The 41,574-nt window shown below is 39.3% G+C and carries 36 protein-coding genes and 1 riboswitch; of the genes, 26 read left to right on the forward strand and 10 right to left on the reverse strand.

Features of this window, described 5'->3' with window-relative positions; all coding sequences use genetic code 11:
- The first annotated feature begins 423 nt into the window (after positions 1 to 423).
- From parE to L3V42_RS16530, 11 genes are all read left to right on the forward strand, one after another.
- A complete protein-coding gene (parE, locus tag L3V42_RS16480) occupies positions 424 to 2,379 on the forward strand; it encodes a DNA topoisomerase IV subunit B (protein ID WP_238472492.1) in 1,956 nt (651 codons plus the stop codon).
- A gap of 66 nt (positions 2,380 to 2,445) precedes the next feature.
- Positions 2,446 to 4,908: a DNA topoisomerase IV subunit A gene (parC, locus tag L3V42_RS16485; RefSeq protein ID WP_238472493.1), complete on the forward strand. Its 2,463-nt coding sequence runs from the start codon at positions 2,446 to 2,448 to the stop codon at positions 4,906 to 4,908.
- A gap of 692 nt (positions 4,909 to 5,600) precedes the next feature.
- Positions 5,601 to 6,179 (forward strand): TetR/AcrR family transcriptional regulator, encoded by a 579-nt coding sequence (locus tag L3V42_RS16490; RefSeq protein ID WP_369412912.1) that lies wholly within the window; start codon positions 5,601 to 5,603, stop codon positions 6,177 to 6,179.
- Between the two features lie 78 nt (positions 6,180 to 6,257).
- Positions 6,258 to 7,400, forward strand: a complete 1,143-nt coding sequence (locus tag L3V42_RS16495) for an acyl-CoA dehydrogenase family protein (protein WP_238472494.1) — start codon at positions 6,258 to 6,260, stop codon at positions 7,398 to 7,400.
- Positions 7,401 to 7,441: 41 nt separating this feature from the next.
- Positions 7,442 to 8,797, forward strand: a complete 1,356-nt coding sequence (locus L3V42_RS16500; protein WP_238472495.1) for an acetyl-CoA carboxylase biotin carboxylase subunit — start codon at positions 7,442 to 7,444, stop codon at positions 8,795 to 8,797.
- A gap of 11 nt (positions 8,798 to 8,808) precedes the next feature.
- Entirely contained in the window at positions 8,809 to 9,021 is a 213-nt protein-coding gene (locus L3V42_RS16505; RefSeq protein WP_235761468.1) for an acetyl-CoA carboxylase biotin carboxyl carrier protein subunit, read from the forward strand.
- A 23-nt stretch (positions 9,022 to 9,044) separates the two neighbouring features.
- Positions 9,045 to 9,815 carry an enoyl-CoA hydratase gene (locus tag L3V42_RS16510; RefSeq protein WP_238472496.1) on the forward strand — a complete coding sequence of 257 codons (771 nt, stop codon included), beginning with the start codon at positions 9,045 to 9,047 and terminating at the stop codon, positions 9,813 to 9,815.
- Positions 9,816 to 9,833: 18 nt separating this feature from the next.
- On the forward strand, positions 9,834 to 11,363 hold the full coding sequence (locus tag L3V42_RS16515; protein WP_235761466.1) for an acyl-CoA carboxylase subunit beta: 1,530 nt from the start codon (positions 9,834 to 9,836) through the stop codon (positions 11,361 to 11,363).
- 208 nt (positions 11,364 to 11,571) lie between these two features.
- Positions 11,572 to 15,207 (forward strand): dynamin family protein, encoded by a 3,636-nt coding sequence (locus L3V42_RS16520; protein ID WP_238472497.1) that lies wholly within the window; start codon positions 11,572 to 11,574, stop codon positions 15,205 to 15,207.
- Entirely contained in the window at positions 15,208 to 16,086 is an 879-nt protein-coding gene (locus tag L3V42_RS16525; RefSeq protein WP_238472498.1) for a 5'-3' exonuclease, read from the forward strand. It abuts the gene before it with no gap.
- A gap of 11 nt (positions 16,087 to 16,097) precedes the next feature.
- Positions 16,098 to 16,520: a PH domain-containing protein gene (locus L3V42_RS16530; RefSeq protein ID WP_238472499.1), complete on the forward strand. Its 423-nt coding sequence runs from the start codon at positions 16,098 to 16,100 to the stop codon at positions 16,518 to 16,520.
- Between the two features lie 42 nt (positions 16,521 to 16,562).
- Here the strand turns inward: L3V42_RS16530 and L3V42_RS16535 are convergent, their stop codons facing one another.
- Entirely contained in the window at positions 16,563 to 18,188 is a 1,626-nt protein-coding gene (locus tag L3V42_RS16535) for a glutathione ABC transporter substrate-binding protein (RefSeq protein ID WP_235761462.1), read from the reverse strand.
- A gap of 431 nt (positions 18,189 to 18,619) precedes the next feature.
- Here L3V42_RS16535 and L3V42_RS16540 point away from each other — a divergent pair, with 431 nt between their 5' ends.
- Genes L3V42_RS16540 through L3V42_RS16555 form a run of 4 tightly spaced genes read left to right on the forward strand, consistent with a single transcriptional unit; the run spans position 18,620 to position 22,456 of the window.
- The gene (locus L3V42_RS16540) at positions 18,620 to 19,477 is read left to right on the forward strand and encodes an ABC transporter permease (RefSeq protein ID WP_238472513.1); all 858 of its coding nucleotides are present in this window, start codon (positions 18,620 to 18,622) and stop codon (positions 19,475 to 19,477) included.
- A gap of 15 nt (positions 19,478 to 19,492) precedes the next feature.
- Positions 19,493 to 20,413 (forward strand): ABC transporter permease, encoded by a 921-nt coding sequence (locus L3V42_RS16545; protein ID WP_235761460.1) that lies wholly within the window; start codon positions 19,493 to 19,495, stop codon positions 20,411 to 20,413.
- A gap of 29 nt (positions 20,414 to 20,442) precedes the next feature.
- A complete protein-coding gene (locus L3V42_RS16550) occupies positions 20,443 to 21,465 on the forward strand; it encodes an ABC transporter ATP-binding protein (RefSeq protein WP_235761459.1) in 1,023 nt (340 codons plus the stop codon).
- Complete coding sequence (locus L3V42_RS16555; protein ID WP_235761458.1) at positions 21,446 to 22,456, forward strand: ABC transporter ATP-binding protein; 1,011 nt, start codon at positions 21,446 to 21,448, stop codon at positions 22,454 to 22,456. Before L3V42_RS16550 ends, L3V42_RS16555 begins: the two co-directional genes overlap by 20 nt.
- A 77-nt stretch (positions 22,457 to 22,533) precedes the next feature.
- On the opposite strand, the gene thiE is transcribed toward L3V42_RS16555, so the two are convergent.
- The 6 genes from thiE to L3V42_RS16585 all read right to left on the reverse strand — a co-directional run bounded on the left by thiE (position 22,534) and on the right by L3V42_RS16585 (position 28,621).
- A complete protein-coding gene (gene thiE / locus L3V42_RS16560; protein ID WP_235761457.1) occupies positions 22,534 to 23,157 on the reverse strand; it encodes a thiamine phosphate synthase in 624 nt (207 codons plus the stop codon).
- Positions 23,158 to 23,159: 2 nt separating this feature from the next.
- Positions 23,160 to 23,984, reverse strand: a complete 825-nt coding sequence (thiD, locus tag L3V42_RS16565) for a bifunctional hydroxymethylpyrimidine kinase/phosphomethylpyrimidine kinase (RefSeq protein WP_238472500.1) — start codon at positions 23,982 to 23,984, stop codon at positions 23,160 to 23,162.
- 43 nt (positions 23,985 to 24,027) lie between these two features.
- A complete protein-coding gene (gene thiW, locus L3V42_RS16570) occupies positions 24,028 to 24,513 on the reverse strand; it encodes an energy coupling factor transporter S component ThiW (protein ID WP_238472501.1) in 486 nt (161 codons plus the stop codon).
- 89 nt (positions 24,514 to 24,602) lie between these two features.
- A riboswitch (TPP riboswitch) is annotated at positions 24,603 to 24,708 on the reverse strand.
- Between the two features lie 142 nt (positions 24,709 to 24,850).
- A complete protein-coding gene (locus L3V42_RS16575) occupies positions 24,851 to 25,999 on the reverse strand; it encodes a Ger(x)C family spore germination protein (protein WP_238472502.1) in 1,149 nt (382 codons plus the stop codon).
- A complete protein-coding gene (locus tag L3V42_RS16580; RefSeq protein ID WP_238472503.1) occupies positions 26,000 to 27,109 on the reverse strand; it encodes a GerAB/ArcD/ProY family transporter in 1,110 nt (369 codons plus the stop codon).
- Positions 27,110 to 27,118: 9 nt separating this feature from the next.
- Entirely contained in the window at positions 27,119 to 28,621 is a 1,503-nt protein-coding gene (locus L3V42_RS16585; RefSeq protein ID WP_238472504.1) for a spore germination protein, read from the reverse strand.
- Between the two features lie 244 nt (positions 28,622 to 28,865).
- Between L3V42_RS16585 and L3V42_RS16590 the strand changes: the two genes are divergently transcribed.
- The 5 genes from L3V42_RS16590 to L3V42_RS16610 all read left to right on the forward strand — a co-directional run bounded on the left by L3V42_RS16590 (position 28,866) and on the right by L3V42_RS16610 (position 32,597).
- Entirely contained in the window at positions 28,866 to 29,168 is a 303-nt protein-coding gene (locus tag L3V42_RS16590; RefSeq protein ID WP_235761451.1) for a metal-sensing transcriptional repressor, read from the forward strand.
- Positions 29,169 to 29,180: 12 nt separating this feature from the next.
- Positions 29,181 to 31,565, forward strand: coding sequence for a heavy metal translocating P-type ATPase (locus L3V42_RS16595; RefSeq protein WP_238472506.1), 2,385 nt, complete (start codon positions 29,181 to 29,183; stop codon positions 31,563 to 31,565).
- 75 nt (positions 31,566 to 31,640) lie between these two features.
- Positions 31,641 to 31,847, forward strand: coding sequence for a copper chaperone CopZ (copZ, locus tag L3V42_RS16600; RefSeq protein ID WP_238472514.1), 207 nt, complete (start codon positions 31,641 to 31,643; stop codon positions 31,845 to 31,847).
- 304 nt (positions 31,848 to 32,151) lie between these two features.
- Positions 32,152 to 32,385 carry a hypothetical protein gene (locus L3V42_RS16605; protein WP_238472507.1) on the forward strand — a complete coding sequence of 78 codons (234 nt, stop codon included), beginning with the start codon at positions 32,152 to 32,154 and terminating at the stop codon, positions 32,383 to 32,385.
- On the forward strand, positions 32,382 to 32,597 hold the full coding sequence (locus tag L3V42_RS16610) for a hypothetical protein (RefSeq protein ID WP_238472508.1): 216 nt from the start codon (positions 32,382 to 32,384) through the stop codon (positions 32,595 to 32,597). Before L3V42_RS16605 ends, L3V42_RS16610 begins: the two co-directional genes overlap by 4 nt.
- A 183-nt stretch (positions 32,598 to 32,780) precedes the next feature.
- Here L3V42_RS16610 and L3V42_RS16615 read toward each other — a convergent pair whose 3' ends face one another.
- Together L3V42_RS16615 and L3V42_RS16620 are read right to left on the reverse strand one after the other, a co-directional pair.
- Positions 32,781 to 33,653 carry a DUF3307 domain-containing protein gene (locus tag L3V42_RS16615; RefSeq protein WP_238472509.1) on the reverse strand — a complete coding sequence of 291 codons (873 nt, stop codon included), beginning with the start codon at positions 33,651 to 33,653 and terminating at the stop codon, positions 32,781 to 32,783.
- Positions 33,653 to 34,426 (reverse strand): hypothetical protein, encoded by a 774-nt coding sequence (locus tag L3V42_RS16620; RefSeq protein WP_235761447.1) that lies wholly within the window; start codon positions 34,424 to 34,426, stop codon positions 33,653 to 33,655. Before L3V42_RS16620 ends, L3V42_RS16615 begins: the two co-directional genes overlap by 1 nt.
- Before the next feature lie 429 nt (positions 34,427 to 34,855).
- On the opposite strand from L3V42_RS16620, the gene L3V42_RS16625 reads away from it, so the two are divergent.
- The 3 genes from L3V42_RS16625 to ptsG all read left to right on the forward strand — a co-directional run bounded on the left by L3V42_RS16625 (position 34,856) and on the right by ptsG (position 38,713).
- Positions 34,856 to 35,404, forward strand: a complete 549-nt coding sequence (locus tag L3V42_RS16625; protein ID WP_235761446.1) for a DUF420 domain-containing protein — start codon at positions 34,856 to 34,858, stop codon at positions 35,402 to 35,404.
- 269 nt (positions 35,405 to 35,673) lie between these two features.
- Positions 35,674 to 36,513, forward strand: coding sequence for a glucose PTS transporter transcription antiterminator GlcT (gene glcT, locus L3V42_RS16630; RefSeq protein WP_255770509.1), 840 nt, complete (start codon positions 35,674 to 35,676; stop codon positions 36,511 to 36,513).
- 172 nt (positions 36,514 to 36,685) lie between these two features.
- The gene (gene ptsG, locus L3V42_RS16635) at positions 36,686 to 38,713 is read left to right on the forward strand and encodes a glucose-specific PTS transporter subunit IIBC (protein WP_238472510.1); all 2,028 of its coding nucleotides are present in this window, start codon (positions 36,686 to 36,688) and stop codon (positions 38,711 to 38,713) included.
- A gap of 715 nt (positions 38,714 to 39,428) precedes the next feature.
- Here the strand turns inward: ptsG and L3V42_RS16640 are convergent.
- Complete coding sequence (locus L3V42_RS16640; protein ID WP_235761444.1) at positions 39,429 to 39,971, reverse strand: helix-turn-helix domain-containing protein; 543 nt, start codon at positions 39,969 to 39,971, stop codon at positions 39,429 to 39,431.
- 178 nt (positions 39,972 to 40,149) lie between these two features.
- Between L3V42_RS16640 and L3V42_RS16645 the strand changes: the two genes are divergently transcribed.
- The 3 genes from L3V42_RS16645 to L3V42_RS16655 are packed head-to-tail and all read left to right on the forward strand — an operon-like array spanning position 40,150 to position 41,452.
- Complete coding sequence (locus L3V42_RS16645) at positions 40,150 to 40,389, forward strand: PLD nuclease N-terminal domain-containing protein (RefSeq protein ID WP_235761443.1); 240 nt, start codon at positions 40,150 to 40,152, stop codon at positions 40,387 to 40,389.
- On the forward strand, positions 40,386 to 41,291 hold the full coding sequence (locus L3V42_RS16650; RefSeq protein ID WP_238472511.1) for an ABC transporter ATP-binding protein: 906 nt from the start codon (positions 40,386 to 40,388) through the stop codon (positions 41,289 to 41,291). Before L3V42_RS16645 ends, L3V42_RS16650 begins: the two co-directional genes overlap by 4 nt.
- Entirely contained in the window at positions 41,288 to 41,452 is a 165-nt protein-coding gene (locus L3V42_RS16655) for a hypothetical protein (protein ID WP_238472515.1), read from the forward strand. The genes L3V42_RS16650 and L3V42_RS16655 overlap by 4 nt, the downstream gene beginning before the upstream one ends.
- Positions 41,453 to 41,574: the final 122 nt, after the last annotated feature.

Raw genomic sequence — 41,574 nt, forward strand, 5'->3', positions numbered from 1 at the left:
AGTTCACCGCCAAAAACTCCAAAAAAATAAATAACGATGATAAATTTCTATCAAAAAAGAATCCAAGCCGCATTTTAATGACTTGGATTCTTTTTTTATTATTTTTGGCTAGTTATGTCCCAGCCTCCTTTTTTTCTTTATGGATTTTATGATTAAATTGTTGGTATTACTCATTACACGAAAGGATCACGAACTTTTCGGACTGCATAGGTTAAGTATTTCAGGATTAAGAAAGCAACGAAAATCATGCTTACAGTATATTTTTTTCTTTTTTTAGGTTAAGATAGTTTAGTGAAAGCTTATGATTGCAATGTTTATGTTTACATTTACAAACATTTGTTCTAAGATTAATGTATGATAAAGAAAAAGTTTAGCAGGGAATAAAGCAGTGAATGGGTTCAGGTGGAAAGGGGAAAATCAAAATTGGCTAATCAAGCAAATCGATATAGCGATGATTCCATCCAAGTGTTAGAAGGACTAGACGCGGTCAGGAAAAGGCCGGGAATGTATATTGGGAGTACCGATGAAAGAGGTCTCCATCATCTCGTTTTTGAAATCGTTGATAACGCGGTAGATGAAGCGTTGTCTGGTTATGGAAATGAAATCAACGTGACGATACATAAAGATAATAGTATTTCTGTTACAGATAAAGGAAGAGGAATTCCAACGGGGATGCATGCAACGGGGGTTTCAACGGTAGAGGTCATCTTTACTGTCCTTCATGCAGGCGGAAAGTTTGGTCAAGGTGGCTACAAGACGAGCGGTGGACTCCATGGTGTAGGTGCATCTGTTGTGAATGCTCTTTCCGAATGGATGGAAATAACTATTTTCCGGGATGGTTACACCTATTTTCAGCGATTCGAAAATGGCGGTAAACCAGCCGGTACGCTGAAAAAAGGGAAACCAACGAGAAAAACAGGGACAATTATTCATTTTAAACCGGATGAAACAATTTTTACCTCAACCGTATATGATTATGAAACAATCTCTGAAAGACTGCGTGAGTCAGCATTCTTATTAAAAAATCTGCAAATTGAACTGGAAGATAAACGATCGGAGACGAAGGATGTTTTTCAGTATCCGGATGGATTAAAGTCATTCGTCGATTATCTGAATGAAGAGAAGGATGTTCTCCATTCTGTTGCTTTTTTTGAAGGAGAACATAACGGGATTGAAGTGGAATTTGCATTTCAATTTAATGACGGGTACGCAGAAAGCATGCTATCCTTTGTCAACCATGTACGCACGAAAGACGGAGGAACCCATGAATTTGGAGCAAGGAGCGCAATTACAAGAACAATCAATGAATACGCAAGAAGAACTTCTATTTTAAAAGAAAAAGATAAAAATCTAGAGGGAACGGATGTAAGAGAAGGGTTGACTGCAATTGTTTCCGTGCGGATCCCGGAAGATTTGCTGCAGTTTGAAGGACAGACGAAAGCGAAACTCGGTACTCCAGAAGCCCGTTCAGCAGTTGATGCTGTCCTATCGGAACAAATGGCATATTTCCTCGAAGAAAATGCGGACACCTCAAAACTTCTGATCAATAAATCCATTAAAGCGAAAGAAGCGAGAGAAGCTGCACGAAAAGCTCGAGAAGAAGCCCGCTCGGGAAAGAAGCGCAAAAGAAAAGATGCACTTCTAAGCGGGAAATTAACTCCAGCCCAATCCAGAAACCCGAAGAAAAACGAATTATACCTTGTGGAGGGGGACTCTGCAGGCGGATCGGCTAAGCAAGGAAGAGATCGTAAATTCCAAGCAGTTTTACCGTTAAGAGGGAAAGTCATCAATACGGAAAAGGCCAAGCTTGAAGATGTGTTTAAAAATGAAGAAATCGCAACAATCGTCCATACTATTGGTGCTGGAGTCGGCGGTGACTTCGACTTGGAAGATGTCCAGTATGATAAAATCATTATTATGACCGATGCGGATACAGACGGAGCTCATATTCAAGTGCTCCTCTTGACATTTTTCTACCGCTATATGAGAAATCTGATTGAAGCTGGTAAAGTATTTATTGCACTCCCGCCATTATTTAAGATTTCAAAAGGTAAAGGTAAAAACGAGCAAATCATTTATGCGTGGGAAGAAGATGAAATGAAAGATGCGATAGATAAATTTAAAAACGGTTATATCATTCAGCGTTATAAAGGTCTTGGTGAGATGAACGCCGACCAATTATGGGAAACGACGATGAACCCGGAAACACGAACACTAATACGAGTAACAATTGAAGACATTGCCCGTGCCGAAAGAAGAATCACAACCTTAATGGGCGATAAAGTGGAACCACGTCGAAATTGGATTGAATCGAACGTAAAATTTGGCTTGGACGAAGAAACCAATATTATTGAAAATGAAAAAATAAGAAAAGAATAATCATTATTTATTCGTGTTTAGTTAGGAAGCAATGTCTCTAAGAATCCAGGAGGGGGATATTAACGGATGCAACCAGAAAAATTTCTAGATCTATCCCTTGAAGAAGTGATTGGCGACCGCTTCGGAAGGTATAGTAAATATATTATTCAAGATCGGGCCCTGCCAGATGCCCGGGACGGATTAAAGCCAGTTCAAAGAAGAATATTATATGCCATGCATATGGAGAAGAATACATTCGATAAGGGCTTTCGAAAAGCCGCCAAAACCGTTGGAACTGTTATCGGTAACTACCATCCCCACGGGGATACTTCCGTTTATGAGGCGATGGTCCGTTTAAGTCAGGACTGGAAGCTGCAAAAGGAATTAATTGAAATGCACGGAAATAACGGAAGTATTGACGGTGATCCGCCAGCAGCAATGCGTTATACGGAAACAAGATTATCACAGATTGCTTCCGAGCTGCTCCGGGATATCGATAAGGAAACGGTGGATTTTATCTATAACTTTGATGAAACAACACTTGAACCGGTTGTGCTGCCTGCTAAATTCCCTAACCTTTTAGTGAATGGGTCAACAGGAATTTCTGCTGGTTATGCAACAGACATTCCACCCCATAATCTGGAAGAAGTAATTGATGCCGTCATCATGCGAATGGACAAGCCGCAAGCAACCGTTGAGCAGCTGATGAAAGTAATGAGAGGTCCGGACTTTCCGACAGGCGGAATTATTCAAGGTGTTGAAGGAATTAAAAAAGCTTATGAAACGGGCCGCGGAAGAGTGATTGTTCGCGGTAAAACGGAAATTGAAACAATTCGCGGCGGCAGAGAACAAATCGTCATTGATGAAATTCCTTATGAAGTGAATAAAGCAACGATGGTGAAGAAGATTGATGAACTGAGAATCGACCGGAAAGTAGAAGGGATTGCAGAAGTCCGCGATGAATCAGACCGAACCGGCTTGCGTGTAGTCGTTGAATTAAGAAAAGATGCCGATGCTACGGGGATTTTAAATTATTTATATAAAAATACGGATTTACAAGTTTCCTATAACTTCAATATGGTGGCAATTGAAGATAAAACCCCGAAATTGATGTCCTTACAACAGATTTTGGACGCATTTATTAATCACCAAAAAGAAGTCGTTACAAGACAAGTGACATTTGATTTGGATAAAGCGAAAAAAAGAGCTCATATTATTGAAGGTCTTATAAAAGCAATTTCTATCCTTGATGAAGTAATCGCAATAATTCGCTCATCTAAAGATAAAGGAGATGCGAAGAAGAACTTAATGAAAGCATACGACTTCACTGATGCCCAGGCTGAAGCGATCGTTAACTTGCAATTGTATCGACTGACGAACACCGATATTACACAGTTAGAAAAAGAAGCACAGGAATTGGAAAAGAATATCGACTCCTATGAAGCAATTCTAGCAAGTGAAGCGACATTAATGAAAACGATCAAGAAAGATTTAAGGGAAATTAAGAGAAAGTTCAAATCACCGCGACTAACCGTGATTGAAGATGAAATAGAAGAGTTGAAAATAAATATTGAAGTACTAATCCCTAGTGAAGATGTAGTTGTTTCTGTTACGAAGGATGGGTATTTAAAACGTACGAGTTTACGTTCTTATGGTGCTTCGAATAACGATGATTTGACGATGAAGGAATTGGATTATCTTATCGGGCTCTATGAACTGAATACGACAGATCATCTTCTTCTATTTACGAATAAAGGTAGGTTCATTTATTTCCCTGTCCATGAACTTCCAGATATTCGCTGGAAAGATTTGGGCGCCCACATTTCACATTTCTCCAGCCTTGAAGAAGATGAGAAACTTGTACAGGTCGTCCCGGTTCAGGAGTTTTCAGACCAGAAATATTTAATTTTCTTCACGAAAGATGGGATGATTAAACGAACTGCACTCGACAAATATGAAACCCAAAGACAGGGTCGAGCAATGATTGCGATTAATCTGAAGGCAGATGATGAATTGATTGATGTGCAAAAAACAACTGGCTATTCGGATGTTTTCCTGGCATCTAATACAGGCTATGGACTATGGTACCATGAGTCAGAAGTAAATCCGACAGGTCAGCGAACAGCCGGGGTAAAGGCGATGAATTTAAGGGGCGATGAATACGTTGTAAGTGGTCAAATATTTGATGACTTGGCAGACCCATCCTTAGTGCTTGTTACACAACGAGGAGCTGTAAAACGTATGGGACTTACAGAGTTTGAAAAAACAACGCGAGCAAAACGTGGCCTGCACATGTTAAGAGAATTGAAGAGCAAGCCGCATCGCGTCGTTGGGTTCTTTACAGTTAGTGATAATGACAGTATAAACATCCAAACCGCTAATGGAGTCACCCATTCAATCTATCCGCTTGAATTATCCATGAGCGACCGAGTCAGCAACGGCTCCTTTGTCATTGACACTGACCATGACGGCGAAGTAACTGAAGCATGGAAGGAAATTGCCTATGAAAAACCTTTTCAAGCAGGAGATCTGGAAGAACAAGAAAAATAACAATCACCCAAAAGCCTGGAGCAGCCTCCAGGCTTTTTCATATCAAGTATAATGACCCCATTCCTGTATAAAAAGAGCAACCAACGCTTTCATACAGCGTAAGTGATTTGCTCATTCTCTAGACTGGAGTTCTAATCGCCGTTCAGTTGCCCTGTGGACGGATGCGCATCCTTGGGCACTGCTAGAGCTCCTCGGGCTGAGCACTAAGGGGACTCCAGGCTCGTGCTGTTCCCGCAGGAGTCACCGTCCACCGGGCAACTGAACTGGTGAAAATGATTATGATAAATAGAAATTATCCGATCATTACAGCAGTGTGAAGATTGCATTTATAGAATAATAAATAGTGTTCTAAATTAGGCTTTTCCTGGTAGCAGTCCAGACACCTCGAGACTCCTGCGAGAGGATAGGCCTGGCGAGAACCCGCAGCGCGATAGCGCGAGGAGGCTTGCCGGCCGCCCGCGGAAAGCGAGAGGTGTCTGGACTGCGGACCTCCAGTAGAAAGTTTAGGAGTTTGGGACACTTACGCTGTATGAAAGCGATAGTTGTTTTTTTATCATGCATTAACTGTCTTAATACCCCCACTGAATGAAATTTCATTTTATTCTTTCTCATTTTAAAATTATATGATAAAGTATTGTTAACGCTGCCAAAGGAAAGGAGGATGGATTCCAACGGAGTTACGAGAGCGAATCATCGAAGCTTCACTAAAATTATTTGAACAATATGGTTTCCATGGTGTCACAGTCAACCAAATTGTTGATGCTGCCGGCATATCAAAGGGAGGTTTTTATCACCACTTCACTTCAAAGGATGAGCTGTTATTTGTCATCCACGATATTTTCATCACGTATGTACTCGAACGAGCAAGTAAGGCAAACGAACAGAACTTGCCAGCGAAAGAACGTTTGCGACTAATCATCAAAGACTTTGTGAGCGTATTCGATATTTACAAAGCTCATTTAACCGTTTTTTATCAAGAAAGCATCTATCTAAAAACAGAACATGAAGAAATTGTAAGAAAGAAACGGAATGAATTTAAAACGATTATTCAAGATGTAATTGAAGAAGGGGTTATAACTGGAGATTTTCGCAGTGATTTATCCGTTGAAATTACAACAATGGCGATTCTCGGTATGGTGAACTGGACATATAAATGGTATCAGAGAAATGGAGAAAAACGGATTGAGGAAATAGCCGATATATACACTGACTTGATTCTTCATGCAGTTAGTGAGAATGAAAACATACGCATGGGAGAAGGAACTTCCTAAGGGAGTATTTTTTTAATGCGGCACCGACCAACCAGTCGGTCTCACTTTCATTAAATAAAACAAGGGGGAACATGACGGATGAATTTTGAATTGTCAAAGGAACAAGTCATGATCAGGAAAATGGTAAGAGATTTTGCCGAAGAAGTAATTCGACCGAGGGCAATTGAAATTGACACAAAGGCGGAATTCCCTGAGGATATATTTAAGCAGATTGGTGAATTAGGACTGCTCGGTATTCCATTTCCAGAAAAACACGGTGGCTCTGGAGGAGATACGGTTTCTTATGCACTTGCTGTAGAAGAAATCGGCAGGGTTTGTGGCAGTACGGGACTTAGTTATGCGGCAGCAGTTTCACTGGGGGCAAGTCCGCTTTATTACTTTGGCACCGATGAACAGAAAGAGAAATTCTTAAAACCTTTAGCAGAAGGAAAGGCGCTGGGATCTTTTGGACTTACGGAACCGAATGCCGGGTCGGATGCAGGAGGGACAATGACAACAGCGGTGCTGGAGGGCGAAAACTATGTTATAAATGGCGAGAAATGCTTTATAACGAATGCAAGCTTCGCGAAAATTTTAATCGTTACTGCAGTCACCGGTAAGGATGAATCTGGAAAGAAACTTATCTCATCCATCATTGTACCAACAGACACGGAAGGCGTTACCATTACAAGCAATTACGATAAAATGGGTGTCAGAGGATCGGATACTGCTGAAATCGTGCTTGATCAAGTCGTTGTTCCGAAAGAAAATGTGCTTGGTGAAGTAAATAAAGGATTCCAGCAATTCTTATCGACGCTGGATGGAGGAAGAATATCGATTGGAGCACTAGGTGTTGGGATTGCTCAAGGAGCTTTAGACAAAGCACTCGAATATGCAAAAGAAAGAAAGCAGTTCGGTCAGTCCATATCAAAATTCCAAGCGATTCAATTTAAACTGGCGGATATGGCAATGGAAGTTGAGCTTGCACGGACAATGGTTCATAAAGCAGCTTGGCTGAAAGATCAAAATAAGCCATTTGGTAAAGAAGCGGCTTTTGCAAAGTTATTTGCTTCCGAAACTGCAGTACGCACTTCCGATCAGGCCATTCAAATCCATGGTGGCTATGGCTACATGAGAGAATATGAAGTGGAGCGTTATTTACGCGATGCTAAACTATTAGAAATCGGAGAAGGGACTTCTGAGGTTCAACGTCTCGTGATTGCGAGACATCTTGGATGCTAGTTTGTCAAATGATGACAGTAATTTTCTAGAGGGGGCAGCCAATGATTAAGAGAATTTTAATTGCTAATCGAGGGGAGATCGCATCCCGGATTATCCGGACATGTAAACGCCTTGGGATTACTTCCATTGCGGTTTATTCAGAGGCCGACAAAGAAGCGCCATTTGTCAAGGCGTCAGATGAGGCTTATTTGTTAGGAGCTTCTCAAGTGAATGAAAGCTATATGAATATAGATAAAGTTTTTGAAGTCGCCAAAAAATCAGAAGCAGATGCGATTCATCCAGGGTACGGATTTTTTAGTGAAAATGCAGCATTTAGAGAACGCTGTGAAAAAGCAGGCATCTGTTTTATTGGACCAAATAGTGACGTCATTACACAAATGGGGGATAAAGTAAACGCCAGGAATGCAATGATTGCAGCAAATGTACCGGTTGTACCAGGAACAGCGGAAGCAATTACGGACGTGGAACAAGCGGTAGAATTTGCAGCAGAAATAGGTTATCCCATTATGTTAAAAGCTGCTGCAGGTGGTGGCGGAATTGGGATGCAAGTTGTCGGGGAAGAAGAGGAACTAAGGAAGGTATTTACAAGCAATTCCGAACGCGCGTTGAATTTTTTTGGTAACGGTTCCATGTTTTTAGAAAGAAAGATTGAAAATGCGCATCATATTGAAATTCAAATTCTCGCAGATGAACATGGCAATGTCGTCCATCTATTTGACCGGGAATGCTCCATCCAACGCCGTAATCAAAAAGTAATAGAAGAGGCTCCTTCCCCATTCATATCGGAGGAGACGCGGAATAAAATGGGTGAAGCTGCCGTTCAAGCAGCGAAAGCACTTTCCTATTCAAATGCGGGCACAATTGAATTTCTTGTAGATGAAGAAGAGAATTATTATTTTTTGGAAATGAATACAAGGGTTCAAGTTGAGCATCCGGTAACAGAAGAAATTACAGGTATCGACATTATTGAAATGCAAATCCGGGTTGCAAATGGCGAAAAGCTTCCTTTCGAACAACAGGACATAAAGCGGAGCGGGCACGCCATTGAAGCAAGAATTTATGCGGAAGATCCTGTACGCTTTTTCCCTTCACCAGGTAAAATTACAAGCGTGAATTTACCTGAAGGGGAAGGGATTCGGCATGATATCGCCTTCACCGAAAACTATCAAGTAACCCCTTTTTACGATCCGATGATTGGTAAGTTGATTGTAAAAGGGGAGACAAGGGAACAAGCCGTTAATCTATTGGAACAGGCATTGGAAAACTATCAGATTGATGGAATCAAAACGAATCTGCCCATGCTCGCTAAAACGGTCACAATACCCCAATTTCAAAAAGGAACGACAACAACTAGATTTGTAGAAGATTATTATATACCACTAATACAAAATTCATAGGAGGCGTTTTCATGGAAAAAATAGTAGCAAGTATGGCAGGAAATGTATGGAAAATTGTTAAGAACGAAGGGGATGCAGTTAGCTCAGGAGAGGATGTCGTTATCTTGGAATCTATGAAGATGGAGATTCCAATTTCAGCTGAAGGGGACGGTATTGTTAAAGAATTGAAAGTTGCTGAAGGAGACTTTGTTAATGAAGGAGACGAGATTGCAATTATCGAATAGTCAATGAGGAAAGGAGCAGCAATATGATTGAAGTTCATGTAGAAAGTCATGTATCCATCATTACATTAAATAGACCGGAAGCAGCGAACGCAATGTCTACTGCATTGTTGGATGAAATGAATAAAGCACTTGATTCTGTAGACGCAAATTATGATAATTTTTGCACCATTCTTACAGGTAAAGGAGAAAAAGCGTTTTGTGCAGGAGCCGATCTGAAAGAAAGGAAAACGATGACTGACCGGGAAGTTGTTCGAGCCGTTCGATATATTGGGCAAACAGTGAACCGGGTTGAAAGCATGCGTATGCCGGTTATTGCAGCACTCAATGGTGTCGCTTTTGGGGGTGGGCTTGAGCTGGCTCTTGCCTGTGACCTGCGAATTGCTGCAGAACATGCGAAGCTTGGACTTACGGAAACCTCATTAGCAATTATTCCAGGTGCAGGCGGGACCCAGCGTTTATCACGGTTAATCGGCCCAGGGCAAGCCAAGCGTCTTATCTATACCGCCAAGTCGGTTGCCGCCCATGAAGCAAAGAAGCTCGGTATTTTAGAAGAAGTCGTTTCCAGCAGTGAACTGCTTCATGAATCTAAAGCACTTGCGGACACGATTGCAACGAAAGGTCCAGTTGCGCTGGAGCAGGCAAAGCTTGCCATCAATCGCGGACTGGAGACAGATCTCATGACCGGTCTTGAAATCGAGCATCTAGCTTATCAGAAAACGATACCGACACGTGATAGGGAAGAAGGACTGCAAGCATTCAGTGAGAAGCGTAAACCGATCTATAAAGGTGAATAGTTGGGAGAGGATTGAAACATGTCATTTATCGAGGAATTAGAACAACGAGCAGAAACGATCAAACAAGGTGGTAAAGATAAGTACCATGAGGCAAACACGAAAAAAGGAAAATTGTTTGTACGGAAACGTTTAGAGCTTTTATTTGACCGAGATATGGAGATTGAAGACGCCTTTTTCGCTAATTGTATGGCCGGAGATTTACCATCAGATGGTGTTGTGACGGGAATTGGTAAAATTAATGGCCAAAATGTTTGTGTGATGGCTAATGATTCGACTGTAAAGGCTGGTTCATGGGGGAAACGGACGGTAGAGAAGATACTCAGAATCCAAGAAACGGCACTTAAACTTGAAATACCGATTATTTATCTTGTTGATTCAGCTGGTGCAAGAATCACGGATCAAATCGAAATGTTCCCAGGTCGAAGAGGAGCGGGCCGAATTTTCCATAATCAAATAAAATTATCTGGAAGAGTACCACAAATCTGTTTGTTATTCGGTCCATCTGCAGCAGGCGGGGCATATATCCCAGCCTTTTGTGATATCGTCGTCATGGTGGAAGGAAATGCTTCTATGTATCTTGGTTCACCTAGAATGGCAGAGAAAGTCATTGGTGAAAAAGTGACGTTAGAGGAAATGGGCGGAGCGAGAATGCATTGTACCATTTCTGGTGTTGGTGATGTTCTAGTGAAAACAGAAGAGGAAGCAATAACGTATGCAAGGAAATATCTTAACTATTTCCCTGCGAACTTCAGATATAATCCTCCCGTAACTGATCCGCTAGACGTGAAAGCGTCGGAAAAAACAATTGCGGAAATCGTACCCGAAAATCAGAATGCTGCTTTTAATATGCTGGATTTGATTGATCAAGTCATTGATGAAGGCAGTCTGGTTGAAGTGAAGAAAGAATTTGCAAAAGAACTGATTACCGGATTAGCGCGTATTAACGGACGAAGTGTTGGAATTATCGCGAACCAGCCCAGAGTAAAAGGCGGCGTGCTCTTTACTGATTCTGCCGATAAAGCAGCTAAATTCATTCAGCTCTGTAATGCGTTTAATATTCCGCTCCTGTTCTTAACAGACGTCCCTGGATTTATGATTGGAACGAAGGTGGAACGGGAAGGGATTATCAGGCATGGTGCAAAGATGCTCTCCAGCATGAGTGAAGCGACCGTACCGAAGATTTCAGTTATTGTGAGGAAAGCATACGGAGCAGGGCTTTATGCGATGGCAGGGCCTGCTTTTGAGCCTGACAGTGTGATTGCATTCCCTAACGCTCAAATTGCTGTGATGGGTCCTGAAGCAGCGGTAAATGCGGTTCATGCGAATAAAATCGCCCAGCTCTCTGAGGAAGAAAGAAGTGCGTTTATTCAAGAAAAGCAGGACGCCTACAGAGAAGAAATTGATATTTATCGTTTGGCTTCTGAAATGGTTATAGATGATATTATCCACCCGGATCGCTTACGGGAAGAATTGATAAAACGATACGAAATCTACGAAGATAAAAATCTTACATTTACAGAAAGAAAACATGGAGTTTACCCAGTTTAATTTCGAAATAGCGTTGAATAAAGAAACCTTGGCTTGAAATCTAAGTCAAGGTTTTTTCTTGCAAAAAGTGGGACAAATGCTCTGACCCCACGTCTCTTGTCTACAATAATTATATTATGTTAATTAGAGGCGTTTGGTAGAAATTTTTGTGATAATTGCGTATAATAGAGTGAAATCGTTATTTTATGAGGGGCAGGAGACGGTAGTCATGGTACAGGTTAATACAGTGAGCGGGCTTAGGCAAGAGTCATTTGCAGCTCTTTATCAAATGATGCAGGCGAATCAGGATGCGGACAATGCGGAAAAAATATTGGATTTGTATCAGAAACTACAAAAGAAAGAGCTTGTTGTGAGTTTCTCTGGTCATTTTTCTGCTGGGAAGTCGTCGATGATCAACGCACTGCTTGGACAGGATATTTTGCCGAAGAGTCCAATCCCAACGAGTGCAAATATTGTTAAATTAATGTCTGGAGAAGGCTGGGCAAGAGTGTTCTTCAAGCATGGTAATCCAGTTGAATATAAAGAGCCTTATGATCTCGATATGATTAAGGCATATTCTACAGATAAAGATGAAATAAAACGAATTGAAATCAGTACGAAAGATGCAATCATACCTCAGGCGGCAGCTATTATGGATACTCCGGGAATTGATGCAGCAGATGATGCGGATCGTTTAATGACCGAGAGCTCACTTCATTTAGTCGATTGTTTATTTTATGTCATGGATTATAATCATGTCCAATCGGAAGTTAATTTATATTTTCTTCAATCACTGCAAGATAATCGTATCCCATTTTACTTAATTATTAATCAAGTTGATAAACATAATGAAGAAGAATTATCCTTTGCAAGTTTCAAAGAAAGCATCAGACAAACCTTTGCAGCTTGGAATATTTACCCTAAAGATGTTTTCTATACTTCACTTTATGATCGTTCCTTAGCGATTAATGAATTTAAAAACGTGAAAAATACGCTGTTTTCCATCCTGAAAAATACGGAAAACACCCATTTCAATATTCAAGCTTCCGTAAAACAGGTAATGGAAAAGCATAAAGCTTTTCTCGAACAGCAATATGAAGATTTAAAAAATAAAATTGATGTTGATGAAGCCATCAGGCTGCAATTAACTGAAATGGAACAAGCAGAGGAACAAATGAAAATCATGGAGTGGGAACCAGAAGAATTGGAAGAGGCGTTTCAAGCAGAATTAAAACAAACGTTACAAAACGCATATCTTATGCCTAAAGAATTACGTGATTTAGCAGCACGATTTCTTGAAGCGGAACAGCCAGGTTTTAAAATAGGTTTGTTCGGCTCTAAAAAGAAAACGACGGAAGAAAAACTAAACCGTCAAAATGAATTTGAAAAAGCAATACAAGAAACCATTCGCTCTAGTGTCCAGTGGAAGCTAAGGGATAAATACGTGCAGCTTTCGAAAGATTATGGACTAACGGATCAAGCATTAATGGAAGAAGTGAATAATTTTTCGATTCACTACGATAGCTCTGATTTTGAAAGGCTATTAAAGCAGGGTGCTCAGGTAAATGGAGAGTATATCTTAAACTATACGAATGACGTTGCCAGCGATATTAAAGCTAAATTCAGACGCCGCTCCTTAAGCTTATTGCAAACGATGAAACAAACATTATCGAAGAAGCATGCGGACAAGTTAAATAATCAACAACCATCCATTGAAAACCTGGAGGAAGTACGGATAGTTACCGAGAAATACAATAAAATACATGAAGAGTTGGAAGGGAAGCAACGAGCAGTCGACCGCATGTTCGACACACCACAGATAGATGATAAAAGCTGGGAACAGACCTTGAATAAAGTGAAGCAAAAGCAAAAGAAATTTGTTATCATGGAACGAGCTGTCTATGAAAAGAATCCGGTGGAAATAGAGGAAGAAATACATGATGCGGACCAAGAGGTAACAGACGTCGTCAATGTCTCAGCTGAACAAATGCTCAGTCGAATTGAGCAAACGATTAAGCTAACTGAAGGACTTCCCGGTTTTGCAGATTTAATAGCGGATCTGAAGATAAAGCAAGACAGGCTTGATAATCGAACATTTACTATAGCTTTGTTTGGTGCATTCAGTGCAGGGAAGTCATCTTTTTCGAATGCTTTAATCGGGGAGAAGGTGTTACCAGTTTCCCCCAATCCTACGACAGCAACAGTAAACCGAATTCATCCCGTCACCAATGAACACCCACACGGAACAGTCATTGTCACGATGAAACAAGAAACAGATTTATATGAAGAATTAATGGCGATGACGCGTAAATTTTCTCCAAAGGGGGAGAACTTGGAACGGCTGCTTACGTGGATTGAAAAAAAGAATATTACCGGAGACGCCCGGTTAAATAAGATGTACCAAGCATATATCCGTGCAGTGATGAAGGGCTATATTGCCAATAAAGAATATATTGGAAAAGAACGTGAAATTTCATTTGATGAATTTGGTATCTTTGTCGCCGATGAAACGATGGCTTGTTTTGTTGAAACAATTGATGTTTATTATGATAGCTCTATTACAAGACAAGGTATTACCTTAGTTGACACCCCTGGTGCCGATTCGGTGAATGCCCGTCATACAAACGTAGCTTTCAATTATATTAAACACGCAGATGCAATCCTGTACGTCACGTATTATAACCACGCTTTGTCGCGCGCTGACCGAGATTTCCTTTTACAGCTTGGTCGGGTGAAGGAAGCGTTCCAACTCGATAAGATGTTTTTCATTGTTAATGCTGCTGATCTTGCGGAAAGCGAAGAAGAACTGGAACTCGTTACCTCCTACGTGAAGGATGAATTAACAAAATTAGGCATTCGCAATGGCCGATTATTTCCAGTATCCAGTAAACTTTCCTTGGAAGAAAAGTTGCAGCAACTCCCATTAAATAAACAGATGGATGCATTTGAACAACAATTCTATTTCTTCATCCATCATGACCTGGCAGCTCTCACACTCGAGGGTGCGATATGGGATATGAGGCGAATCTATGAAACAATGGATCACTACATAGCTTCCATTACACTTGATGAAGCTAGTAAAGAGCAGCAAAAGCAACGCATGAAACAAGATAAAGCACAAGCAGCTGCTTATATTAATACGTATGAAACAGATGTATACAAGCAACAGCTGGAGCAACGGGTTGAAAAACAACTCTATTATGTCTTAGAACGACTTGGCATTCGCTATCACGACATGTTCAAAGAAATGTTCAATCCAACAACCATCACGGAAAATGGCAGAAAAGCAAATAATCAATTGAAGAACGCCTTGGAAAATTTAATCGAATATATTCGTTTCGAATTGAATCAAGAACTTCAGGCCGTTTCATTACGGATGGAACACTATGTCCTCCGGTTAGCAAATGAAGTATACCAAGCGATGCAAGTAAGGAATAAAGAAATCGATGCTTTATTTGCTTTGCCGAATCAGTTTGATTATGAATTGTATACACCAGATTATGAAGAGAAGCTGATAGATGTCCAGCCGAAACACTTCCAGCATATTATCGGGAAATATAAAGGAACGAAAGCATTTTTCGTACAAAATGAAAAAGAAACGATGAAAGAAGAACTGTATGAGTTGCTCTTCCCATTAGCTGAGCATTTTATCAAAGTAAATAAGGATAAAATGACATCAGGCTACAGGAAGCAATGGGAGGAGTTGATCGGCAGGATGAAAGAATCGTCTGTGAAGCGCCTGGATCAGCAAGTAAATAATTACTTCACGATGCTTGCAACACCAGCCGAGCTTCCAAGGTTAAAAGCTAATTTACAGCAGCTGGAAGAACTCGTTAAAGAAGAGAAAGTAGGAGTAGAATTATAAATGGAAAATAATAAGATCTTATTAGTAGATGGAATGGCCCTGTTATTTAGAGGATTTTTCGCAACGGCCTTCCGAGGAAACTTTATGAAAACAAGTGAAGGCATACCAACAAATGGCATCTACCAATTTTTACGGTATTTTCTTGATGCGGTTGATACGTATGAGCCAAGTCATGTTATCTGTTGTTGGGATATGGGAAGCAAAACTTTCCGCAACGAAATTTATCCACCATATAAAGGAAATCGTGAAGCACCACCAGAAGAATTAGTGCCCCAATTCGACTTAATTAAAGAAGTTGTCGAAGCCTTTAATATTCCAAATATTGGTCTCGAAAACTATGAAGCAGATGATTGTATCGGTACGCTTGCAAGAATGTATCAGGACAATCATGAAGTCATTATTCTCACAGGGGACCAGGATATGCTTCAACTCGTTGACCAGAATATTAATGTCTCGATTATGAGAAAAGGACAAGGAAACTATGAATTATTCACGATTGATAATTTCTTTGAGAAAAAGGGAATTCACCCGCATCAAATCGTTGATATGAAGGCATTGATGGGGGATAGTGCAGATAATTACCCTGGTGTAAAAGGGATTGGTGAAAAAACTGCAATCCGTTTAATGAAAGAGCATCATTCCATTGAAGGCCTGCTTGCCAGTATGGAACAGTTAACGAAAGGGATCCGGACGAAGTTGGAAACAGATCTTGAAATGCTCCATCTTTCCAGAAAACTTGCCGAAATTAAATGTGATGTTCCCGTTTATTGTGAACTGGAAACAGCAAGAAAGAGATTTGAGCGAACAAAAATTGAACCAAAACTTGAATCATTGGAATTCAAAAATTTGGATCGTATGTTTGCAGAAACCGTCAAGTAGGGAGGAAGCATATGTATTTCCCATCGATTAGAGATAAATGGATAACAGGTGTTGTCTGGAGCGCCTCACTTCTTGGCATCTTATTTCCACTTTTGAAGGGACAGGTAGTTACAACATTGATTATGCTCGGGTTATCAGGATTTTTGCTCTGGTTTTGGTTCCGTACAGGATATAAAATTGAAGAGAATAAAATAAAAATTTATTATGGGCCAATCCGTCAAACGGTTCATATACCTGAAATAAAATTAATCATGATTTCAAAAATGCCGATTAATTCTCCAGCGTTATCTTTTAAACGAATACAGATATCTTGCGGAAAGTACGATGTAGTAGCTGTATCCCCGCAGGACAGGGAGAAATTCATCTCCACGCTTTTAGACATCCGGCCGGAGATCCCGATTGATGAGCAATTGCTTCCAAGAAAAACAAGATAAAAATACAGCCTCGTACAACATGTACGAGGCTGTTTTCTATGCTTATTCTTCAATATAAGCTTGTTTGATTTGATAAATACCTTGTGCATCGACTGCGAAATCTTTTACGTTATCGCTAACGCCAAATAGGTAGTCTTGGTGGTGAATATAAAGCATTGGAGCAAGTTCTACAAGCATCTCTTGTGCTTCAGAGTAAAGTGCTTGTCTATCCTCCGGTTCAGTTGCTCTACGTGCATCATCAAGAACGCCATCCAGTTCTTCATCTTCTAAGAAAGAACGGTTACCTGGCTCACCTACATTAGAAGAGTGGAATAATGGATACATTCCATAGTCAGCGTCAGATGTTACAACAGACCAACCAAGAATGAACATGTCATGTTCGCCATTTGCTGTTCTTTCGAGGTAAGCACCCCACTCAAGTTCTTCAATTTTAACATCGATACCGATTTCTTTCAATTGGGCTTGAACAGCAATTGCCGTGTCAACACGTTCCTCGCTATCGTTTGTCCAAATTGTAGTAGAGAAGCCATCTTCATATCCAGCTTCTGCTAATAGTTCTTTAGCACCTTCAAGATCATGTGAAATACCACTTACGTTTTCATCATAACCGAATACTGGAGGAGCTAAAGGTCCAACAGCTTCGATTCCGATACCATTATATACACCATCAATAATCTCTTGTTTGTTAATTGCCATTGAGATTGCTTGACGAACTCTTACATCGTCAAATGGTTCTTTTTGAACGTTAAAGCCAATATAAGATAAGGAAACACTTGGTTCTTGCAGAACACTTACACCATCCGCACCTTCTACACGGGAAATGTTATTCGGTCCGATTGCGTCAACTACATGGCTGACTCCTGTTTCAAGTTCAGCAATACGAGCGCTTTGCTCTGTAACAACTTTAAATGTAGCTGAATCCAGTTTAGCTGTTTCTCCCCAGTAATCGTCATTACGTGTTAATACAACACTTTCACCAGGTGTCCAGCTGTCAAATTTGAAAGGACCTGTACCTGCCGGGTTTTGGTTGATGTATGCATCAACGTCTCCGCCATCTTCCAGTTGTGCATAATCTTCTTCTATTACATCTGGACTCATGATAGCTGTACCACTATGAGCCAAATTAGATAGTAGAGGAGCGTATGGATATTCTAGATTGATACGAAGTGTATAATCATCTACCACTTCAACACTTTCTACTGCCTCAAATAAGAATGCACGAGGAGATGCAATATCTTCATCAACTAAACGATCAAAGTTCGCTTTTACTGCTTCTGCATTAAATTCTGCACCATCATGGAAAGTAACACCTTCTTGTAGCTTAAATTCCCAAGTGGTCTCATCTACTGCTTCCCACGATTCTGCAAGACCAGGCTGTAGTTCTTGGTTCTCATCAAGTCTTGTTAATGTTTCATAGATGTTTTCACCTACGTTACTTGATGGAACATCGTTTGATCCTTGAGCAGAAAGGGAAACAACGTCAGCTCCGATAGCAATGACTAAGTCACCGCCACCATCTCCACCTTCTGCAGTCTCTTCTGAACCGTCTTCAGTCGCAGAATCATCTTCCGGCTCTTCAGTCGGCTCGCCGTCTCCCGCACAAGCAGCTAGGACTAGACCCATTGCTAGAATGAGAGACACAAGAAACCATAATTTTCTTGACTTCATACTCTTAATACCCCCTTAAAATATTTATGTTTCCTAAATTATGCAAACTCGCATAATTCTTTTCTAATATTAGAATATTTTTTGATAAAAAGCAAGTTTATACTTCTTCTGCATAGTAATTGTTTACTTAAAATAAAATTTATCTTATACTTATTTTTATGGTGATAATCCTATATGTAAGATTAATAGATAGAAAAGGGGAGTGGATTTTCATAATTTTCCTTTACCAGGAAAATTATCGTGAGGAATACGAAAATTATAATGTCTGAAAACTAGTAATTGAATGTTTGATTGTAAGTAGTAAGTCGGAGAAGGACACTAGTGTTTTACATGTCAGAATTTTTTTATTGTGAAACATTAACATGTAACAAAGGAGGTTTTTGAATGTCCAGTCAGCAATCACAACAAGACAAAGAGTATCTAGCTGAGCAATCAACGAAAGCTCGCTCTTTTGGAATAATTTTAAGGAATTTTACAAGCGGCTTGCAAAGAACAAAACGGCATTAATTGGGGGATACTTGATTTTATTTCTTATTATTGTTGCCATCGTTGGACCTTATATCACAACAACAGATCCCAGCCAAGTAGATTACGCTGTGAAATTAGAAGGTCCATCTGCAGAACATTGGTTTGGCACCGATCACCATGGAAGAGATATTTTCACTAGAATTATTCATGGTTTAGGCATTACGATGATAATTGGTGTTGCTTCAACTATTTTAGGCGGAATTGTTGGCATTTTATTGGGTATTATTTCCGGTTATTACGGTGGAAGAATTGATACAATTATTATGCGTTTTATGGATATTCTCCTAGCTTTCCCAGGTATTCTGTTAGCATTAGCTTTAATTAGTATTCTTGGTGCAAGCAGACAGAACGTTATTATTGCCATCGCGTTGTTCGCAGTTCCAACATTTGCCAGAATTGTCAGAGGTTCGACGCTCTCGGTTAAAAACCTCGAGTATATTGACGCGATGAAGGCGTTAGGAGCATCAGACATTCGGATTATCAGCCTACATATTCTCCCTAACATTTTATCGCCGATTATCGTGCAAGGCAGTGTTTTCATCGCAAGTGCTGTACTATCAGCCAGTGGGCTCTCCTTCCTTGGTTTAGGTGAACAGCCGCCTTCTCCAGAGCTGGGAGCATTATTAAGTGATGGACGTGACTTTATTTGGGATGCGGGACATATCGCATTTTTCCCAGGGCTTTTTATTATGCTTATTGTTCTAGCGTTTAACGTATTTGGAGACGGATTACGAGACGCTTTAGATCCGAAAATGAAGTAAGGGAGGTAAGTAATCATGGTAAAATTTATCGTACGTCGATTATTACAACTGATACCAGTTTTACTAGGGGTAACGATTATCGTGTTTTCCCTTATGCATTTGACACCAGGTAACCCGGCGCAAATCATTGCGGGGGAAAGTGCAACACCTGAAACAGTTGCACAAATAGAAAAAAGACTTGGATTGGATGAACCAATACCAGTACAGTTCTTTCATTTCGTGAAAGATGCAGCAACATTCGACTTTGGTAACTCATGGAGAACGAGTTTGCCAGTGAGTACGGAACTTTGGCCGAAGTTTTGGGTCACCTTAGAGTTGGCGATCTATAGTATGATATTCAGTATTGTATTCGGGATGGCAGCTGGTATTATATCTGCCGTCAGACAATATTCTTGGGCGGATGTCAGCGTGATGCTTATCGCGCTTTTCGGTTTGTCAATGCCGAACTTCTGGCTTGGTTTAATGTTAATGCAATGGTTCTCCATTAATCTGGGATGGTTCCCGCCTACCGGTTGGGGTTCCGCTTCGCAGATTTTATTACCGGTCATCACACTAGGTACATCGGGAGCAGCTGTAATTGCGAGAATGACACGTTCCAGTATGCTCGATGTCATTTCCCAGGATTATATCCGTACCGCAAGAGCGAAAGGGTTGAAAGAACGAGTTATTACTTACCGCCACGCTCTTAAAAACGCACTTATTCCAGTTGTAACGGTTATTGGACTACAGTTCGGTGGTTTGCTGGCAGGTGCGGTTCTTACGGAATCGGTGTTCTCTATTAATGGGATGGGTAAATTGATTGTCGACCGAATTCTTGCACGCGATTTTCCGGTCGTCCAGGCAGGAATACTAGTTATTGCGGTAGTCTTCGTGTTTATTAATCTGCTTGTCGATATTTCGTATAAGTTCCTAAATAAACGAATCGATATGGATTAGACTACTGATTTAAGAAAGAGGTGGAAAACATGAAAGAAGAAATCATATTAGAAGTGAGCGATTTAAGAACCTCCTTCTTTGATGAAGACTTTGAAATAAAAGCAGTTGATGGTGTTTCCTTCGAATTGCCTAAGGGTAAGACCTTAGGGATTGTTGGAGAATCCGGTTCAGGTAAGAGTATCACTGCTCTTTCCATTCTCCGTCTGATTGCCAAAAATGGTAAAGTTGTCGGAGGAGAAATCCTCTTCAATGGAAAAGATCTCACGAAGCTAAGTGAAAGAGAAATCCGTGATATCAGAGGAAATGATATTTCAATGATATTCCAAGAGCCAATGACTTCTTTGAATCCTGTATATACGATTGGAAAACAAATATATGAAGCATTGAAAGTACACCAAGGCATGGATAAGAAAGAAGGAGACAAGCGGGTTGTTGAACTTCTGGAATTAGTTGGAATCCCGTCCCCAAAACAACGGATGAAGCAATATCCGCATGAATTATCTGGGGGAATGCGTCAGCGGGTAATGATTGCGATGGCACTTGCTTGTAATCCGAAGCTTCTGATTGCTGACGAACCAACAACAGCACTCGACGTTACCATTCAGGCGCAAATTCTTGACCTGATCAATGATCTGCAGGAAGAGCTTGGCATGTCCGTAATTATGATTACCCATGACTTAGGTGTAGTTGCAGAAACATGTGACTATGTAGCGGTAATGTATGGTGGACAGGTTGTTGAATATCAGGAAGTGAAAGAATTATTTAAAAATCCAAAACATCCTTATACAGTTGGTTTGTTGAATTCGATGCCGCGGCATGATGTGGATGTTGATGAGCTTGAACCAATTAAAGGAAATGTCCCAAGCGTTCGGAATATGCCAAAGGGCTGCCGTTTTGCGCCTAGATGCCCGTTTGCTACGGAGCTATGTGTAACAGAACTTCCTGAGCTTGATCGGAAAGAAGACGGCTCTGAAGTACGTTGCTGGATTTACAGTGACCGCTGGGACGGAGATCCGGAGGTGAGTGTAAGAAATGAAGAAAGAACTACTTAAGGTAAATAATTTAAAACAGTATTTCCCTGTAAAAGGTGGTTTCCTTGGAAGAACGGTAAACCATGTAAAAGCAGTTGATGATATAACCTTCGAAATTTATGAAGGGGAGACATTAAGTGTCGTTGGAGAATCCGGTTGTGGAAAGTCTACAACTGGAAGGGCGATTTTACGTTTGGAAGAACCAACAGATGGTGAAATCCATTTTGAAGGAGAAGATCTTCTAGCATTAAATAAGCGTGAAATGAGAGAAAAACGTAAGGACCTGCAAGTTATTTTCCAAGATCCATACGCATCTCTAAACCCAAGACAAACAGTTGGTCAAATTTTAATGGAAGCTATGCAGATCCAGAAAGTTGTTCCAAGAAGTGAACAACGAAAACGCGCCATCGAATTAATCGAAACGGTCGGACTTAATAAGGAACAGATTGACCGTTACCCCCACGAATTCTCTGGCGGCCAGCGGCAGCGAGTTGGAATTGCCCGAGCATTATCCGTCGATCCGAAGCTAATTATTGCGGATGAAGCGGTATCTGCTCTAGACGTATCAATCCAAGCGCAAGTCCTGAACTTATTGCGAAGATTGCAGCGAGAATTCAATCTAACTTATCTGTTCATCGCTCACGACCTAGGAGTGGTTCGTCATATATCAGACCGAATTATCGTGATGTATTTAGGGAAAATTGTGGAAATTGCGGATAAGAAATCTTTATTTGAAAATCCGCAGCACCCATATACAAAAGCATTATTATCGGCAATTCCGATTCCAGATCCAGAGAAAAAGAAAGAACGTATCGTATTAAAAGGCGACGTGCCTTCACCAATCGATCCGCCACAAGGTTGCCGGTTCCATACGAGATGTCCATTTGCTACGGAAATTTGCCGTACGAAAGTTCCGGAGCTTAGAAATCTCGATCATATGAAAGAAGGTCACCGCGCAGCTTGTCACCATATTGAGAAGATACATTCAGGTGAAATGGCAGTGCAAAGTTAGATGAAAAATCAGGGATTCCATTATTATTAGGATCCCTGATTTTTTATCTCATTTTTAGAAAATGAGTGAGAAGAACATTATAATTTATTCACAGCTTCTTTAATATTTTCCGCTTTCGTTACAGCGGATATAAAAGAAACGCCATCAGCTCCAGCTTCTAATACTCTCTTCGCATTTGTTGTGTCAATCCCACCGATTCCTACTACCGGAAACTTAGGGAATTTTTTACGTAAGAAGCGAATCCAATCCAAGTCGACAGTGGACTTCGCATCCACTTTCGTTGTAGTAGGGAACACCGGGCCAGCACCTATATAATTAACATATTCTAGCGGACTATTATTTAATTCATTCTGATTGGAAACGGATAGTCCGATGATTTTCTCAGGAAACATCTCACGTAATTCTTTCACCGATTGATCATCTTGCCCTACATGTATCCCGTCTGCATCTAATTTATCCACTAGTGCGACATCATCATTAACAATAAAGGGGATTTGATTCACTCTACAAACTGTCCGCAATTCTTCTCCTAACTTCAATTTGCTATCTCCTGAAAGGGAGCCTGGTCCCTTTTCCCGAAATTGAAAAATCGTGATTCCAGCTTGCACCGCTTGCTCTAGAACAGTAACAGGATTTCCTTCAACATTTTGACTTCCCATAATGAAATATTTTCTTAATCGTGATGGATTAAATGATGACATCGTTATTTCACCTCGTTTGTCGTTAAATTACTTGTTTCGATTCGTGGTGCCCAATGATTGGTTGGGCCGCTTCCAGCTCCGAGGTCCAAGGAATATTTAATTGCTAGTGTTACATATTCTTTCGCCTGGTTGACAGCATCATAAAGAGGAAGGCCTTGGCTTAAATAAGCAGTTATTGCTGCTGCATAAGTACAGCCTGTTCCATGCGTGTTTTTTGTATTTATTCTTGGAGCTGAAAAGCGATGAATCTTAGAACCATCATAAAGGAAATCAACCGCATCGCCTTCGCGGTGACCACCTTTAACTAGCGCTGCTTTCGCCCCGAAATTTCGCACTAGCATTTCCGCTGCTTGTTTCATGTCATCATCTGTTTCAATTTTTTCACCTGTTAGATATTCCGTTTCCGGGATATTCGGAGTTACAATCGTTGTAAGCGGAAGCAGATTTTTCCGCAAATAATTACGGGAATTACGCTCAATCAATGTGTCACCGCTTGTAGCAACCATGACCGGATCCATAACATATGGTGCATCCAAATGTTTAATCTTCTTATAAATCAATTCCATCATATCCTGGTTGGCAATCATCCCAGTTTTAAAGGCATGAACGGGCATATCGGAGAGGATGGAGTCCAATTGCTGTTCAATCATATCAAAGGAGACATGAGAAACCGCTTGAACACCTGTCGTATTTTGCGACACGATGGAAGTGATGACCGACATCCCGTAAGTTTTCAATTCCTGGAATGTTTTCAAATCGGCGTGAATTCCAGCACCGCCGCTCGGATCCGTACCCGCTATAGTTAGAGCACATGCAACATTTTTCATTGATTATTCTCCTTTTTCATTTTGTTTTCAAGCAACATAATGCTTAATTTTTGATTATTCCTTTGTTATGAACCTTAGATACAACGAGCAGTCCTAGAATTGCTCCGGATATACTGCTCACAAGGAATGGGGGAATGAAAGCAAATGCACCGGCGGACGAACTCATAAACACATAAGCAAATGGTACTGCAAACAACGCACCGATAACACCGCTGCCAATTCCTTCGCCTAATGCTGCGAGTGGTTTCTTCTTCGTTTTCTTATACAGGAACCCTGCCAGAAAAGCGCCGACCATTGCACCAGGGAAGGCTAATAAAGTTCCAAGCCCGAGCATATTGCGTAATAGACTAATCATGAAGGCAATCACGACTGCTGGACCGGGTCCCAGCGTGACAGCGGCCATGACATTAATGGCATGCTGGACCGGATAAGCACGGGCAATACCAGCAGGAAACCAGATTAATTGTGCGCTGATTGTTCCAATTGTAACAAAAACGGCCATCGTTGTGATGAGACGTGTTTTATTCATACTTTGACCTCCAATCTTGAAGGGGAGAATCAACCAATTAAAAAAGCCAGGTCATGATGAGACCTGGCTTCACAAGAAAATAGTTATGAGAATAAATCTCACTACTTCCCTACGCTGGCACTAACCAGATCAGGTCGATAAGAGTCGGAAAAACACTTTCCTCTCAGCCCAGTTAGGGCACCCCTAGTAGTTTCATAATAATTCGTTCGAATCTAGCATAGCAAAAGTTTTCATAAATGTCACATGTTTTGAAAATGGTTAGCTCGGTTTCAGTGCGTACACTGTAATCAAAAATAGACGGACAGCTAACCCATTAGGGTTTTGCCTGTCCGTTTTATTAATCAATCGCTCCAAAGTTTATAATTGTCACATCAATATCAAATTCCATACTGGCATCTTGGTATTTTTCCATCCATTCCTTGTCCGTTGTTTTACTTCCTTTTCTTGAAGCAATATACCTTCTGCCAAGACCTAATACATCGGAGTTCACCTCTTGAAGCTTTGCGAATAGTTTTTCGTACTCCCTTACAAAATATTTCTCTATATCACGTTCGAATCTCCGAGAAGTATCTTCTGATTTAATATTCATCGGGATCGAGGTTTCTAATAATTCCAGTTTCATCGTAATATCTGCCTTAAACGTTAAGGAACTAGCGTCGACAATTTTTATTTTTCCTTTACCTGTATTAAGCATTAAAGAAAGAAATATCGTATCTTCCATTTCTGTCGCTTCTCCTTGATAAGCAATCTCGTCCAAATAATTTTCAAGAGGTACACCTACATCAAGTGGAGCTCCACCCATACGTTGTCTCAAAAGATTAGCCATAAATGATTCTTTTATGGATATGCTACCAACATACCGGTCTTCTCGAAATACAGCTGCACTAGTCAGTGTGGGTTTACCGTTTACTACATCTATTACTGGAAGAATCGGATCAATACCAACTTGTTGCACTAATCGTGTGAAAAACTCCAAGGTATTCCGCGGCAATGTACCCTTTTTCACTTCTTTTTTCATTAAGTCTTCCAAATACTCCGTCCGATTTAATTTTACACTTTCTTGCTCTACTTCGAGAAGTTCCTTTGCAGTTTGATTCGTTACGGCTAGCTGCATGATGTCAGAAACAGTTGCATCACGAACTAGTGTGTTCAGGAAGGGAAGAATACCTGATTCAGCTGCCTCTTTTCCGTAAAATTCTATACTGATTTTTCCAGGAACTAATGGGTACGGTGATTGTTTTTCAGCTTCAATGCGAGCCTCTTTAATCGTATGCCCCCTCCCAATCAACAGACTTGTCATATCCGGGGCATGCGGATCAAAAATATAGGGAATGATTGTCGTTTCAATCATTCGTTTTTCCCCTTCATCTATCAGGTCCACTCCACGTGTATTGATGATTGCCGACTCCTCGATTTGCCTCGTTTCCAGACAAGCCTGCAGAAGTACGATAAGTATAAAAAACGGTAATAATTTTACTGCTCGCATTTATTTTCCCTCCTTATTTTTCCTTATTTTTTTCTTCAAAATAACGAGTGGCAATAGAAGGAAGGGATAAATATAGACAATTCCATAAGATACCATGCTAACGTTATCAATCAAATGTTGGATTTTAAAATGCTCGTTAAAAAAAGGTATCAATATTAAAATGATACTAGCACTTGCATAAACACTAATTTTCGACGGAAGATTATAAATGCGCTTTGCTATATAGGTGATGCACCACATCAGAATAATAACTCTTGGCATCGCAACCATCATCCATTCCGCAATCGCAACATAATCCAATCGTTCAATGATGGGGGAAGTTTGAATTTTAAATATATTCAATACAGGCCAAATTCTTCTTTCCAATTGAACTGGACTTAAGAATCCGATTGCTATATTTGTTGCAAGAAGGACGACGCAAGTAAAATAGGATAGCCCTAAGAAAACAGGCTTCCCAATCTTTTCCTTATTGGCTACAAAGGGATAGATAAAAAACAAGATTTCAAATCCTGTAAATGTATAAGATGTAGCAGCTGTTCCTCGTAATATATCTGTTACCCCTCGGTCCATCACAGGCAGGAAATTGAGAAAGTCCATTTGTTGTACGGGTTCAATTAATAAAAGAAATAGCCAAGTCGAGAATATAAAAAAGAGAAAGGTAACACCGATCACTGCTTTTAAGCCACCAAATACCGTATATACAGCAATGATAAGGAGCATACCTCCCAGCACGAGGACATTACTATCCGGTAAAACAAATACCTTGATAATTTGGATATAGGTTACAAGTGTTGATAAAATATAAAATATAAAATAAACGATGTACACCGTTCCGAGCACTTTCGAAATAAAACTGCCAAATAGATCGGTCTGGACACCGAGAATATCCGTGTTTTCATATTGCCTTAAAATATATAACATGACAAAAAGGAGCAAGGCAATATATAGATAGGCAAGGAGAATCGAAATCCATGAATCATGTCCAGCTTTCAAATAAAGAATTCTTGGAATTCCAATCAATCCAACTCCAAGCTGCATGGAGGCGATAATAAAAAACATATAGAAAGAACGGAATTGTTCCCCTTTTGGTATCTGAAGATTAACTTTCATTTATAATCCCTACTCATCAATATCTCTTCTTTCCGTAGCTTCCTCTTTATTAAATAATTGTTTATCTTTTAGTCGATACGATAAAAATCGGTCATTTTGCATTTGCTCTGGCAGACGGAAAAAGGCCTTGTTAAAATCTGCAAGCCGGAGTGGATAAAGTGGTGAGAGATAAGGTCTGCCTAATGACTCTAAACGGACTAAATGGATGACTAACAAACAAATACCAAACATCAGCCCGATAATTCCATAAAAACCTGCAAGAATAAACAATGGGAAACGAACAAATCGAATTGTATTACCCATGACATAACTAGGTGTTGCATAGGATGCTAAAGCACTCATGGTTACTAAGATAATCAGGATATTGCTTGTAATTCCAGCTTGGACCGCAGCAGTCCCAACAACCACACCACCAACAATACCAATTGTCTGTCCAACTTTAGTGGGCAGCCTTGCTCCAGCTTCCCGTAATAGTTCAATTACGAGTTCAATCAGGAGTACTTCGATGAGGGGTGGAAAAGGCACGATAGCCCGAGACTCACCAAGTGAAATTAAGAGCTGGGATGGAATGAGTTCATAGTGATATGTAGTTGCAACGACATACATCGGTGTTAACAATAAAGTAACAAATGCTGCAAGAAAACGGAGAAAGCGAACAAACGTACTTAATCCCCAATGTAAATAACGGTCTTCTGTGGATTCAAAGAAACTAAACAGTGTAGAAGGTGCGATAAAGGCTGAAGGACTATCTTCAACAAGAACAATAATTTTCCCTTGTTTTATTGCATACATGGAACGATCCACCAATTCTGAGGCTACAAATTGCGGGAAAACAGAAGTGGAGGAATCCAAAATAAATTGTTTAAGCATTTGAATGTCTTCAATCATATCGACATCAAGATCTGTTAATCGTTGTCTCATTGTATTAACGTCAGTTTCATTTGCGACAGATTTTAGATATATTATTCTTGTTTCTTTGGGATTTCTTTTTCCGACTTCAACTTTTTCCATTGCAAGGTCTGGTGTATTCATTCGCCAGTTGATGACATTCATATTACTCGTAAGTGATTCCGTAAAGGCAATCTGTGGACCGATGACCATCGATTCGGTTTCAGCTTTTTCCAGTTGACGTTTTTCTGCCTTGTCAATTTCGTACATAATAATCGCATTTTCATATTCGCCATAAAGGCCAATGTAACCATTAATAAGTTTATCTATAATCGTCTTGACATCGTAAAACGCTTCACCTGAAGAAAGCGGTATCTCACTTAATATCGAATCCATTGTCCAATCTATCTGCACATCCAATAGTTTACTTAACACCTGTTGCTCGATTTTAGCGAGATCAACGAGATAGGGGATGTAAAAAACAGCAATCTGCTTATTTTCTTGTTTATAAACCGTGAAACTTAGATCCTGACTATTAAGAATCTCTGTTTCCAGTTTGTTTTTCAATCCATCTATAGAAAGCGGAAAATCTACTTGATTTGCTTTTTTCTTTACAGGGCGCATACGTGACCTCCATCTGTCTAGCTAGTCTTTTTTAGTATGGATAAGTCAACTGAATTTATCCTATATTTTCTTATCTTTAATCAAAAAACTTAATACGAATATGGTGGAGGCATAAACTACGATAAAACGAGCGATTGAAGGAGAAACGTATAACACGTTAATTTAAAACAAGTATAATTTTCATTTGACAACCATACCATACGGGGGTATGATGTGGTTAGAAAAGGAAAAGGATGTGATTCATTTGGATAAGTTTTTACATGATCACCCAAGAAAACCAAGAACACAGAATGAAATAGATAAGGTTATTAATCGCTTAAAGCGTATCGAAGGTCAAGTACGCGGCGTGCAAAAAATGGTGGAGGAAGATCGCTATTGTATGGATATTTTAGTGCAAATTAGTGCAATCCAGTCCGCCCTGAAAAATGTAGGCTTCGCTGTTACAGAACGACATATTAATCATTGCGTCACAGATGCAATCCAGCAAGGTGAAGGAAAAGAAACGATTGAGGAATTAATGGGTGTCTTAAAGCAATTTTCCAAGTAAGGAGGAATGACCATGAGGGAGAGAAATCATGCAACCATTGGCATAACAGGCATGACCTGCGCGGCTTGTTCCAACCGTGTTGAAAAGGTATTGAACAAGATGGATGGGGTAGAGGCACAGGTTAATTTAACGACGGAAAAGGCAACACTTGATTATGATGCAGATAAGACGTCGATAGAAGATATTACGAAAAAAATCGAGAATATCGGTTACGGTGTTCTGACTGATAAAACAGAGCTGGACGTATTCGGGATGACCTGTGCAGCCTGCTCCAATCGAATTGAAAAAATATTGAATAAACAAGACGGAGTGAAGCTTGCGACAGTTAATTTATCAACGGAAACAGCGGTTGTTGAATATAACCCAGCCTTGGTCGATACCGATGCTCTAATCGGAAAAGTTAAAAATTTAGGTTACGACGCTAAACCGAAAGCGGAAGCAGAAGAGAAACAAAGTCATAAAGAAAAAGTACTCAAAAGCATGAAGACAAAGCTGATTATTTCAGCAGTACTTACAGCACCATTGCTTATCACAATGTTCGTCCATTTATTCAATATGACAATCCCGGCAATCTTCATGAATCCGTGGTTTCAATTTGCAATCGCTACACCCGTTCAATTCATCATCGGCTGGCAATTTTACACCGGAGCCTATAGAAGCTTGAGAAGTGGCGGAGCAAACATGGATGTACTGGTTGCTTTAGGTACAAGTGCTGCTTATTTCTATAGTTTATATGAAGGTATCAGCACAATCGGTAATCCAGCGTATGAACCGCATTTATATTTTGAAACAAGTGCGGTGATTATTACGCTCATTCTGTTCGGTAAATATTTGGAAGCTCGGGCGAAGAGTCAGACGACGAACGCACTCTCTTCCTTGCTTAATCTGCAGGCAAAAGAGGCTCGTGTACTGAGAGATGGAGTCGAAACAATGATTCCAGTGGAAGAAGTCACAGTTGGTGATCGTTTAGTTGTAAAGCCCGGAGAGAAGATACCCGTGGATGGTACCGTAGTAAAAGGACGAACCTCTGTTGACGAATCAATGATTACCGGAGAATCTATCCCGATTGAAAAAGGAATAGATGCTGACGTTATCGGGGCAACAATCAATAAAAATGGTACGATCGAAATGGAAGCCACCAAAGTAGGTAAGGATACGGCGCTTGCATCAATCGTTAAAGTAGTAGAGGATGCACAAGGATCAAAAGCTCCAATTCAGCGTCTCGCAGACGTTATTTCCGGTTATTTTGTACCGATTGTCGTCGTCATAGCAATATTGACGTTTTCCATTTGGATGCTGTTTGTCCAGCCCGGTCAAGTTGAACCGGCTTTGATTGCTTCTATCGCTGTTCTCGTTATTGCTTGCCCATGTGCTTTAGGCCTTGCGACACCAACTTCCATTATGGTTGGAACAGGGAAAGCAGCTGAGAGTGGAATTCTCTTTAAAGGTGGAGAACATCTCGAACGTACACATGAACTAAATGCAATCGTCTTAGATAAAACAGGAACCATTACAAAAGGAAAACCAGAAGTTACGAACTTTACAGGTGACACGGAAACATTACAGCTGCTTGCAAGTGCGGAAAAAGGTTCTGAACATCCACTTGCAGAAGCTATCGTTGCCTATGCTACAGAAAATGATATTGAATTTCTTAATGTAGATGATTTCACAGCAATACCGGGGCACGGTATAAAAACCGTTATTTCCAAACAAGAAATCCTTGTTGGTAACCGAAAGCTGATGCAGGATAATCAAGTTGAAATCAAGAATGCAGATCAAGAAATGGTGCAATTGGAAAACGAAGGCAAAACAGCGATGTTAATTGCAGTCAATGGTGTATACCGTGGTATTGTTGCGGTTGCGGATACCGTTAAAGAAACTGCCAAAGATGCAATTAAAGAGCTGAAAAACCAGGGACTGGAAGTTATCATGCTTACAGGAGATAACGAACGAACTGCTGAAGCAATAGCTAAACAAGTAGGCATCAGCAAGGTCATCGCTCAAGTGTTACCGGAAGAAAAGGCTGAGAAGATAGAAGAACTTCAAGCTGAAGATAAGAAGGTAGCGATGGTTGGAGACGGAATTAATGACGCTCCAGCGCTTGCTGTAGCTGATATCGGAATTGCGATTGGAACGGGAACTGAAGTGGCTATTGAAGCCGCTGACGTAACAATTCTGGGAGGAGAGCTATTGCTCATCCCTAAAGCGATCAAGATCAGCCATAAAACGATTAAAAACATCAGACAAAACCTATTCTGGGCATTCGGATATAATACTGCCGGAATCCCAATTGCAGCAATCGGTCTGCTTGCTCCATGGATTGCGGGAGCCGCAATGGCTTTAAGTTCCGTAAGTGTTGTTACGAATTCACTTCGCTTGAAGAGAGTGAAATTATAAAGTGAAACTTCAATCAGTGGGGATTTTTCTTCACCCCGGACGATAAAACAGCTCAATTTAAAGGAGGTGAAAATGATTATGAAAGAAACGTTAAACGTACAAGGCATGACATGTGGCCATTGTAAAATGTCAGTAGAAGGTGCGTTGAAAAAATTGGAGGGCGTAACAGACGCTGAAGTCAATTTAGATGCCGGTCAAGTAGATGTCACTTTTGATGACTCCAAAGTAAATGTACCTGCTATGAAAGAAGCAATTGAAGATCAAGGATACGACATAGCATAATATAAAAGCTGGATTTCAGGTAATGAAATCCAGTTTTTTTTAATAAGGAAGAGAAAATCTTTGGAAATCAATCCTATCAATATAGGGGATGAAGCCACTAATGATTTGCTGCCCCCTCAATTGATCACTTCACTTTCAAAAACTTTTATTAGATTTTTATACCAATCCTTTTATGTATAGAACGATGCATTCTGAAATAAATAATTGGAAACAAGATGCTGATATGATTAAGAACTTAGGGAAATTCCCACAAATTCCTCTAGTTGTTATTGGTCGGGATAAAGAGTATAACATCAGGTAAGGAATGATGGAGGGTGAACCGGAAGCGGAATTACGCTTATTGGAAGAGAAGTGGCAAGAGTTGATCAAGCAGCAAGCTAAACTGAGCAAGAACAGTGAATTGATATTTGCAACTACGTCAAGCCATATGATTCATCTCGATAGACCGGATGTAATAATTGGAGCAATCCATAAACTAATATTGGATAGAGACAAATTAGTAAAAATTAGTAAAAAAGTGTCAGGAGTTTTAAAATGAGTGATGATTGGAGATCGTGTGCTACCGAAATAAAGACCTTTATCTTTAAATTGAAAGAAAGGATTAAAGAAATTATAGATGATAACTTTGTAGGTACAGATGGAAAAGATAGCTGGCCTTTTGATGAAGCTGAACTTTTCTTGTTAAGAAACTATATCGCTGGAAAGGTGCAAAAGCTACTAATAAAGAATAATGAAAACCTCTTGACATAAAAGCAATATCATAAACTAAACTTAAATTGAAAAGCAGCCCTTGATGATTTTAGTGATGAAGCGAAACTTTTTGTGAGTATAACCCAGTAAGGGGCATGATCCATAGGAGTCGTAATATTTTACTAAGTCTAACTCGGACTGCTTTTTAAAGTTTTAAAAAACATATTAGTTGGTTCTTGCTTCTTACATAAGAACACCTTGAACAATAAGACCAATTACTAACCCAAGAAAGATAGAGGATAAAGTACCCAACAAGAAATATTCCGCCCAATTGCGATCATCTAGCTGTTTGAAGCGGGCGATGGATTTGGCGGCGATAATAAAAGCGATGGACGGGTATGCGCCTATTACAGTTAGGACGATAACAAGTAATCTTTCAATATAGCCGATTAGCTTTCCACGAGAGCGGGTTGGGGAAGAGTAGGTGAAATAGTGGTATTCCCCGGTAAAACTATTTTCTGTCTTTGGTTGATCTCTCTCGATTCCATCAATCATTTTATTACGTAATGTCAATTCTCCTTCAAAGTTCGCAAATTCCGATGGCAATGAACCAACAATGTTTTTCACAATATGTCCACTGACACTTGTGGCTAAAATATAAACTATAATAATAAATAAAACCGTATTAACAAGATGTAAACTACTTGTTCCAGATAACTCTTTAAAACTTGCAGTCATATCCGGAATACTAATGTGAATGAAGAGTGTGCAGGATAACAGTATGATTACCACATGTAAGACTTGGTCCATCAAGAAAAAAACCACTCTTTTCATATTATCTGTTCTCGTACTCTTAATCGAGTCTATTAGTTTTATTTTCAGTAAATCAATTAGTAGGTGTGTGATAACAATAAAAGATAGGGGCAGAACAAAATAGTGAATGATATGTTTAAATTCAAATAGATAGACCCAGATAATGGCTAGCGCTATTCCCGAGACCAGTAAATGATGGAGAAAATGCTTCTTTAAGTATTTTAGTTTATCCTTAACCATTTGATCTGTCTGCAGCCAGAAATCAGCAATTAAGTGGGCAAGTAACAGCAATAATACAGCCATTAAACTCTCCTTTCTTTAGGTAAATATACATGTAAACGGTTGTTTACGTTTTGTCTAATATTGAGTTGAAGTTCCTCAGTTCGATCACCAACCGGTTCCATTTCCAATGAATTTAACACATCTACAATATTATAAAACGTATCTAAAATGACATCCGTCTTGCCATTTTTCATATGACTCGATATAGTAGACTTCGTCCTGCCGAGATATTCGCTGACTTTGTTTTGTTGGCCGAGCATTAAATAAAGTGAACAGACGAGGGACTGTATCTCAGTTTGTTCGTTTATTTGCTCTTGTTGTAAAAGTAAACTTGTATTTAATAGTGTTGCGAACTCGCTACTATAAACTTCGAACCCACTTGCCTCTTTGGCCCCAGCTAGTTCAAAATGAAATTGCATTCTGTTTTGTTGATTTTTAAGGAAATCATTAGCTAATCTCGCTTGTTTCATTAATGGGTGAATCCACGTTTCGATGTTTAGATTGTTTAGTTCCCCTTCGATATTGCCAAATGAGAGACCGAAATAGGGTGGATGGTCTGTGTATTTCCAAATACGACTTAAATAGAAAGCGAGTATATATGCAGATGCAAATCCATTACTAACAACGACTAATTCATCACCAGCTCGGTGTGCAACCTTTGTTGTTGTAATATATTGTGTCCAGTAAGCGATGCTAATCTGCAACTCTTGGAGGTATTCACTCAATTCATTTCCAATGTCTTCCTTAGAAGAATTGCTTACATCCATGATGAATACTGAAACTTGATTTTCCATGAATAATCAGCTCCTTTTCCTCTTAATCGTATATGAATTCGATTATATAACCGAACATACCATGAGTTCGATGCTTTAGTCAAACTCCGTATAAGTAAGAGTTTTTACTCTAACAAAACTGCTTCTTGAAAAGGAGAATAGCCTACTTTCAAGCCTCCACAGTTTTCTAGTATTTAAGGTTTTTCTGACTTTAACGTAAAGAATTACAAGACTATATTAAGTGTCTATTTAGGTGAGGCCTAGGGGAATAAAAGAGGCACTGTTCTTAACTAGAACGCACCTCTTTTATTAAGGCGATCGACTTTGAATTTTGTCTAAAAAATGACATTTTCCGTTTATAAAGCAAACGAGCCACTTTCTATATTGCTCTTTACAACTATTTTTCTTATGATTATTATAAGGGATTTTATATAGGAGTGGAGAAAACATATGAATAATGGTATCAACAACGCTAAACAGCGAAATTATAATCCGCTGATTTGGTTACTATCTATCGTGGTAGTAGGAGTTATAGTGGCAACATATTTCTTGCCGGAAATCCCAGGTGGTACAATATGGGGAATCGAATTAACGGTATTGCCGATGCTGAATGCTATATTCAACAGCTTTACCTTTATCTTTTTATTGATTGCGTTAGTTATGATTAAAAAGAAAAACATTACATTACATCGCAGATTCATCATCGCTGCTTTTGCAACGACCTTTTTATTCTGTATCTCATATTTAACGTATCACTCAATGGCTGCATCTACTAGTTACGGCGGAGATGGCCTGCTGATGTACATTTATTATTTTATACTCATCACGCACATTATACTTGCTGCCTTAATCGTGCCGCTTGCTCTGATCACACTTGGCAGAGGTTTGAATATGCAAGTGGAAAAGCATAAGAAAATTGCACGCTGGACAATGCCACTCTGGTTATATGTGAGCCTTACTGGAGTATTGGTCTATTTAATGATATCACCATATTATTAAGCATAGGTAATCTCATATTTATAAGATAGGGAAACCATTTTTTCTGGTTTCCTATTTTTATGTTAAGAAATAGAAACTCTGGATAGTTTACTTCAGTAATTACAACTATACACATCAAAAACTTGCTTGAAATAAAGTATTAAGTTGACTTTCATTGATTGTAATTATATATAATAGAAGGGCGTAAATTATTATGGTTGATCGGCAGGCAAAATTAAAACAGCAAGGATCTTACTGCAAGATACGGTACGTTTTTAGGAGGAAATACATTGGCAGCGATAACAATCGTTAAAGCTCTAAATAATAATGTCGTCATGGCTGAACATCCTGATGAGGGAGAGGTCATTGTAATAGGGAAAGGAATTGGCTTTAATCGAAAAGAGGGGGATTCCCTCTCAGCAGCACAAGCGGAAAAACTATTTGTTTTAAAAAATGAAAAAGAACAAGAACAATATAAAAAGCTGCTGCCGCAAATTGATGAAGCATGGCAAAGTGCGATTATCGAAGCGATTGGCCATATTAGTGAACGAGTGTCAGGCAAGTTAAATGAACATATCCATATCGGTTTAACAGACCACCTTTTACTTGCGATGGAGCGGGTTCGAAGTGGACATACAATTGTTAATCCATTTTTAACTGAAACGGTCACTCTTTATCCCTTTGAGCAGGGATTAGCAAAAGATGCAGTGGAAATAATTGGGGAAAAGACAGGCATTTACTTACCGAAAGATGAAATTGGATTCATCACACTTCACATACATAGTGCGTTAATGAATAAAGAGCTAGGAGAGGTAAATAGACATTCACAGCTTGTTACAAAATTAATTCATTTTATTGAAAGTGACTTTGAACTTGAGCTCGATAAGGAAAGCCTGGATTATATGCGGCTTGTCCGACATTTGCGGTTTACGATTGAACGTGTTGTGCAAGGGGAAAAAGTGCAAGAACCAGAAAAAATTGCCCAGCTGTTGAAATATGAATATCCATTATGCTATAATCTAGCTTGGAAGCTAATAAAAGTTATGCAAGAATTTTTGAAGAAAAAGGTATATGATGCAGAAGCGGTTTATTTAACGATGCATCTTCAACGTTTAAAAAAATATGAATAGCAATTATATCTGTACGTGTTACTGGATTAGGCAGGCATAAGTATGAAAGATAATTGAAGAGACTTAACATGGGGAATCTCCATGCTTCTTTTCAATGTCTTCTAAACTTATGCCTGTTTTTTTATTTCGTTTTTATTAGCTTCGATTAAAAAAATATTGGAGGAGTAAGAAAATGTGGAAAAAGTTTTTTGGTGTTTTACAGAAGCTTGGTAAAGCATTGATGCTTCCGGTGGCGATGCTGCCAGCAGCTGGTTTACTGTTAGGGCTAGGAAATGCCGCGCAACAGGATGCAATGTTACAGCTTTTGCCGTTTCTTGATGCGGATTGGATACAATTAAGTGCTCGGGTGATGGAGGACGCAGGTGATATTATATTTGCTAACCTGGCACTTATCTTCGCGGTCGGTGTTGCAATTGGACTAGCAGGTGACGGTGCAGCTGCACTTGCTGCGTTAGTTGGATATCTCGTAATGAACCAGGTGATGGGATCATGGTTAGGGCTATCTGCCGACAAGGTTGCATCAGAACCGGGATTTGCTAGTGTTCTCGGAATCCCGACATTACAAACAGGAGTTTTTGGCGGGATTATAATCGGTTTAATAGCTGCTTATGCTTATAATCGCTATCATGATATAGAGATGCCGTCTTTCTTAGGATTCTTTGCTGGTAAACGATTCGTTCCGATTATGACAGCAGCCTTTTCATTCATTGCAGGTTTGCTGATGTTGCTAGTTTGGCCACCTGTTCAAGAAGCAATGAACAGCGCGTCCCTTTGGTTAATTGAAGAAGGAACATATCTCGCCGTTTTTGCGTTTGGTTTTATTAAGCGTTTATTGATTCCATTTGGTTTGCATCATATATTCCATGCGCCATTCTGGTATGAATTTGGAAGCTATACAACGGCTGCTGGAGAGATAGTTAGAGGAGATATGACTATTTTCTTTGCCCAGCTAAGAGATGGTGTTGAAATAACAGCTGGTAATTTCATGGCTGGTGAATTCCCGATTATGATGTTTGGACTTCCAGCTGCAGCGTTAGCAATGTATCATACAGCACGCCCGGAAAGAAAGAAACTCGTTGCCGGATTACTTGCTTCTGGTGCGTTAACTTCATTCCTAACGGGAATCACAGAACCACTTGAATTTTCATTTATGTTCTTATCACCAATCCTGTTTCTAATCCATGCAATCCTGGATGGACTGTCCTTTATGCTTATGACATACCTTAGTGTAAATATTGGTTACACTTTCTCTGGCGGGGGAATAGACTTCTTACTATTTGGAATCTTGCCAGGTCAGGAACCTTGGTGGTTAGCGGTTATTGCAGGTCTTGTGTTTGCAGTGATTTATTATGTCATTTTCCGTTTTATGATTCAAAAGTTTAATCTGAAGACACCTGGACGTGAAGCGGTTAATGGTGAAGACGGGAATGAAGGTACTGCTATTGATCAAAATAGTGTACCTGCCCAGGTACTTGAAGCAATGGGTGGAAAAGAGAACATTGCCCATTTAGATGCTTGTATTACAAGACTTCGCGTATCTGTTAACAATCAAAGTGAAGTCGACAAAGATCGCTTGAAAAAGCTTGGTGCTTCTGGTGTATTAGAAGTTGGAGAGAACATACAAGCTATCTTCGGTCCGCGTTCAGAGATAATTAAAGGTCAAATGCAAGATATTATGGCAGGTAAAACGCCACAAGTAGAAGAAGAACAAAAGATAACAGAGACTAGCTCGAATAACTCGGTACAGGATGATTCATTTGTTTCCCCAATGACGGGTGAAATCAAACCAATTACAGACGTACCTGACCCTGTATTTGCAGGAAAAATGATGGGTGATGGTTTTGCAATTCTACCAACACATGGGACAATCGTTTCACCTGTGAACGGGAAAATTGTTAACCTCTTCCCAACCAAACATGCAATTGGCATTGAATCAGAGTCTGGCCGTGAAATATTGATTCACTTTGGAATCGATACGGTGAAATTGGAAGGTGAGGGCTTTGAAGCACTTGTGGCGCAAGATGATGAAGTCAAAGTAGGACAGCCTTTATTAAATGTTGATTTAAGTTATGTAAAAGAAAATGCACCATCGATTATGACACCAATCATTTTTACAAACTTAAAAGAAGGTGAAACTGTCAGCTTAACGAAACAAGGTAATGTAGAAATTGGTGACGAAGAAATTATTAAGATCCAGTAATATGTAAAACATGTATGGTAACCCCGCTTTGTATTAGATAACAAAGCGGGGTTTTTTGCACGCATTGGAAGATAAGCGAAGGCTGGGGGATAACTGCTTTAGGGTGCAGATCACCACTTCCGATTATTTTAAAGCATTCCAACTTGTAATTAGATAAATGGTTTATTTAGCACTTGATTACCGCTGTAAGCTTTTACAATCCGAATTTTGTACTACATTCCTTTTAATAATCACGTTATACATTATAATTCCATTCTAACTTACTGGTTAAGAGGCAACGATCAATTCACTGAGAAATTCTATCAACAAAGAGTCATCACTTGTAAACTTGTCATTTTGTTCTAGTATCTTTGTTTTATTTAAGCTATTGCCCGTTCTTATGTCGTTCTATTTAATGAACAATTAAAATTAATATGAGAAAAATATCGGGGGTTATACACTTTATAACGAACAAAAGAGGTGAAGTGGGAAAAAATTTAAATGGATATGTTCACAAAAAAGTAAGCGATAAATTTGAGAGGATGTGAGATTTCTAGATAATACCCTCTTACAATTACATTGATTGGCGGGTCATATGGAAATCCGCCAATCTATAGTTCGTAAAAGTTATTAAGCGTATGATATTTAGATGGGACATATTAACTGTATAAAATGCTTGATTGTCATGCACCAGCAATGTTTAAATGAATTTTCGCTCATATGCTGCTTCATTATTTTAAGAATCCGGAATAATAGTCACACCGATTGTTCGAATTGGTACATGTTTTTCACTGTTTTTACTTGTATCATTGTAATATTTCAGCATCAGATTGTTAAGTTCCACTTGAAAGTCCTTGAATTTATCATCATCCAGATTTAATTCTACGATTGAGAATGTGGAACCATCTTCAGAATTATCGTTTTCTAAGTTGGTTAAATAGGTTTTATATTGATTTAACAGTGATAATTGGTAGTAAGAATAGTAGTTTATTTTTTCATCTAAGGATGCTTTTTTCCAATCATCACTGCTCAGGCGTGCCTGCTCTGCATTTAATATATAATACTTTTCAGATACAGATCTGACCTTTTTTTCCTTTAAAACTCGTATAATCCCAGCATCTAACAATACTTGTATGTGCCGATAAAGTGTTGCTTGTGGAACATCTTTAATACTTTTAAGCATTTCCCGTGGACTTAACCCATTTTCCTTGTTCCTCATTAAAACTTGAGAAATTTTTATTCGAACTGGATGCATTAATATGTCAACTTTATTCGTCATTGGTTTATCTCTCCTATAGATTTATCTAAGTAAGAATACTCTTGTTAAGAAATAGTATAGTAACTATTATTATAATTAATAATGAAAAAAAAACAATAATTTTTAAAAAATTGATGTATTATTTTATACTTTGTGTTATTATTATTGATAATGATAATGAATAAGGGAGTGACTACTCATGAAATTACATTATGGACTAGACGATTTAAGTGAATTTGATATCGTGGCTTTTCTTCCCATTATTTTACCAATAGTGGCGATTGGACTCATTTTAGTTTTAACTGCGCTGATTGATCTTTATAGACATCGTGAAAGAAGAGAAAATGTTTTAATGTGGGCACTTATTATTATTTTTGCTAATACAATTGGTTCGATATTGTACTTTGTTATCGGAAGAAAGGAAAGTGGTGGAAGATGAAGCTAGAAATTAAAAATGTCACAAAGTCATTTAAAACTAAAACAGCAGTTAATCATTTTTCGATGGAGATTCAAAGTGGTGAATGTGTTGCTTTAGCAGGTCCAAATGGAGCAGGAAAATCGACCCTCATAAAACTTATTTCAGATATTATGAACCCTGATCAAGGAGAAGTATTACTAAACGGGAAAAACATTTCGAAAATGAAAAAGGAAATTGGTTATTTGCCGCAGTACCCTAATTTTTTCCCATGGATGACTGCCAATGAAACGCTAAACTTTATGGGAAGATTATCTGATATTGGAAAAAATGATTTGGAAAGGGGGATTCCATGGGTTTTATCAAAAGTAGGTTTAAGTGGAGAAGAGAATTCTAAGGTTGGAACGTTTTCTGGTGGAATGAAACAAAGGCTCGGTATTGCTCAGGCTTTATTACATAAGCCTTCTTTAATATTAATGGATGAACCCGTATCATCTTTGGATCCCATTGGCAGAAGAGAAGTATTAAACATTATTAATGAAATTAAGGAAGAAACAACGATTCTATTATCGACTCATATATTGGGGGATGCAGAAGAAATATGCGAAAGATTTGTCATTATAAAAGATGGGAGGAAAATAGAAGATGCGACAATGATTGACCTATTAAAAAGAAATAATAAAGATAAACTTTACTTTGAAATTACTGAAAAGGTGAAAGATTGGGTAAGGGAGATTGGAACGTTTGATTATGTGAAGAATGTGGATTTAACTGGAAATAGAGTCAAAGTGGAAGTGGATAATATTGGTTTAAACAAGGATATGTTACTGAAGAATGCTTTAAAAAATAATGTAAACCTTGTTCAGTTTAAAATAGATAGTGAATCTCTTGAGGAAATATTCTTGAAGTTGGTGGTGGACAAATGAATCAGTTTACCGTGTTAGTAAAGAAAGAACTTATTCAATTAGTACGTGAAATCAAGCTTGTTTGGTTTCCACTTGTCTTTATTTTCTTAGGTATCACTCAACCCGTTGTTAGTTATTACATGCCCTCCATCTTAGAAATGCTTGGTGGAGGACAGGTGTAACTGCTAAACTAGACTCAACAGTTTTCCACAAATAAGAGTAAACAGTTTTCACCAATTAAGACTAAACGGTTTACTAATTCCATATCCCTTTCGGTATACTTAAATCGGAGTATGTCGAAGGG

This window comes from Oceanobacillus alkalisoli, from assembly GCF_022213125.1.
Lineage (GTDB): Bacteria > Bacillota > Bacilli > Bacillales > Amphibacillaceae > Oceanobacillus > Oceanobacillus alkalisoli.

Excerpts from the sequence above, each read along its gene's own strand:
- L3V42_RS16640 (WP_235761444.1), bottom strand. The coding sequence starts at position 39,971 with ATGACGAATAAAGTTGACATATTAATGCATCCAGTTCGAATAAAAATT.
- L3V42_RS16650 (WP_238472511.1), top strand. The coding sequence starts at position 40,386 with ATGAAGCTAGAAATTAAAAATGTCACAAAGTCATTTAAAACTAAAACA.
- L3V42_RS16520 (WP_238472497.1), top strand. The coding sequence starts at position 11,572 with ATGGTACAGGTTAATACAGTGAGCGGGCTTAGGCAAGAGTCATTTGCA.
- L3V42_RS16550 (WP_235761459.1), top strand. The coding sequence starts at position 20,443 with ATGAAAGAAGAAATCATATTAGAAGTGAGCGATTTAAGAACCTCCTTC.
- L3V42_RS16575 (WP_238472502.1), bottom strand. The coding sequence starts at position 25,999 with ATGCGAGCAGTAAAATTATTACCGTTTTTTATACTTATCGTACTTCTG.
- parC (WP_238472493.1), top strand. The coding sequence starts at position 2,446 with ATGCAACCAGAAAAATTTCTAGATCTATCCCTTGAAGAAGTGATTGGC.
- L3V42_RS16585 (WP_238472504.1), bottom strand. The coding sequence starts at position 28,621 with ATGCGCCCTGTAAAGAAAAAAGCAAATCAAGTAGATTTTCCGCTTTCT.
- L3V42_RS16555 (WP_235761458.1), top strand. The coding sequence starts at position 21,446 with ATGAAGAAAGAACTACTTAAGGTAAATAATTTAAAACAGTATTTCCCT.
- L3V42_RS16620 (WP_235761447.1), bottom strand. The coding sequence starts at position 34,426 with ATGGAAAATCAAGTTTCAGTATTCATCATGGATGTAAGCAATTCTTCT.
- thiE (WP_235761457.1), bottom strand. The coding sequence starts at position 23,157 with ATGTCATCATTTAATCCATCACGATTAAGAAAATATTTCATTATGGGA.
- thiW (WP_238472501.1), bottom strand. The coding sequence starts at position 24,513 with ATGAATAAAACACGTCTCATCACAACGATGGCCGTTTTTGTTACAATT.
- L3V42_RS16545 (WP_235761460.1), top strand. The coding sequence starts at position 19,493 with ATGGTAAAATTTATCGTACGTCGATTATTACAACTGATACCAGTTTTA.
- L3V42_RS16580 (WP_238472503.1), bottom strand. The coding sequence starts at position 27,109 with ATGAAAGTTAATCTTCAGATACCAAAAGGGGAACAATTCCGTTCTTTC.
- L3V42_RS16510 (WP_238472496.1), top strand. The coding sequence starts at position 9,045 with ATGATTGAAGTTCATGTAGAAAGTCATGTATCCATCATTACATTAAAT.
- L3V42_RS16615 (WP_238472509.1), bottom strand. The coding sequence starts at position 33,653 with ATGGCTGTATTATTGCTGTTACTTGCCCACTTAATTGCTGATTTCTGG.
- L3V42_RS16525 (WP_238472498.1), top strand. The coding sequence starts at position 15,208 with ATGGAAAATAATAAGATCTTATTAGTAGATGGAATGGCCCTGTTATTT.
- L3V42_RS16530 (WP_238472499.1), top strand. The coding sequence starts at position 16,098 with ATGTATTTCCCATCGATTAGAGATAAATGGATAACAGGTGTTGTCTGG.
- ptsG (WP_238472510.1), top strand. The coding sequence starts at position 36,686 with ATGTGGAAAAAGTTTTTTGGTGTTTTACAGAAGCTTGGTAAAGCATTG.
- L3V42_RS16535 (WP_235761462.1), bottom strand. The coding sequence starts at position 18,188 with ATGAAGTCAAGAAAATTATGGTTTCTTGTGTCTCTCATTCTAGCAATG.
- L3V42_RS16495 (WP_238472494.1), top strand. The coding sequence starts at position 6,258 with ATGAATTTTGAATTGTCAAAGGAACAAGTCATGATCAGGAAAATGGTA.
- L3V42_RS16595 (WP_238472506.1), top strand. The coding sequence starts at position 29,181 with ATGAGGGAGAGAAATCATGCAACCATTGGCATAACAGGCATGACCTGC.
- L3V42_RS16655 (WP_238472515.1), top strand. The coding sequence starts at position 41,288 with ATGAATCAGTTTACCGTGTTAGTAAAGAAAGAACTTATTCAATTAGTA.
- L3V42_RS16645 (WP_235761443.1), top strand. The coding sequence starts at position 40,150 with ATGAAATTACATTATGGACTAGACGATTTAAGTGAATTTGATATCGTG.
- L3V42_RS16500 (WP_238472495.1), top strand. The coding sequence starts at position 7,442 with ATGATTAAGAGAATTTTAATTGCTAATCGAGGGGAGATCGCATCCCGG.
- L3V42_RS16505 (WP_235761468.1), top strand. The coding sequence starts at position 8,809 with ATGGAAAAAATAGTAGCAAGTATGGCAGGAAATGTATGGAAAATTGTT.
- L3V42_RS16605 (WP_238472507.1), top strand. The coding sequence starts at position 32,152 with ATGATGGAGGGTGAACCGGAAGCGGAATTACGCTTATTGGAAGAGAAG.
- L3V42_RS16610 (WP_238472508.1), top strand. The coding sequence starts at position 32,382 with ATGAGTGATGATTGGAGATCGTGTGCTACCGAAATAAAGACCTTTATC.
- L3V42_RS16625 (WP_235761446.1), top strand. The coding sequence starts at position 34,856 with ATGAATAATGGTATCAACAACGCTAAACAGCGAAATTATAATCCGCTG.
- thiD (WP_238472500.1), bottom strand. The coding sequence starts at position 23,984 with ATGAAAAATGTTGCATGTGCTCTAACTATAGCGGGTACGGATCCGAGC.
- L3V42_RS16515 (WP_235761466.1), top strand. The coding sequence starts at position 9,834 with ATGTCATTTATCGAGGAATTAGAACAACGAGCAGAAACGATCAAACAA.